Origin of the sequence: Marisediminicola sp. LYQ134, from assembly GCF_046599635.1 — a bacterium.
GTDB lineage: Bacteria > Actinomycetota > Actinomycetes > Actinomycetales > Microbacteriaceae > Marisediminicola.
The window spans coordinates 509397-567067 of record NZ_JBKIWP010000001.1 but is presented as its reverse complement, the minus strand read 5'-3'; the positions used below and the strand labels follow the sequence as shown (position 1 = coordinate 567067).

General features: G+C 68.7%; 52 protein-coding genes and 2 tRNA genes (1 of these 54 only partly in view). 17 read left to right on the top strand and 37 right to left on the bottom strand.

What is annotated here, in order from left to right:
- From ACLHIH_RS02710 to rplU, 12 genes are all read right to left on the bottom strand, one after another.
- Positions 1–265 carry the beginning of a methionine ABC transporter permease gene (locus tag ACLHIH_RS02710; protein WP_411315171.1) on the bottom strand. Its footprint begins 542 nt before the window's first position, so the window shows 265 of its 807 coding nt (coding positions 1–265); the start codon lies at positions 263–265; its stop codon lies beyond the left edge, outside the window.
- The gene (locus tag ACLHIH_RS02705; RefSeq protein WP_411315170.1) at positions 262–1254 is read right to left on the bottom strand and encodes a methionine ABC transporter ATP-binding protein; all 993 of its coding nucleotides are present in this window, start codon (positions 1252–1254) and stop codon (positions 262–264) included. The genes ACLHIH_RS02710 and ACLHIH_RS02705 overlap by 4 nt, the downstream gene beginning before the upstream one ends.
- A gap of 109 nt (positions 1255–1363) precedes the next feature.
- Positions 1364–2380 (bottom strand): hypothetical protein, encoded by a 1017-nt coding sequence (locus ACLHIH_RS02700; RefSeq protein ID WP_411315169.1) that lies wholly within the window; start codon positions 2378–2380, stop codon positions 1364–1366.
- A gap of 30 nt (positions 2381–2410) precedes the next feature.
- Positions 2411–2788 carry a ribosome silencing factor gene (rsfS, locus tag ACLHIH_RS02695; protein ID WP_411315168.1) on the bottom strand — a complete coding sequence of 126 codons (378 nt, stop codon included), beginning with the start codon at positions 2786–2788 and terminating at the stop codon, positions 2411–2413.
- A 39-nt stretch (positions 2789–2827) separates the two neighbouring features.
- Entirely contained in the window at positions 2828–4429 is a 1602-nt protein-coding gene (locus tag ACLHIH_RS02690) for a hypothetical protein (protein WP_411315167.1), read from the bottom strand.
- Positions 4426–5028: a nicotinate-nucleotide adenylyltransferase gene (gene nadD / locus ACLHIH_RS02685; RefSeq protein WP_411315166.1), complete on the bottom strand. Its 603-nt coding sequence runs from the start codon at positions 5026–5028 to the stop codon at positions 4426–4428. The genes ACLHIH_RS02690 and nadD overlap by 4 nt, the downstream gene beginning before the upstream one ends.
- 8 nt (positions 5029–5036) lie before the next feature.
- Positions 5037–5264, bottom strand: coding sequence for a hypothetical protein (locus ACLHIH_RS02680; RefSeq protein ID WP_411315165.1), 228 nt, complete (start codon positions 5262–5264; stop codon positions 5037–5039).
- An 88-nt stretch (positions 5265–5352) separates the two neighbouring features.
- On the bottom strand, positions 5353–6621 hold the full coding sequence (locus ACLHIH_RS02675) for a glutamate-5-semialdehyde dehydrogenase (protein ID WP_411315164.1): 1269 nt from the start codon (positions 6619–6621) through the stop codon (positions 5353–5355).
- 28 nt (positions 6622–6649) lie between these two features.
- Positions 6650–7420, bottom strand: a complete 771-nt coding sequence (gene proB, locus ACLHIH_RS02670) for a glutamate 5-kinase (protein WP_411316295.1) — start codon at positions 7418–7420, stop codon at positions 6650–6652.
- A 45-nt stretch (positions 7421–7465) separates the two neighbouring features.
- Positions 7466–9103 carry a GTPase ObgE gene (obgE, locus tag ACLHIH_RS02665; protein WP_411315163.1) on the bottom strand — a complete coding sequence of 546 codons (1638 nt, stop codon included), beginning with the start codon at positions 9101–9103 and terminating at the stop codon, positions 7466–7468.
- A 149-nt stretch (positions 9104–9252) separates the two neighbouring features.
- On the bottom strand, positions 9253–9510 hold the full coding sequence (rpmA, locus tag ACLHIH_RS02660; protein WP_411315162.1) for a 50S ribosomal protein L27: 258 nt from the start codon (positions 9508–9510) through the stop codon (positions 9253–9255).
- A gap of 35 nt (positions 9511–9545) precedes the next feature.
- On the bottom strand, positions 9546–9854 hold the full coding sequence (gene rplU, locus ACLHIH_RS02655; RefSeq protein WP_411315161.1) for a 50S ribosomal protein L21: 309 nt from the start codon (positions 9852–9854) through the stop codon (positions 9546–9548).
- A gap of 185 nt (positions 9855–10039) precedes the next feature.
- On the opposite strand from rplU, the gene ACLHIH_RS02650 reads away from it, so the two are divergent.
- Complete coding sequence (locus tag ACLHIH_RS02650) at positions 10040–10312, top strand: DUF4031 domain-containing protein (protein WP_411315160.1); 273 nt, start codon at positions 10040–10042, stop codon at positions 10310–10312.
- 13 nt (positions 10313–10325) lie between these two features.
- On the opposite strand, the gene ACLHIH_RS02645 is transcribed toward ACLHIH_RS02650, so the two are convergent.
- The 4 genes from ACLHIH_RS02645 to ACLHIH_RS02630 form a co-directional block, all read right to left on the bottom strand.
- Positions 10326–11717, bottom strand: a complete 1392-nt coding sequence (locus tag ACLHIH_RS02645) for a hypothetical protein (protein WP_411315159.1) — start codon at positions 11715–11717, stop codon at positions 10326–10328.
- Positions 11717–12577 (bottom strand): TIGR03943 family putative permease subunit, encoded by an 861-nt coding sequence (locus ACLHIH_RS02640; protein WP_411315158.1) that lies wholly within the window; start codon positions 12575–12577, stop codon positions 11717–11719. The genes ACLHIH_RS02645 and ACLHIH_RS02640 overlap by 1 nt, the downstream gene beginning before the upstream one ends.
- Positions 12567–13598 (bottom strand): permease, encoded by a 1032-nt coding sequence (locus ACLHIH_RS02635; RefSeq protein ID WP_411315157.1) that lies wholly within the window; start codon positions 13596–13598, stop codon positions 12567–12569. The genes ACLHIH_RS02640 and ACLHIH_RS02635 overlap by 11 nt, the downstream gene beginning before the upstream one ends.
- A gap of 90 nt (positions 13599–13688) precedes the next feature.
- Positions 13689–16415: an Rne/Rng family ribonuclease gene (locus tag ACLHIH_RS02630; RefSeq protein WP_411315156.1), complete on the bottom strand. Its 2727-nt coding sequence runs from the start codon at positions 16413–16415 to the stop codon at positions 13689–13691.
- Between the two features lie 411 nt (positions 16416–16826).
- Between ACLHIH_RS02630 and ACLHIH_RS02625 the strand changes: the two genes are divergently transcribed.
- Entirely contained in the window at positions 16827–17426 is a 600-nt protein-coding gene (locus ACLHIH_RS02625) for a vitamin K epoxide reductase family protein (RefSeq protein ID WP_411315155.1), read from the top strand.
- Between the two features lie 37 nt (positions 17427–17463).
- Here the strand turns inward: ACLHIH_RS02625 and ndk are convergent, their stop codons facing one another.
- The 4 genes from ndk to ileS are packed head-to-tail and all read right to left on the bottom strand — an operon-like array spanning position 17464 to position 23048.
- On the bottom strand, positions 17464–17880 hold the full coding sequence (gene ndk, locus ACLHIH_RS02620) for a nucleoside-diphosphate kinase (protein ID WP_411315154.1): 417 nt from the start codon (positions 17878–17880) through the stop codon (positions 17464–17466).
- Complete coding sequence (locus tag ACLHIH_RS02615; protein ID WP_411315153.1) at positions 17877–18341, bottom strand: DUF4233 domain-containing protein; 465 nt, start codon at positions 18339–18341, stop codon at positions 17877–17879. Before ACLHIH_RS02615 ends, ndk begins: the two co-directional genes overlap by 4 nt.
- On the bottom strand, positions 18341–19732 hold the full coding sequence (locus tag ACLHIH_RS02610; protein WP_411315152.1) for a bifunctional folylpolyglutamate synthase/dihydrofolate synthase: 1392 nt from the start codon (positions 19730–19732) through the stop codon (positions 18341–18343). Before ACLHIH_RS02610 ends, ACLHIH_RS02615 begins: the two co-directional genes overlap by 1 nt.
- Positions 19725–23048 carry an isoleucine--tRNA ligase gene (gene ileS, locus ACLHIH_RS02605; RefSeq protein ID WP_411316294.1) on the bottom strand — a complete coding sequence of 1108 codons (3324 nt, stop codon included), beginning with the start codon at positions 23046–23048 and terminating at the stop codon, positions 19725–19727. Before ileS ends, ACLHIH_RS02610 begins: the two co-directional genes overlap by 8 nt.
- A 321-nt stretch (positions 23049–23369) precedes the next feature.
- Here ileS and ACLHIH_RS02600 point away from each other — a divergent pair, with 321 nt between their 5' ends.
- From ACLHIH_RS02600 to ACLHIH_RS02590, 3 genes are all read left to right on the top strand, one after another.
- A complete protein-coding gene (locus tag ACLHIH_RS02600) occupies positions 23370–23711 on the top strand; it encodes a hypothetical protein (RefSeq protein ID WP_411315151.1) in 342 nt (113 codons plus the stop codon).
- 18 nt (positions 23712–23729) lie between these two features.
- Positions 23730–24944: a phosphotransferase family protein gene (locus tag ACLHIH_RS02595; protein ID WP_411315150.1), complete on the top strand. Its 1215-nt coding sequence runs from the start codon at positions 23730–23732 to the stop codon at positions 24942–24944.
- A gap of 133 nt (positions 24945–25077) precedes the next feature.
- Positions 25078–25590 carry a hypothetical protein gene (locus ACLHIH_RS02590; protein ID WP_411315149.1) on the top strand — a complete coding sequence of 171 codons (513 nt, stop codon included), beginning with the start codon at positions 25078–25080 and terminating at the stop codon, positions 25588–25590.
- 123 nt (positions 25591–25713) lie between these two features.
- Here the strand turns inward: ACLHIH_RS02590 and ACLHIH_RS02585 are convergent, their stop codons facing one another.
- From ACLHIH_RS02585 to ACLHIH_RS02570, 4 genes are read right to left on the bottom strand one after another with little or no spacing between them, the layout of a single operon-like run.
- Positions 25714–26370, bottom strand: coding sequence for a response regulator transcription factor (locus ACLHIH_RS02585; protein WP_411315148.1), 657 nt, complete (start codon positions 26368–26370; stop codon positions 25714–25716).
- Positions 26367–27881: an ATP-binding protein gene (locus ACLHIH_RS02580; RefSeq protein WP_411315147.1), complete on the bottom strand. Its 1515-nt coding sequence runs from the start codon at positions 27879–27881 to the stop codon at positions 26367–26369. Before ACLHIH_RS02580 ends, ACLHIH_RS02585 begins: the two co-directional genes overlap by 4 nt.
- A 52-nt stretch (positions 27882–27933) precedes the next feature.
- Entirely contained in the window at positions 27934–29184 is a 1251-nt protein-coding gene (locus ACLHIH_RS02575) for an APC family permease (protein WP_411315146.1), read from the bottom strand.
- 49 nt (positions 29185–29233) lie between these two features.
- Positions 29234–29896, bottom strand: coding sequence for a TetR/AcrR family transcriptional regulator (locus ACLHIH_RS02570; RefSeq protein ID WP_411315145.1), 663 nt, complete (start codon positions 29894–29896; stop codon positions 29234–29236).
- Positions 29897–29976: 80 nt separating this feature from the next.
- Here ACLHIH_RS02570 and ACLHIH_RS02565 point away from each other — a divergent pair, with 80 nt between their 5' ends.
- The 5 genes from ACLHIH_RS02565 (at position 29977) to ACLHIH_RS02545 (ending at position 37317) form a co-directional block, all read left to right on the top strand.
- Positions 29977–31341: an MFS transporter gene (locus ACLHIH_RS02565; protein WP_411315144.1), complete on the top strand. Its 1365-nt coding sequence runs from the start codon at positions 29977–29979 to the stop codon at positions 31339–31341.
- 45 nt (positions 31342–31386) lie between these two features.
- Complete coding sequence (locus ACLHIH_RS02560; RefSeq protein WP_411315143.1) at positions 31387–32274, top strand: hypothetical protein; 888 nt, start codon at positions 31387–31389, stop codon at positions 32272–32274.
- Positions 32275–32375: 101 nt separating this feature from the next.
- Positions 32376–34937: a valine--tRNA ligase gene (gene valS / locus ACLHIH_RS02555; protein WP_411315142.1), complete on the top strand. Its 2562-nt coding sequence runs from the start codon at positions 32376–32378 to the stop codon at positions 34935–34937.
- A gap of 29 nt (positions 34938–34966) precedes the next feature.
- Positions 34967–35230, top strand: a complete 264-nt coding sequence (locus ACLHIH_RS02550; RefSeq protein ID WP_411315141.1) for a hypothetical protein — start codon at positions 34967–34969, stop codon at positions 35228–35230.
- Positions 35231–35268: 38 nt separating this feature from the next.
- Complete coding sequence (locus ACLHIH_RS02545) at positions 35269–37317, top strand: M3 family metallopeptidase (protein ID WP_411315140.1); 2049 nt, start codon at positions 35269–35271, stop codon at positions 37315–37317.
- A gap of 9 nt (positions 37318–37326) precedes the next feature.
- Here the strand turns inward: ACLHIH_RS02545 and ACLHIH_RS02540 are convergent, their stop codons facing one another.
- From ACLHIH_RS02540 to clpX, 3 genes are read right to left on the bottom strand one after another with little or no spacing between them, the layout of a single operon-like run.
- The gene (locus ACLHIH_RS02540) at positions 37327–38340 is read right to left on the bottom strand and encodes an LLM class flavin-dependent oxidoreductase (protein ID WP_411315139.1); all 1014 of its coding nucleotides are present in this window, start codon (positions 38338–38340) and stop codon (positions 37327–37329) included.
- Positions 38337–39521 (bottom strand): benzoate/H(+) symporter BenE family transporter, encoded by a 1185-nt coding sequence (locus ACLHIH_RS02535; RefSeq protein WP_411316293.1) that lies wholly within the window; start codon positions 39519–39521, stop codon positions 38337–38339. Before ACLHIH_RS02535 ends, ACLHIH_RS02540 begins: the two co-directional genes overlap by 4 nt.
- Positions 39522–39534: 13 nt before the next feature.
- Complete coding sequence (gene clpX / locus ACLHIH_RS02530; protein WP_411315138.1) at positions 39535–40812, bottom strand: ATP-dependent Clp protease ATP-binding subunit ClpX; 1278 nt, start codon at positions 40810–40812, stop codon at positions 39535–39537.
- Between the two features lie 245 nt (positions 40813–41057).
- On the opposite strand from clpX, the gene ACLHIH_RS02525 reads away from it, so the two are divergent.
- Entirely contained in the window at positions 41058–41771 is a 714-nt protein-coding gene (locus ACLHIH_RS02525; protein WP_411315137.1) for a copper resistance protein CopC, read from the top strand.
- A 76-nt stretch (positions 41772–41847) separates the two neighbouring features.
- Here ACLHIH_RS02525 and ACLHIH_RS02520 read toward each other — a convergent pair whose 3' ends face one another.
- The 4 genes from ACLHIH_RS02520 to ACLHIH_RS02505 form a co-directional block, all read right to left on the bottom strand.
- The gene (locus tag ACLHIH_RS02520) at positions 41848–42516 is read right to left on the bottom strand and encodes an ATP-dependent Clp protease proteolytic subunit (RefSeq protein ID WP_411315136.1); all 669 of its coding nucleotides are present in this window, start codon (positions 42514–42516) and stop codon (positions 41848–41850) included.
- A gap of 14 nt (positions 42517–42530) precedes the next feature.
- Positions 42531–43211: an ATP-dependent Clp protease proteolytic subunit gene (locus ACLHIH_RS02515; RefSeq protein ID WP_411315135.1), complete on the bottom strand. Its 681-nt coding sequence runs from the start codon at positions 43209–43211 to the stop codon at positions 42531–42533.
- Between the two features lie 170 nt (positions 43212–43381).
- Positions 43382–44761, bottom strand: coding sequence for a trigger factor (gene tig / locus ACLHIH_RS02510; RefSeq protein WP_411315134.1), 1380 nt, complete (start codon positions 44759–44761; stop codon positions 43382–43384).
- Between the two features lie 94 nt (positions 44762–44855).
- Positions 44856–44929: transfer RNA gene (locus ACLHIH_RS02505), tRNA-Pro, on the bottom strand.
- 158 nt (positions 44930–45087) lie between these two features.
- On the opposite strand from ACLHIH_RS02505, the gene ACLHIH_RS02500 reads away from it, so the two are divergent.
- A tRNA-Gly gene (locus ACLHIH_RS02500) sits at positions 45088–45158 on the top strand.
- Positions 45159–45347: 189 nt separating this feature from the next.
- Complete coding sequence (locus tag ACLHIH_RS02495) at positions 45348–45527, top strand: DUF2510 domain-containing protein (RefSeq protein WP_411315133.1); 180 nt, start codon at positions 45348–45350, stop codon at positions 45525–45527.
- A 23-nt stretch (positions 45528–45550) separates the two neighbouring features.
- Here ACLHIH_RS02495 and ACLHIH_RS02490 read toward each other — a convergent pair whose 3' ends face one another.
- Together ACLHIH_RS02490 and ACLHIH_RS02485 are read right to left on the bottom strand one after the other, a co-directional pair.
- A complete protein-coding gene (locus tag ACLHIH_RS02490; protein ID WP_411315132.1) occupies positions 45551–46282 on the bottom strand; it encodes a hypothetical protein in 732 nt (243 codons plus the stop codon).
- Positions 46279–46977, bottom strand: a complete 699-nt coding sequence (locus ACLHIH_RS02485) for an RNA polymerase sigma factor (RefSeq protein ID WP_411315131.1) — start codon at positions 46975–46977, stop codon at positions 46279–46281. Before ACLHIH_RS02485 ends, ACLHIH_RS02490 begins: the two co-directional genes overlap by 4 nt.
- A gap of 216 nt (positions 46978–47193) precedes the next feature.
- Between ACLHIH_RS02485 and ACLHIH_RS02480 the strand changes: the two genes are divergently transcribed.
- The 4 genes from ACLHIH_RS02480 to ACLHIH_RS02465 all read left to right on the top strand — a co-directional run bounded on the left by ACLHIH_RS02480 (position 47194) and on the right by ACLHIH_RS02465 (position 53965).
- On the top strand, positions 47194–47907 hold the full coding sequence (locus ACLHIH_RS02480; protein WP_411315130.1) for a CHRD domain-containing protein: 714 nt from the start codon (positions 47194–47196) through the stop codon (positions 47905–47907).
- A 2-nt stretch (positions 47908–47909) separates the two neighbouring features.
- On the top strand, positions 47910–48626 hold the full coding sequence (locus ACLHIH_RS02475; RefSeq protein WP_411315129.1) for a class F sortase: 717 nt from the start codon (positions 47910–47912) through the stop codon (positions 48624–48626).
- 160 nt (positions 48627–48786) lie between these two features.
- Positions 48787–53388, top strand: a complete 4602-nt coding sequence (locus ACLHIH_RS02470; protein ID WP_411315128.1) for an SCO7613 C-terminal domain-containing membrane protein — start codon at positions 48787–48789, stop codon at positions 53386–53388.
- Positions 53389–53476: 88 nt separating this feature from the next.
- On the top strand, positions 53477–53965 hold the full coding sequence (locus ACLHIH_RS02465) for a Dps family protein (RefSeq protein ID WP_411315127.1): 489 nt from the start codon (positions 53477–53479) through the stop codon (positions 53963–53965).
- A gap of 16 nt (positions 53966–53981) precedes the next feature.
- On the opposite strand, the gene ACLHIH_RS02460 is transcribed toward ACLHIH_RS02465, so the two are convergent.
- From ACLHIH_RS02460 to ACLHIH_RS02445, 4 genes are all read right to left on the bottom strand, one after another.
- Positions 53982–55436, bottom strand: coding sequence for an amidohydrolase family protein (locus ACLHIH_RS02460; RefSeq protein WP_411315126.1), 1455 nt, complete (start codon positions 55434–55436; stop codon positions 53982–53984).
- Positions 55433–56044: an FMN-binding negative transcriptional regulator gene (locus ACLHIH_RS02455; RefSeq protein WP_411315125.1), complete on the bottom strand. Its 612-nt coding sequence runs from the start codon at positions 56042–56044 to the stop codon at positions 55433–55435. The genes ACLHIH_RS02460 and ACLHIH_RS02455 overlap by 4 nt, the downstream gene beginning before the upstream one ends.
- A 61-nt stretch (positions 56045–56105) precedes the next feature.
- A complete protein-coding gene (locus ACLHIH_RS02450) occupies positions 56106–57080 on the bottom strand; it encodes an Fpg/Nei family DNA glycosylase (protein WP_411315124.1) in 975 nt (324 codons plus the stop codon).
- Positions 57081–57084: 4 nt separating this feature from the next.
- Positions 57085–57570 (bottom strand): ribose-5-phosphate isomerase, encoded by a 486-nt coding sequence (locus tag ACLHIH_RS02445; protein WP_411315123.1) that lies wholly within the window; start codon positions 57568–57570, stop codon positions 57085–57087.
- Positions 57571–57671: the final 101 nt, after the last annotated feature.

The following is a 57671-nucleotide window of genomic DNA, read 5'->3' as shown; positions in this document are numbered from 1 at the left end:
TCATGATGATGATGAAGGGCACCGACCGCCCGAGATTGACGACGAAGTCGAGCACACGGTTCACGATGCGACCAACCAGTCGCGAGCCGCCGATGCGCTCGAACAGCCCGCCCTCCTCGGTACCCACGAGCACGATGCCGAGGGGAAGACCGACGATGACGGTCACGAGGAGCGCGACGGCGACCATGTAGAGGGTCTGGCCGGTGCCGAGCAGGAGCACCTCGATGAGATCGCTCCAGAAGCCCGGAGCCGAAGGATCGATCATGCTGCGCCTCCCACGACCTCGACGAGCAGACCCTGGCGTCGGAGGTCGGCGATCGCCGCCCCCGCTCGATCGTCACCGTCGGGGATGGCGAGCCGCGTGCGCCCCGCCTGCGCCCCGGACACCGTCTCGATGACGGCTCCGAGGATGCTCACGTCGAGACCGTAATCGCGAGCGAGCTGGGCGATGACGGGCCGGTCGGCCGAGCCCCCGCTGAAGGTGATGTCGACGACGATCTCGCCGGCGCGGTGCTCGACGGCGCCGAGCGGGAAGAGGTCGCGCGCGAGCCGGGATCCGGGGGCGGAGATGAGATCGACGAGAGGCCCCTGCTCGATGACACGACCACCCTCGAGAAGGGCAGCCGAGTCGCACACCGATTTGACGACGTTCATCTCGTGCGTGATGAGGAGCACGGTGAGCGAGAGCTCGCGGTTGATCGTGCGCAGCAGCTCGAGGATCGAGGTGGTCGTCTCGGGGTCGAGGGCCGATGTCGCCTCGTCAGACAGAAGCACGTGCGGTTCGGTCGCGAGCGCGCGGGCGATTCCGACGCGCTGCTTCTGCCCTCCCGACAGTTGACTCGGGTAGGAGTCCGCCTTCGAGGCGAGACCGACGAGGTCGAGGATCTCTCCCGCACGAGCCCGTCTCGACGCGCTGCGGGCTCCGCCGATCTCGAGCGCGAGTTCGACGTTGCCTCGCACGGTTCGACTCGCGAGGAGATTGAAGTGCTGGAAGACCATGCCGATGTTGCGGCGAGCGGCGCGCAGATCGGCCACTCCCACCGAGGTCAACTCGACACCGTCGACGGTGACCGTTCCGCTGTCGGGGCGCTCGAGGAGATTGACGGTGCGGATGAGGGTGCTCTTGCCCGCACCGCTCTGCCCGACGACGCCGAAGATCTCGCCTCGCGCGACCTCGAGGTCGACGGAGCGGAGCGCCGCGACGGAGGAATCGCCCTCACCGAAGGTCTTGCTGACGGAACGGAGGGAGATCACGGGCACCTCGAGGGATGGGACGGGTTTGCCACGCTGCGCCGGGTGACGGACCTACGGGAAGACGACTCCGTCGAGTGTGCACGGTGCGGAGCCTCGCGCCAAATGCGTGTTACCGATTGTTGCGTCGGGGCTCTTCTCCGTGTGCGACGGTCGACGACCCGGGTCGCCGAGCTTCTGCTACTGCTGCTGCTCGGAGCGAGCGCATCGCGCGCACGGCCGACCGCAGCTCTTGAACGTGGTGCGTGGCGAGGAACTCCTGAGTGTGCACCCCGAGGTCGTTCGCCGCGGCATCCGTGCCGACGGTCTCGACAGGCGATCCGCCACCGAGACCGAGCGTCTCGGTCGCGACCGTGGCCTGGTAGGGCACGTACACGGGTGTCGTGACCACCAGCACGCGGCGACCCGGCGCGCACGTCGAACCCCACAGCCGGAAGGTCGCCGCAGTGTCCGCGCGCCGCGACGGGTCGGCCGACGGCGCCGCCACCACCCGGTAGCGCCGCTCCGGCGACGTCCAGTCGATCGTCGACCAGGCACCCGTGCCCTCGCCACCCGTGGAGACGCGGCACTCGTCGATACCCAGGCCGAACGCGCGCACCATGCCCACCGACATCGCGTCGACCTCGTCGTCACCGTCGACGTCGAGCAGGCGCGCGAGCTCGGACTCGGGTGCACTGAAGCGGCGGTGGGCACCGAGGAAGACGATCTCGTCCGCCGTGACCCCTCGCGCGAGCAGGGACGCCACGAATCGCGGTTTGACGAGTCCCGCGCGCACCATCCCACCGGTGAGCACTATCGAGTCGTAGTGTCCGCGCTGCGGGACGGTGCGACCGGACTGTCCGAGCGCGAGAGCCGCCCGCATGACGACGGCCGTGACCTCCGGATCGATTCCGGTCGCCGCGAGCGAGTCACGCTCGCGCCCGCGGCGGAAGTCCCAGTGCGCACTCGAGAAGCCGTCGAGATAGCCGAGTGCGTCGTCGCCGCCCGACCGGGGCACATCACCCCCGAAAGCGGCGACGACGGAGTGCAAGGCATCACTCGCCACCCACGCGTCGATGCGAGCCACGACCTCGGCCGCGTCATCCGGCTCGCCTCGCCACTCGGGAATGGCCAGCGGTGCGAACGTCACGACCGATCCGGACTCACTCGGCGATCGTGGTCAGTCGTCGCTCGCCCGCTCGGGCAGCTGTATGGGGATGGCGGGGCAGTCTTTCCACAGTCGCTCGAGCGAGTAGTACATCCGGTCCTCCTCGTGGAAGACGTGCACCACGAGGTCACCGAAGTCGAGCAGGATCCAACGCCCCTCGGCGCGGCCCTCCCGGCGCAGCGGCTTGGAGCCCGCCTCGATCAGCTGGTCTTCGATCTCGCCCGCGATCGCGACGACGTTGCGCTCGTTGCGCCCCGTCGCGAGCAGGAACACGTCGGTGAGAGGCAGCGGGCCGGATACGTCGAGGGCGACGAGATCTTCGGCACCCTTCCCGTCGGCGGCGAGGGCGGCGACGCCGAGCATTTCGAGAGCGTGGGGAGTAGCAGTCACGGGGTCCTTTGACGAGAGAGGGAGAGAAGAGGCACGGCGTCAGAGGCCGTTGAGGATGACGACGGTCACGATGACCACGGCGGCGACGAGACCGAGAGCGGCGACGACGACACCCGCGATGACGGGGAGGCGGGACTTGCTCGGCACGGGCGACTCGATCACACCGCGCGTCGACGACGCACTGCTGACCGCACGGATTGCCCGAACCGGTGCCGACTCGGCGACCGCGTCGTCGCGATCGCTGTCGTCGATGAGTGCGTCGACCTCGGGGTGGTCGAAGAGCACGGGGTGCGCGCCGGTGGACCCGAACGACCTCGGCAGATCGACCGAGCCGGTGACGATGATCTCGCCCGTGCTCGAGAGACCGCTCAGAAGGTGTTCTCCCGACTCCGGGACTGTCGGCAGCACGAGAGCGTGGGTCGTGATCGCTCCGGTCGTGACTCCCGTCGCGCGGATCGCCGACGACTCGTCGTCGACCGGTTGCGGCTCGGTGGCGGCACCCCACTGCTGATAGGGGGTCGCCCCGAGGTTCTGCGACGGCTCGACACCGCGCGGTGTCGCCGACGGTTCGGCGGCGACCACTCCGGCGGGAGGGAAGAACATGGCACCGAACGGGGTCAGGCGCTCGGGCTCGACCGACGACGAGTCACTCGAGCTGTCGGCCGCACTCTCGTCGGGCTTTGGCGCGTCGTCCGCGGGCACCGCGTCGTCTGCCGGCACCGCGTCGTCGGAGGACTCGGCCCGAGTGGACGAACCATCGTCGGCGGTCACCGTCCCACGAGCGTCGGTGTCCGCGTCGGTCGTCCGATCGACGGTGTCCCTCGTCGGGAAGGCGCCGGTCGAGAATGCGCCCGTCGTGGGGGGCTCGATGAGGGCCGGGATCTCGACGAGACCGACCGTCTCCGACTCGCGGCGCCGCTGCTCGCCCGCAGGCGCAGGCTCCTCCACGATGACGGCGTCGACTGTTCCGGTGTCGTGCTGATCGTTCTCGTCGACGACGACGTCAATATGAACCTCGGATGCCTCGACCGACGCGACAGCGTCTGCGTCGTCGTTCTCGACGGGCGACTCACCGGTCGGCTCCTCGATGACAGCGTCGAGAGCCGGCTCCGGATCGGGCGCGTCGGCGACCGCCTCGGGGCGCGACTTCGGCGCGGCGGCACCGCCCGTGATGATCTGAATCGCCCCGGTCGCGTCGATGACGACGACAGGTTCGGGCTGTCCTGCACGCGCAGCCTTCTCCCGCAGAGCGCGGAGCTCACGACGCGTCATGGTGCGTTCGTCGGGCACGGGAGTCGTGGCCTCGACAGGAGCGGGTGGGGTGTCAGGAGTGCCGCCGGCGACGCTTTCGGCCGCGGCGTCACCTGCTGCTGCGGAGTCGCTGGCTGCCGCGGGGTCGGACTTCTCGGCCTCACCCGTCGAGCCGGGTGTCGCGTGGGCGACGAAACCCGCGGGGGCGGTCGCACCCGAGTCAGTGGGGTCCCACTGCACGCGTCGGCCACCGCGCGACGAACGACGCGATGGGAGGCTCTCCTCGCTCGCGTCACGTTCGTCTTCGGTTGTCGCCCCGGCCGCGCCCTCGCGCAGTTCTGCGCGAGCCTTGCGGCGGCTCGACGGCGTTGGATCTTGCGACGCTGTCATGAAGTGCTCCGATACAAGTGGTGTTTGGAGATGTACTGAACGACACCGTCTGGGACCAAATACCACACCGGGAATCCCCGGTTCACCCGGCTTCGACAATCGGTAGACGATATCGACAGCGCAGGAACTTCGAGCAAGCTTACGCCGTGCTCGGGCAATCCCGAAACGCTGAGCTTGTGTCCCGGCCGCGAGACCGCCACGAAGTGAGCGAGCGAGAACAGTTCGGCGGAGTTCTTCCAGTCGATGATCTGAGCGACCGCATCCGCGCCCGAGATGAAGAACAGCTCGGCGTCAGGCCGCTGATCACGCAGATCGCGCAGTGTGTCGATCGTGTAGGTCGGGCCCTCCCGATCGATGTCCACCCTGCTGACGGTGAAGGTGGGGTTCGACGCCGTCGCGATGACGGTCATGAGGTAGCGATGCTCACCCGGGGTCACGACACTCTTGAGGTAGGGCTGCCCGGTCGGCACGAAGACCACTTCGTCGAGCCCGAACGACTGAGCGACCTCGCTCGCAGCCACGAGGTGACCGTGGTGGATGGGGTCGAACGTGCCACCCATCACCCCGATGCGGGGGCGGGATCCGGCGACGTCGACCACGAAACGACCTAGTGGTGCTCGGGCGAGTGGTCGGCGGAGCCGGCAGCCCCGCGGCTGTGGCGATTGGCCGCATCGCGGAAGCTCCACACGACGAATCCGAGGGCGGCGAAAACGACCGCGGCGATGAGGGCGAAGACGACGGGCGGGAACGGGATCGCGAAACCCTCGGGGTGCTCGGCGGAGGCGATGACGGCTGTGGATGCGACGGCGGTGAGCGTCGAGGCAGTGAAGGACATGGAGGTCTCCGATCGGCGGTGCGATTGCGCACTTCCAGCGTACCCGCCCGGGGATGGGACTCCCGCACCGCACGCCACGCGGCTCGGACTAGCCGCGGATGTGTCCTGCCCCGCGCACGATCCATTTGGTGCTCGTGAGCTCGGGGAGGCCCATGGGTCCGCGCGCGTGCAGCTTCTGCGTCGAGATGCCCACTTCCGCCCCGAATCCGAACTCGCCACCGTCGGTGAAGCGTGTCGAGGTGTTGACCATGACGACGGCGGAATCCACCTCGGCGAGGAACCGCTCGGCCGAACCGATGTCGTTGGTGACGATCGATTCGGTGTGGGAGGTCGAGTAGCGGCGGATGTGGTCCATCGCCGCGTCGAGGTCGTCGACGACTCGCACCGCGAGGTCGAGCGACATGTATTCGGTCGCCCAGTCGTCTTCGGTCGCGGGCCGGGCGTCGGGGAACAGCTCCCGTGTGCGGGCGTCACCGTGGATGACGACGCCCGAGGCCGCGAGTCGCTCGAGAACCGACGGGAGAACACGATCGGCGGCGTCCGCGTGAACGAGGAGGGTCTCGAGGGCGTTGCACACGCTCGGGCGCTGCACCTTCGCGTTGTGGGCGATCTCCGTCGCCATCTCGACGTCGGCCGAGGCATCCACGAAGACGTGCACGACACCCGCGCCGGTCTCGATGACGGGAACGATCGACTCGTCGACGACCGTCTGGATGAGCTCGGCACTCCCCCGCGGAATCAGCACGTCGACGAGCCCGCGGGCCCGCATGAGGGCGTGCGCGCCCTCCCGCCCGAAGTCGTCGATCGTCTGGACAGCGGTCGACGGGACGCCGACGGACTCGAGTGCGTCACCGATGACGTCGACGAGAATCCGATTGCTCTCGAGGGCGGCACTCCCTCCCCTCAACACCACGGCGTTCCCACTCTTGAGGGCGAGTGCGGCGATATCCACGGTCACGTTCGGTCGCGCCTCGTAGATCGCACCGACGACACCGAACGGCACCCGCACCTGGCTCAGCAACACGCCGTTCACGAGGGAACCGCCGCGCACGACGTCACCGACGGGATCGGGCAGCGCGACGATCTCGCGAACCGCGCTCGCGAGACCACGCAATCGCGTCTCGTCGAGACGCAAACGATCCTGCAGGGCGACACTGAGCCCCGAGGCCCGCCCTCGCTCGAGGTCGTTCTCGTTGGCGGGCAGGATGCGCGCCGACGCCCCCTCGACCGCCGAGGCGATGGCCTCGAGGGCGGCGTTCTTCTCGAGCGTCGTGAGCTTCGCGAGCCGACGCGCTGCGACGCGAGCAGCGACGAGACGGTCGTCGAGAGTGGTGGGGGCGAGAGCGGTCTGCGACATGCTCGCCAGTGTATTGCGCGAGGCGGGGCTACTCCGCGGCGTCGAACCAGGTGCCCACGTCGTCACCCGAGAGCGCCGCGGCGACTTCGGCCGTGGCCGCGACGAGCACCGGGGTTCCGTGCGAGGCAGCGAGTCGCGCCGCGTGCACCTTGGTGCCGGCGCCCCCCGTGCCGACCGATGCCGCGTCGACGACACCGAACTCGAGGTCGGAGAGGTCGTCGTCGACTCCGACGTGACGGATGATCGTGGCGCCGGGGTCGTTCGGCGGCTTCGAGTAGATGGCGTCGACATCCGACAGCAACACGAGCAGATCGGCTCCGATGAGATCGCTCACGAGTGCGGCGAGCCTGTCGTTGTCTCCGAACCGGATCTCATGGGTCGCGACGGTGTCGTTCTCGTTGACGATCGGCAGGATGCGGAGGCCCAGCAAGCGCTCCATCGCGCGCTCGGCGTTGCTGCGATGGGTCGGATTCTCGAGGTCCCCCGCCGTCAGGAGCACTTGACCCGCGACGATGTCGTAGCGGTCGAGGCTGTCTTGATACCGGTAGATCAACACGTTCTGGCCGACCGCCGCGGCGGCCTGCTGGGTGGCCAGATCGGTGGGGCGCGAGTCGAGGTCGAGAAAGGGGATACCGGTCGCAATGGCCCCCGACGACACGAGAACGACCTCGGCACCGCGAGCGTGCGCCGCAGCGAGGGCGTCGACGAGGGGGGCGATCTGCCCCGCGTTCACGCCGCTGATCGACGACGACCCGACCTTCACGACGATGCGACGCGCGCTCGTCACGCGCCTCGACACGTCGTCGGGCCGGGCCGCGCGGCCCGTCGGTCGGTCGAGCACAGGTCAGTCCTTCTCTGCCGACTCGCCAGACACCGAGTCGCCGGACACGGTCTCGCCAGACACGGTCGCATCGGCGCGCCGCTGATCTTCGCGGGACTCCGCCGCCGATCGCCCGGCACCGTCACGCTCGACCGCGAAGCCGTCGTCGTCGGTCCACAGTCCCGCACCACGCTCCTCGACGAGCTCGTCGCGAGCAGCCGCCTTCGCGTCCATCCGCTCGAGGTAGGTCTGACGCCGCTTGTTATGGGTGGGGCGCTGGTTGTCGACGAGCCGCGGATCGGTGCCTCGCGGCGCCGTGGCGAGTTCCGCCGTCGAGGTGAGGGTCGGCTCCCAATCGAAGATGATGCCGTTGCCCGCCCCGATGACGACCGTCGATCCAGCCAGCGCGCCCGACTTGAAGAGCTCGTCTTCGACGCCGAGCTTCGCGAGACGATCGGCGAGGAAACCCACGGCCTCTTCGTTCGTGAAGTCCGTCTGCTGCACCCAGCGCTCGGGCTTCTCGCCGATGATCCGGTAGACGTTGCCCCCCGAACCCCCCTCGACCCTGACGACAAAATCGCTCTCGTTGACAGCGCGCGGGCGGATGACGATGCGCGGCTTGTCTGGCTTGGCCGCGGCGGCGAGACGCTCGCTCGCGACGGACTCGGCGAGGGCGAACGACAGCTCGCGCAATCCCTCGTGGCTCACGCTCGAGATGTCGAACACGCGGTAACCGCGCTCCTCGAGATCACCGCGCACGAGGGCCGCGAGCTCGCGACCCTCCGGCACGTCGATCTTGTTGAGCGCGATGAACTGCGGCCGGTCCACGAGCGGGATCTGACCCTCGGGAACGGGATAGGCCGCGAGCTCGCCGAGGATGATGTCGAGGTCGGATACGGGGTCGCGACCGGGATCGAGGGTCGCACAGTCGAGGACGTGCACGAGGGCGGTGCACCGCTCGACGTGCCGCAGGAACTCGAGCCCGAGACCCTTGCCTTCGCTCGCGCCCTCGATGAGACCCGGCACGTCGGCGACGGTGTAGCGCGTGTCGCCCGCTTGCACGACGCCGAGGTTGGGGTGCAACGTCGTGAACGGATAGTCGGCGATTTTGGGCTTCGCGGCCGACATCGCAGCCACGAGGCTCGACTTGCCGGCCGAGGGATACCCGACGAGCGCGACGTCGGCGACGACCTTGAGTTCGAGCACGACGTCGCCGTCCCACCCCGGAGTGCCGAGCAGTGCGAAGCCCGGCGCTTTGCGCTTCGTGGAGGCGAGCGCATTGTTGCCGAGGCCACCCTGGCCCGCGGGGGCGACGACGAACCGCATGCCCGGCTCGGACATGTCGACGAGTTCGCTTCCGTCGGCGTCTTTCACGACCGTGCCGACCGGCACGGGGAGCACGAGCTCTTCGCCCTGGAAGCCGTTCCGGTGGTCTCCCATGCCCGGCCCGCCGTTCTGAGACGAACGATGCGGAGCACGGTGGTAGCCGAGGAGCGTCGTGGTCTGGCTGTCGCTCACGAGAACGATGTCGCCACCGTGTCCGCCGTTACCGCCGTCAGGGCCCGCGAGGGGCTTGAACTTCTCGCGCTTGACCGAGACACAGCCGTTTCCGCCGTGCCCCGCCTTGAGGTGCAGCGTGACCCGATCGACGAAGGTAGCCATGACCGTGCTCCCTTCGCGCCGCATCGCGGCCATAATCGTGAATCCCGACGGCGATGCGCCGCGGGTCCTGCGTTAAACAGTGAAAGCGAGCCGAAGCTCGCCTACACGTGTCTGCCGGAACGAGCCCGACGAGAACCGACTTGCGCGGGTCAGACCTGCGCGGAGACGATGTTGACGACCTTGCGGCCGCCCTTGGCGCCGAACTCGACCGACCCGGCCGCGAGGGCGAAGAGGGTGTCGTCTTTGCCGCGCCCGACGTTCACGCCGGGGTGGAAGTGCGTTCCGCGCTGGCGGACGATGATCTCGCCCGACTTGACGACCTGGCCGCCGAAACGCTTGACGCCGAGGTACTGCGCGTTGGAATCGCGACCGTTACGGGTGGAGCTTGCGCCCTTTTTGTGTGCCATGAGATGTCAGCCCCTGTGTGCTTGTCGTGTACGGGTTACTTGATGCTGGTGACTTTGACGCGGGTGAGCTCGGAGCGGTGCCCCTGGCGCTTCTTGTACCCGGTCTTGTTCTTGAACTTCTGGATGACGATCTTCGGTCCGCGGAGGTCGGTGACGACCTCGGCGGTCACGGTGATCTTCGCGAGAGCGTCGGCGTCGTGCGTGATCGTCTCACCGTCGACGAGCAGCACGGGGGCAAGCTGGATGTTGCCGTTCTCGTCTGCCTTGATGCGGTCGAGAACGACGACCGTGCCGACCTCGACCTTTTCCTGCCGACCACCGGCGCGCACAACTGCGTAAACCACTTGGAACCCTAACTATTCGGATCTGACAATTCAGACGAGAAGATATCGGTGAGATTCGCGACCAGGGATGAAATCATCGCACTCGGCGCACACCAAGGGTCCACGATACTCGATCGGCGCGCACGCGGTCAAACCAGTCCCGGCGTGGCGCGAGGCGATCGTGACGGCCTGCCTAGACTCTCGCCATGACTGTGCTCATCGACGCTCCCCTGTGGCCGGCGCACGACACCCACTGGGCGCATCTCGTGAGCGACGAATCCCTCGACGAACTGCACTCGTTCGCCCGCCGAGCCTCGCTCCCGCGCCGGTCGTTCGACCTCGACCACTACGACGTCCCCGAGCACCGGGTGCGCGACCTCATCGAGCTCGGCGCCGTCGCTGTGAGCAATCGGGAGCTCGTGACGAGGCTCGCGGCGAGCGGGCTCCGTGTGTCTCAGAAGCAACGACGCGCACTCTGAGCGGGTGCGGAAGTCACCACCGCACATCGAAGCCGTCGACGCTCCCGAGCGCGGCCCCCGTCGCGACGTCGACGAAGACCGTCGACACGGTCGTCGGTCTCGGGGCGATCTCGTAGCCGTCGGTCGTACTCGAGGCGACGTCGGCGACCGTCGTGACGGCGACATACTGGCCGTTCGGCGACACCGTGAACTCCTCGACGCTCCCCGCGCCGTCGGGGCTCTCGTAGAGCGTCCGCGACTCCGAGCCGGTGTCGACCACGAGCGAGGTCGCGAAGCTCGTCGACTCCGCATCGGGCACGGCAATCTGCTGCACGCGCGTGAGGTCGGAGTCGAGCAACTGCACGTCACCGACGAACGGGATGGCCCCGTCGACGGGAGTGCTCTCGAGGCGCTGTTCGGACCGGTCTTCGAGCGTGAGGGCGATGGGCCCGAAGACGTCGCCGACGACGAGGACGTCGCCGTTGAGCGACGCGCTCGTGAGGTCGACGAAGCTGCCGATGGGAGTCGCCGGGACATCGCCCGAGAAATCAATGAGGAAGACCGACTCGTCGATCGCCTGAACGACCGCCTCGCCGGCGGTCGGAAGAGCGAACCACGAGAGCACTTCGATCGGATCGCCGTCGAGGCCGGGAACAGCGGCCGGCAGATGCGAGCCCTCGAGGTCGATCGTGAAGAGGGTCTGCTGGAACTCCTGGTCGGCGTCATCGATCGCACTCGTGAAGGTGAACCCGAGGTATCCCACACCCGCCGAGACGAGCTCGCCGACGATGCCCGTTCCCGGAAGCACGATTCTTTCGGTGGAGCCGTCGACGAGGCTCACGAGCGTGAGTGCGCTCGACCCTCCCTCGGCGATCGTCGCCACGGCGAGGATGTCGTCGAACATCGCGAAATCGTGGATCTGGCGCCCCTCCCACACGACCTCGCGATCCGAGCCCGTGGGAGAGGCACGGATGATCCGGTCGAGACCCTCGGGATCGACGGACGGATCGGCGCGGTCCAGAAAGTGGATCTCGGCGGGTGCCGTGGCGAACGAGTGCCGGAACACCGACGGACGATCCTGATACAGGCTCGTGACCCCCGCGACGGTGACCGTGTAGTCGGTGCCGAAACGCAAGCGGTCGGTGAACTGCACGACGACGATGTCGTTGCTCGTCACGACCGTGAACTCCGCGGCGGGCGTGATGGTCACCTGCTGCTCGTCGACCTCCGAGACGGCCTGGTTCGCGAACATCCGCAACTGGGTGTCCGAGGTCGAGACCGCGGCGTCGGCGTCGAACTGGACCTCGGAGAGTTTGGGCCCCTGCAGGAGCGTGAGCCCGACGAGGATCGCGCACACGACGAGGAGCCCGGCCACGGTGAAGGCGAGCGCCCGCCCGAACGGCGTCGCGGTGAGAGAACGGATCATCAGAACAGGTAGGGCTCGCTCGGTTGGTCGGTCGGCACGACCTCGACGGGGACGAGAGCCACGGACTCGCTGCTCGAGGGGCTCGGGTTGATCTCGAACTCCCCCGTCACCGTGACCCACTGGTCGATCGCGAGCTCGCTCTTCCAATTCTCGAGGTACACGGGCACACCGATGGGCTGAGCGTCGACGGCACAGCACGTGATGATGAATCTCGACACGTAGAACACGTTGTCGGGGTCGTCGGCGTCTTCCGTCACGAATCCGACGACCTCGGCGGTCTTGCCCGCGTAGAACGCCGGGTCGCTCGTCTGCCTGAGGATCGACGCCCAATCGAGCACCGTGAACGAGGCGACGCTCGCGCTCGAGTCCTCGGCGTCGTCGAGAAGCTCGGTCGAGGTGTCGACTCCGGAGCTGTTGATCTCGCGCTGGCTCGCTGTGGCCGACGAGAGGGTCGCGGGCGGCAGCACGATCAGGGTCGCCGCGAGGGCGAGCGTGACGAACGTGCCGACGCCCGTGATTGCCGCGACGGAGCGACGCCGACGCGAGGACCGAGGCCGCATCGATCCGGCCTCGGGGTCCCCGTGAGAGCTGCTCTCGACGTTCTCGAGCCCCGCGATACCGAGTTCCGGGAGGCCGTGCTCGTGCGAATGAGCGTGAGTGTGGCCGTCCCCGTCACGCCCGATCCGCGTGAAGCTCGCGATCACGAACGCCAAACCGATGAGGGCCATCGTGACGGTGAAGACGACGTAGCGCGGGTGGATGTAGAAGATCAGCTGACCCGTCGTCGCGAGCCACAGCGAGACGACGATCGTCACCGCGATGAGCGCCAGACCGTGCCAGCGCGCGAGGTCACGCCACATAGTTCACCACCAGTCCTATCGCCGCACTCACGAGAGCGACGACGGTCGTCAATTGCACGAGGGTCTTCGTCGAGAAGGTCGTCCGCATCATCGTGAGCATCTTGATGTCGACGATGGGACCGAAGATGAGGAATGTCGCGATGGAGCCCGGCATGAAGGTCGTCGCGAACGGGAGGATGAAGAAGGCGTCGACGTTGGAACACACCGAGATGACGAAGGCGAGAACCATCATCGCGAGGATCGACCACAGCGGGTTGCTGCCGAGCGCCACGAGCACCGATCGGGGCACGATGACCTGCACGAGCCCCGCGAGCACGGCGCCGATGAAGAGCGCGGGCATGATCACCCCGGCCTCGCGCACGAAGAGCTCGACGCTCTTGCCCACGCGCGACCCTCGCGCCTCCTCGGCGTCGGCGATCGCGCACTCCGCGGCGAACGAATCGGTCAGGAGGCTGTCGGGATCGGGGTGCTTGCTGTAGAGCCAGCCGATCAGCTGTGCGATCGCGAAACCACCGAGAAGGCGCGCGACGAGGATGCCGTCGTCGAACCCGAAGGCCTGGTGGGTCGTGATGATCGTGATCGGGTTCAGAATGGGTGCCGCGATGAGGAACGTCATCGAGTCGGACACCGTGAAGCCCTTGAGCACGAGTCCCCGCGCGAGGGGCAGGTTTCCACACTCGCACACCGGGAGGAACATGCCGAGGAACGAGATGGCGATGCGTCTGAGCACGGGATTCTGCGGGATCACCCGCACGATCCACCGGTCCGGCACCCAGATCTGCACGACGATCGAGAGCACGATGCCGAGAATGACGAAGGGCAGCGACTCGATGATGACGCTGTACGTGAGCGTCAGGAGATCTTGGAAGACGTTCGGCAGATTCGGGTCGACGACCGCCGTCGACACGGACCGGAGGACGAAGAGTCCGATGATCCCCACGACGCCGATCGTGAGACCGACGATCGTCGGCACACCGATCCGTCGTTGCGGACGCGTGCGCTCGAGATCCCGAATAGCCATCGCGCACCATCCTAAAGGCGGTCTCGGGCCTGACCCCGACGGCTCGGCCCCGCGCATGTCGCGGCGCGGGGCCGGGCCTTCCGGCGTGTTCTAGAGGGCGTCGGGCTCGACGGGTGCGGAGACCGTGCCGGCGGACGAGGCGCGGCGCGAGGTGCGCGCGCGGCCCTGACCCGGGTTCTTCGGCTCGGGGAGTGCGTCGAGCACCGAGTCGAGGATCTGCTCCGCGTCGTGCGGCGACATCGCGCGAGGGGCGCGCTGCTGCTTCTTCGCGACGGGGATGTCGAGGATCGCCGCGGCGGTCTCCGCAGCCGCGATCGTCACCGTCTCGGCGGCGGCCGCGGTGGCCTCCGCAGAGGTCGCGTCGGGAGCAGGAGCCGTGGCGCTTCCCGCCGAGGGCTGTGCTCCGACCTCATCCGTGGCCTGATTCGAAGACTTCCCCGAGCGACCCCGACCTCGTCGGCTGCCGCTCTTCGAGGGCGCACCGCTTGCCGGGGTGTCGGTCGTCTCGGCGGGCGTGCCGGAACTCCCGTCGTTCGACGACGCGTCGCTCGACACGACCTCGCTCGAGACCGGATCGGATGTCGCACCCGCATCGACCGTCGGGTTCGACGCCGCCGACTCCGCGCCATCCGACATCGGGGCTGCCGACTCGGTGGCGGGCGCGATCGTGGAGGTCGCGATCTTCGCGAGGGCGTTGCGCACGTCGTCGGTGATGGCGTGGGTTCCCCCGTTGGCTTTGCCGCCCGAGGCAGACCCCGACGTCGATGACCCCGACGACCCGTTTTTGCGCCCGCGGCGTCCGGTCTCGGGTTGCGGGGTCTGACGGTGCTTGGTGACGGGGTCGTGGTGCACGATGATCCCGCGTCCCGCGCAGACCTCGCAATTCTCACTGAACGATTCGAGCAGCCCGAGACCGAGCTTCTTGCGCGTCATCTGCACGAGACCGAGCGAGGTGACCTCGGCGACCTGGTGCTTGGTCCGGTCACGGCTCAAGCACTCGACGAGGCGGCGCAGCACGAGGTCGCGGTTGGTCTCCAGGACCATGTCGATGAAGTCGACGACGATGATTCCGCCGATGTCACGCAGTCTGAGCTGACGCACGATCTCTTCGGCGGCCTCGAGGTTGTTCTTGGTCACGGTCTCCTCGAGGTTTCCGCCCGAACCGACGAACTTGCCCGTGTTGACGTCGACGACCGTCATCGCCTCGGTGCGGTCGATGACGAGCGATCCTCCCGACGGCAACCAGACCTTGCGATCGAGCGCTTTCTCGATCTGCTCGGAGATGCGGTACTCGTCGAACGAGTCCGCCGTGCCCTCGTACTTCTCGATGCGATCGATGAGGTCGGGGGCGACGCCCGCGAGATAGGTGCGGATCGTCGCTTCGGCGTCGTCGCCCTCGATGACGAGCTTCTGGAAGTCTTCGTTGAACACGTCGCGCACGATCTTCACGAGCAGATCGGGCTCGCTGTGCAGGAGCGCGGGCGACACGGCCTTCTCGGTGAGCGCGCTGATCGCCGACCACTGCGAGGTGAGCCTGTTGACGTCGAGGGTGAGCTGCTCGTCGGTCGCCCCCTCTGCCGCCGTGCGCACGATGACGCCGACGTTCTCGGGAAGCACCTCCTTGAGGATCTTCTTGAGTCTCGCCCGCTCGGTGTCGGGGAGCTTGCGGCTGATGCCGTTCATCGACCCGTTGGGAACGTAGACGAGGTATCGGCCCGGAAGCGACACCTGGCTCGTGAGCCTCGCGCCCTTGTGCCCGACCGGGTCTTTCGTCACCTGCACGAGAACGGTGTCCCCCGGCTTGAGGGCGAGCTCGATACGGCGGGCGACACTTCCGCCCGAAGAGTTCTCGGCCGCGGCATCCCAATCCACCTCGCCCGAGTACAGCACGGCGTTGCGGCCACGACCGATGTCGACGAATGCCGCCTCCATGCTCGGGAGCACGTTCTGCACTTTGCCGAGGTAGACGTTGCCGATGAGGCTCGCGTCCTGTGCCTTGGCGACGTAGTGCTCGGCGAGAACGCCGTCTTCGAGTACCCCGATCTGGATGCGACCGAATTTGGAGCGCACGACCATGACGCGATCGACGCTCTCGCGTCGCGCGAGGAACTCGGCCTCGGTGATGACCGGACGACGCCGACCGGCGTCACGCCCGTCGCGGCGACGCTGCTTCTTGGCCTCGAGCCTCGTCGAGCCCTTGACCCGCTGCGGCTCGTTGCTCGGCTCGGGCTGCGCGCGAGGCGCACGGACCTTGACGACGGTGTTGGGCGGGTTGCCGCCTCCGGAGTCGCGGTCCTCCTCGCCGGTGCGACGGCGCGAGCGGCGGCGCACGGTCGGCGCGTCGTCGTCGTTGCGCGGATCGTCGCTGTCGTCGTCGTCACGGCGGGAGTCATCCCGACCCTTCGATCGCGGCACGTAGACCGGAAGATCGGGGGCCTGGAAGAGCAGCGACGTCGTCGGCCGAGTCAGCGTCTTGCGCTCGGGTACTTCGGGTGCCTCGGCGGCGTTTGCTTCGCCGCGCGCCTCCGCGTTCGTCGGCGTTTCGGCTGGCGTGCCGGATTCGGTGGGATCGGTGTCTGTCACGGTGTCACTCTCCTGAGCCGCCGAGGTCGACGCGCGCTCGGTCGGCGCGGTCTCGCTCTCGGCGGTCGTGGGGTCTGCGGCGTCGACGAGTTCTGCGCTCGGCGCGGGAACGGTCGACTGCTCGATGGTCGGCTCACTCGTCTGAGGTGCCTGCGTGGGGGGTGTCGCTTTCGCCCGCCGGGATCCGAAGAGCCCTCTGCGACGGCGCGGTGTGTCGTTCGTGTCATCCACCATTGCTGGTGCGCTCCTAGCCCGCCCGATCAGCCGCGCTGATCACGGGTACTTTCTCTCGCGCGGTTCGTGACAGGGATGCACGACGTCGCCGCCGTTCCTCGCGTCACTCCCCACTAATTCTCGCGGTCTGCTTCCGGCCTGCCGTCGTCGCGCCTCGTGCGTGGTGCACGGTGTGGTGCGCGGATCCTCTGGCTCGGTTCGCTTCCGCCTTGGTCACTACTGGTCTTGGTCGTGCATTGGTCTTGGTCGTGCGTGTTCGGAACTCGCTATCCGACGCTCTCACTGTCGAGCGGCCCGGTCACTGCCCGGAAAGCCTTCTTCGGCATCGGCGGAGCGCGGCTCCGACGACTGCTGAGAATTATCGCACGGAGCGCTCGGAATGCCGCATCCGACGCGTGCCATAATCCGACGATGCCCCTTGATCGCCATCACCGACGACCGCTCGGCCTCGCCGTGTTTCTCGTGATCGCGGGAGCCGGAGGCTTCGTCGCCGCGTTCGCTCTCACGGTCGAGCGGATCGCGTCGCTCGCGGATCCCCGTGCCGTTCTCGCCTGTGATTTCAGTCTTCTCGTGCAGTGCGGCGCGAATCTCGAGTCCCCCCAGGGCGCGGTGTTCGGGTTTCCGAATCCGCTCCTCGGGATCGCGGGGTTCACCGCTGTCATCGCGGTCGGCGTCGGTGTTCTCGCGGGCGGCCGGTTCGCCCGATGGTTCTGGGCACTCTTCACCGTGGGCGTGACACTCGCCTTCGCTTTCGTGCTGTGGCTCATCGGCCAGAGCATCTTCGTGCTCGGCACGCTGTGCCCGTGGTGCATGGTCGTCTGGGCGGTGACGATCCCGCTCTTCTACGCCGTGCTCGCGCACAGTGTTCGCGCGGGGATCGTCCCCGCCCCGACCCGAGTGCGCTCGGGAGCGGCGACACTCATGACCTGGTTGCCCCTCGTGACGATTCTGAGCTACCTCGCGGTCGCCGTCGTGGCCCAGCTCAGGCTCGACGTTCTCGACTATCTGTGACGCCGGTCCCGGAGATGGCGGCCGCCGCTCCCGGGTGTCAGAACCAGAGAGCGAGCTCGCGACTGGCCGACTCGACCGAGTCCGACCCGTGGACGAGATTCTGCTGCACGGCGAGGCCCCAATCGCGTCCGAGATCTCCGCGGATGGTGCCGGGAGCCGCGGTCGTAGGATCGGTGGTTCCCGCGAGGGAGCGGAACCCCTCGATGACGCGGTTGCCCGTGAGTCGGATGGCGACGACCGGCCCGGACTCCATGAACTCGACGAGAGGCTCGTAGAACGGCTTGCCCACGTGCTCCTCGTAGTGCTTCGCGAGCAACTCGCGATCGGCGTGCACGAGCTTGATGTCGACGAGCTGGTAGCCCTTCGCTTCGATCCTCTGGAGGATCTCGCCCGTGAGATTGCGAACGACCCCGTCGGGCTTGATGAGGACGAGTGTCTCTTCGATGCTGCTCATTGTTTCTCCTTCGAGTCGGTTTGATCTGGCTGGTCTGTGTCGGTCGGGCGGTCTGGAGTGGTCGAGTGGTCTGATCGGTGCTCGTCGTACTCCGCCGCGATCGCGGCGTTCCGCCTGTCGAGCCTGCGCCCGGTCACGAAGCAGTAGACCCACAGCGCGGCGAAGAGAGCGCCGATGAGATACATGAGGGGCTCGAGGAGGCCCGCGGCGATGAGGAGCACTTGCACCGCGTGCCCGACGACGATCGCCCACGAGAATCTCTGCAACCTCGCGAGCGCGAGAACCACGACGAAGAACACACCCCCCGCGGTGAAGGCGACGGGTGCCGACACGCGATCGAGAGCGAACACGACGAGCGTGACGAAGAACACGAGGAGGGCCTCGAGCACGAGCACGATCGACAGGAGCGACTCCGTCGCGGATCGAGCCCGCCGTGGCGCGCGCGCGGGGCGCTCCGCCATCAGCGCGCCCATCCGCCCGCGTCGGCGAGAGCGATCGTGTCGCCCACGAGGGTGATCGAGCCGGTCACGACGACGGCGCGCCGCGCGTCGTCGCCCGCCCACTCCCGAGCGGACTCCACCGCGTCGGCGACGGAATCGAACGTGAGGGTCGCCTCGTCCCCGACGACACCGGAGACGGTGTCGCCGAGCACATCCACCTCGAGGGCGCGCTGCGAACTCGACGTCGTCACGTGGAACCGCGATGCGACGGGAGCGAGCTCGGTGATGATGCCCGTCGCGTCCTTCTCGTCGAGCACCGCGACGACGAAACAGATGTCGTCGAACGTGAAATAGGTGCGCAGCGCGGCGGCGAGGGATGCCGCACCCGCGGGGTTGTGCGCGGCGTCGACGATGACACTCGGTTCGACGCCGAGCACCTGGAGCCTCCCCGGCGAGGTCACGGTCGCGAGACCCTCCGCGAGCACATCCCCGACGATCGCGCGCGAGCCGTCACCGAGGAACGACTCCACGGCCGCGATGGCGACGGCCGCGTTGTGCGCCTGGTGATCGCCGAAGAGCGGCAGGAAGACATCCGTGTAGGTGCCCGCCCGCCCCCGAACACTCACGACCTGCCCGCCGACGGCGACCGCGTTGCTCGTGAGCTCGAACTGCTCCCCCTCGACGGCGATGGTCGATTCGGTGAGTTCGGCGGCGCGCACGAGCTCGGCGTTCGCCTCGGGCGTCTGCGCCGCGGTCACGACACTCGCGAGGGGCTTGATGATGCCCGACTTCGTACGCGCGATCTCCTCGATCGTCGAACCGAGCCGCTCGGTGTGGTCGAGGGAGATCGAGGTGAAGACGGCGACCTGGCCGTCGGCGACGTTCGTCGAGTCCCACTCGCCGCCCATGCCCACCTCGACGATGGCGACGTCGACGGGGGCGTCGGCGAAACTCGCGAAGGCGAGAACCGTGAGCGCTTCGAAGAACGTCAGCGGCGCGTCGTCTGCCGCCTCGAGTTCGGTGTCGACCATCGCGAGATACGGGGCGATGTCGTCCCAATTGGCGGCGAATGCCTCATTGGAGATCGGGGTGCCGTCGATGACGATGCGCTCGTTGACCCTCACGAGGTGCGGGCTCGTCATGAGCCCCGTGCGGAGGTCGTGGGCGCGGAGGATGCTCTCGATCATGCGGCTCGTGCTCGTCTTGCCGTTCGTGCCGGTGACGTGGATCATCGGAAACGCACGATGGGGGTCCCCGAGGAGTTCGAGCGCCCGTCTCGTCGGCGCGAGTCGCGGCTGCGGGTTGCCCTCGCCGATGCGTCCGAGCAGGTCCTGATAGGCGCGATCGGCCGCGGGCTGGAAGAGCGCCTCGTCGCCGAGCTCCGGGTCGTCGGACAGTTCGTGATCAGACATCGATTCCCTTTCCGCGAACGGACAGTTCGACGACGATCGATCCGCGGTTCGCGTATCGATTCGCCGGGATGGTCGAGCGGTAGGCGCCCGCGCGCCCCGACACGGCGACGGCGGCGTCGATCTCGCCGGGCTCGACGGCCGCGGTCGTGACGGCCGCGAGGGTCTCGTCACCGAGCATCCCCTCGTGCGCCGCGACGCCGTCGCGGTCGTCGCTCGAAGCGAACGTGAGACTCAAGTCGATGCGGTCGCTCACGGCGAGGCCCGCGGCCTTGCGTGCATCCTGAACGGCACGCACGAGGTCGCGCGCGAGCCCCTCGGCCTCGAGTTCGGGCGTCGCCTGGATGTCGAGGATGACGAAGCCGCCGTCGCCGAGGAACGTGATGGCGTGGTCGCTCTCGGCCGAGTGCAGTTCGAGGTCGAACTCCCCGGCTTCGAGCGTGATCCCCCCGACCGTCACGACGTCGCCGTCGGCAGACCAGTCCCCCGCCTTGGCGGCGCGGATCACGGTCTGCACGTCGCGGCCGATGCGCGGTCCCGCCGCCTTGGCGTTCACGGTGAGCTTCCGGGTGATCCCGAACTCGGTGATGCTCGACTCCTCGAGTTGCTTCACGACGACGGCCTTGACATTGAGTTCGTCGCGCAGGATGTCGCCGAAACGGCCGAGGGCCTCGGGTGCGCTCGACACGACCGTGAGGCTCGGGAGGGGCAGTCGAACGCGCTTGGCCGTGGCCTTGCGCAGACCGAGCCCCGCCGACGCGATCTCCCTGACCCTGTCCATGGTCGACTCGAGTTCGTCGTCGGCCGGAAAGAGTGAGGCATCCGGCCAGTCCGTGAGGTGAACGCTCCTTGCGCCGGTCAAGCCTCGCCAGATCTCTTCGCCGACGAGCGGCATGAGGGGAGCCGCCACGCGGCACAGCGTCTCGAGCACGGTGTAGAGCGTGTCGAAGGCATCCTTGTCGTCTCCGGACCAGAAGCGATCACGGCTTCGCCGCACGTACCAGTTGGTGAGGATGTCGGCGAATTCGCGCAACCGTGCCGTCGCCGTCGGGGTGTCGAGTGCATCCAGTTCGGCGGCGACGTCGACGATCAGTCGACGCGTCTTCGCGAGCAGGTAGCGGTCGAGGACGTCGGGGGAATCGGTGCGCCACCGGGCGTCGTAACCCTCGGCCGACGCGGCGTTGGCGTAGAGCGTGAAGAAGTACCACGTGTTCCACACGGGCAGGAGGAACTGCCGCACCGACTCGCGGATGCCCTCCTCCGTCACCACGAGGTTGCCACCGCGGATGACCGACGACGACATCAGGAACCAGCGCATCGCGTCGGCACCGTCGCGGTCGAAGACCTCGCTCACGTCGGGATAGTTGCGGAGGCTCTTCGACATCTTCTGGCCGTCGGAGCCCAGGACGATGCCGTGGCTCACGACGTTGGAGAACGCCGGGCGGTCGAAGAGAGCCGTCGAGAGCGTGTGCAGGGTGTAGAACCACCCTCGCGTCTGCCCGATGTACTCGACGATGAAGTCTGCGGGGTTGTGGGCCTCGAACCACTCCTCGTTCTCGAAGGGGTAGTGCACCTGGGCGAACGGCATCGAGCCGGAGTCGAACCACACGTCGAGTACGTCTTCGATGCGCCGCATCGTCGACCGGCCCGAGGGGTCGTCGGGATTGGGGCGCGTGAGCTCGTCGATGAAGGGGCGATGGAGGTCGGGCTCGCCCTCGGCGTTGCGGGGAACGACACCGAAGTCGGCCTCGAGTTCGCTGAGAGAGCCGTAGACGTCGATGCGCGGGAAGGCGGGGTCGTCGCTCTTCCACACCGGGATCGGCGACCCCCAGTAGCGATTGCGCGAGATGGACCAGTCGCGCGCGCCCCCCACCCACTTGCCGAACTGGCCGTCTTTGACGTTGTCGGGAACCCAGTTGATGCCCTGGTTGAGCTCGCCCATGCGGTCACGGAACTCGGTCACCCGCACGAACCAGCTCGAAACCGCTTTGTAGATCAGCGGGTTGCGGCATCGCCAGCAGTGCGGGTAGCTGTGCTCGTAGCTCGCGAGCCGCACGAGGCGACCCGCCGCCCGGAGCGACTGCACGAGCGTTTTGTTGGCGTCGAAGACCTGGAGGCCCGCGACCTCCTCGATGAGTGGAAGGAATCGCCCGCCCTCGTCGACCGAGATGATGACGGGGATACCCGCCGCGGCGCACACGAGCTGATCGTCTTCTCCATAGGCGGGAGCCTGGTGAACGATGCCCGTGCCCTCCCCCGTGGCGACGTAGTCGGCCACGAGGATCTGCCAGGCGTTCTCGGTGCCCCACTTCTCGGTGTCGGCGTAGTGGTCCCAGATGCGGTCGTACCGCACGCCCTCGAGCTCGCGCCCGACGATCGTGCGAGTGACAGCGGATGTCGCAGCATCCGCGCTCGCGTAGCCGAGGTCCTTCGCGTACGCGGCGACCGTCGCGGACGCGAGCAGATACGACGCGACGCCCTCCGCCGAGCCGTCTCCCGCACCGAGCGGACCACTCGGGATGACCGAGTACTCGATGTCGGGGCCGACCGCGAGCGCCATGTTCGTCGGGAGGGTCCAGGGAGTCGTCGTCCACGCGAGGGCGCGCACCGCCGTGAGACCGAGAGCCTCGGCCTTGGGCCCGTCGAGCGGGAAGGTCACGGTGACGGTCTGGTCTTGACGCATCCGGTAGACGTCGTCGTCCATGCGCAGCTCGTGGTTGGAGAGCGGCGTCTCGTCGTGCCAGCAGTAGGGCAGCACGCGGAATCCCTCGTAGGCGAGACCGGAGTCGTAGAGGCGCTTGAACGCCCACACGACCGACTCCATGAAGGTCACGTCGAGGGTCTTGTAGTCGTTCTCGAAGTCGACCCAGCGAGCCTGGCGGGTGACGTAGTCCTGCCACTCCCCGGTGTATTCGAGCACCGAGCGTCGCGCCACGTCGTTGAACGCGGCGATCCCCATGTCGTCGATCTCGTGCTTCTCGGTGATTCCGAGCTGGCGCATCGCCTCGAGCTCGGCGGGCAGACCGTGGGTGTCCCAGCCGAAGCGCCGGTGCACCTGCTTGCCTCGCATCGTCTGGAATCGCGGAAACACGTCTTTCGCATACCCGGTGAGGAGGTGCCCGTAGTGCGGGAGCCCGTTGGCGAACGGCGGGCCGTCGTAGAAGACCCACTCGCTGCAGCCCTCGCGGTTCTCGATCGACGCCGCGAAGGTGTCGTCGCGCTTCCAGAACGCGAGGATGCCGCGCTCGACGTCGGGAAAGCTCGGTGACGGCACGACGGGACTCGCCGGCGTCGACGGCTCATGCGATTTCGGATACAAGCGGATCTCCTGGACGGGCCGAGTGTCGTCGCCGACACGATCTGTCACGAGGACGATGCACGACCGTTGCTGTCATTCATCGCGGTACCACCCCGCTTGCCGGCTCTGCTCCGCGAGGGAGTTTCGTCGACCGCTCATTAGTTGGCTGTGACGGGCCAGTCCCGCTCGGTTCTACCCGGCTCCCCGCGAGGGTTCGCCGCTCTTCCGAAAGCTCCCCGGTGATGGCCGGATCGATGCGTGTGATGACATTCTACGGCGATCGCGGATGAGAGGGTTCTCATCTTTCTGGCCCCGAGCGATCGAGACCGGCAGGATGGCGACATGCGTCGCACCGTGGGACTCGTCGCCACGGCGATCGTCGTGTGCGCGCTCCTCGTGGTCGGGGTGCTCGCGATCGGCGCGACGATGCCCGCGGACCGCGCGGGCGAGGATCGCGGTGTCGATCCGATCCTCGTGAGTCCCGCGCCAACCGAGCCCGACCCGAGCCCGACACCCTCCCCCACTGCGTCACCGAGCCCGACTCCGACACCCTCGCCGACGCTCGATCCGGCGCCGCCCCCCGCGGCGGACCCGGTGCCTGTTCCTCCCCCCGCCCCCGTCGCACCACAGCAACCGGACGACGACGATGACGACGACGACGACGACGACGATGACGACGATTGATCCCCGATCGGCCACGCTGTGACGGATGACTCCGCCGCTGTTCTCGACGCGGTGGCCGAGTCTCTCGGTCGCACGATAGAGAGCGCGCACCTCATCCAGGTGGAACCGAGCGGTTCGGGAACGGTGTCGGGCCACGCCGTCCGATGGCGAGACGACGACGGCGTGACCTCGTCGGTCTCTCTCTACGTCGAGACCGCACCACCTCGAGAGGGCGGCCCCGGGGAGTCCCGACCGGGAGTGCTCGTGCTCTCCGACGACGAGGGGGGCACCGCGACGGTGTGGCTCTATCCCGGTGATCCGGCCCTCCCGACTCTTCCCGCCGCCGTCTACCCCGATGCCGCGGCGCTCCTGCTCGAGCGCCTCGGTGTCGACGCGATCGACCTGACGCTGTCCGTCGTGGCGTACCGGCCGGGAAAGCGCGCGGTCATCCGGATGACGACGGCCGAGCGCGTGCTTTTTCTCAAGGTCGTGCGTCCCGGGGTCGTCGACGCCCTCGTCGACCGCCATCGAGCGTGGATCGCAGCCGGACTCCCCGCGCCCGAGATCATCGCGTGGGCTCCCGACGGACTCGTCGCCATCGAGGCCCTGCGGGGAGTCGAGCTCTCGACCGTGCTCGACGAGATCTCCGAGCACGACCTCCTCGACACGATCGATGGCCTCACTCGGCGCATCGCCGAGGTCACGAGCCCGACTCCCGCTCGGCCGTCGCTGCTCTCCCGCCTCGACTGGTACGAGGATCGGGTGAGCCGTGCGGTGGTCGAGCCCGGAACACCGTCGACGCCCGCTGCCGTCTCGGCCGTGTGCGCACGCATCAGAGCGATCGCCTCCGACGCCGGACCTCCGGAGGCCCTCGTGACCATCCACGGAGACCTCCACGTCGGGCAGATCTTCGTCGATCCCCGCCGCCCGACCACCGTCACGGGCGTTCTCGACATCGACACCGCGGGCCTCGGTGACCCCGCCGACGATGCCGCGGCCCTGTGGGCGCACCTCGAGGCGACGGCGTGTCATCGCCGAGCCCGGGGAGACGCGGCATCCGCCGACCGAGTTCACGCCCTCGCGACGACCGTGCGCGAGGGATGGACGACTCGGGGCCCCCGTTTCGCTCGGCGTGTCGCCGCAATCGCCGCCGTGCACCTCCTCGGGCACGCGCTCTCGACGACGATCCCCCTCGAGACCGCCCTCGACCTCGTCGACCAGATTCTGGCCGACGAGATCCTCGCCGCCGGATGACGGGGTTCCGAGACATCCGTCCGAACATGAGAGGCCTCTCACCGTCTGCCCCCTGCTCGTCTCATCCGCGCTTCGCACCATGAATGCACAGAGGTTCCCGATCGGGACCACACGGCGAACGAAGGAGAACGTGATGGATGCGAAGAAGAAGTGGACCGCGATCGGTGCGGCGTCAGTGCTCGGCCTCGGCCTCCTGGGCGGCGGCGCGATCGCGAGCGCGAGCTCGATGACCCTCGTCGACAGCACCGGCCAGTCGACCGGGGTTCCGAGGATCTCGACCGTGGATGATCGCGGCGACGAGGCCGCGACCCTGCGCTCGACGAACTCGGGCCCGACGAACGCCGACTCGGCCGCGAGCGCTCCGACCCCCGCGACGCCGGCATCGGCACCCTCCGCAGCAACGCCCGCGACCCCGCCGTCACCCGCGAGCGCTCCGTCGCCCGCATCGGCGACCGTCGCGCCCGCACCGCAGCCCGTCGCTCCCGACGCTCCCGTCGTGAGCGCCGATTCCCCCGCGAGCCCCCCGTCGCCGGCGACCCCGCCGAGCCCGCCGAGTGCCGCGAGCCCCGCTAGCCCGGCGAGCCCCGCGAGCCCCGCGAGCCCGCCGTCGGCAGCGAGCGCGCCGTCACCCGCGTCGAACGACTGACGCGGTCAGCGTCCCGCAAACGAGAGGGGCGTCCGGACACGGTCCGGGCGCCCCTCTCGCTCGCTTCGCTCGCGGAGAGCAGGGTCGCTGCACACTCCCCCTTCACCCCGACTGCCGCACCCGCTAGCGCAATCGGTAGCCCATTCCGCGGACGGTCTCGATGCGGTCGGCGCCGAACTTGCCCCGCAGATAGCGCACGTAGACGTCGACGACGTTCGATCCCGGGTCGAAGTCGAGACCCCACACCCTGCTGAGCAATTGCTCGCGACTGAGCACCTGGTCCGGGTGCCTCAAGAACTCCTCGGCGAGCGAGAACTCGCGAGCGGCGAGGTCCACCGTGACCCCGGCGACCGTGGCCCGCCGCGTCATCATGTCGAGTGAGAGGTCGCCGTGCCGGAGGGTCGTCGTGACCGGTTGCGCCGTCTCTCGCAACCGGAGCCGCACTCGCGCGAGCAACTCGTCGAATTTGAACGGCTTGGGGATGTAGTCGTTGGCTCCCCCGTCGAGGCCCGCGACCGTGTCGCTCGTCGAGGTGCGCGCCGTGAGCATGATGACGGGCACGACCGATCCGCTCGCGCGCAATCGTGACAACACCTCGAACCCGTCGAGCCCGGGGAGACCGACGTCCAGCAGCACGAGGTCGACCTCCGTCGACATCGCGGCTTCGAGGCCCTCCCGACCATCGGTCAGTACCGTCGTCGAGTGTCCGGCCGCTCGCAAGCCCTTGTCGATGAAACGCGAGATGCGCTCCTCGTCTTCGACGATGAGAATCCGGCTCATGGTGCGACCTTTCCTGTCGTGGAGTGCGAATCGATCGCTCGCGTGGGGGCGCTCGGGCCCCCGGGCACGACGATCCCGAATCGTGATCCGTGCTCGCCGGTCTCGAGCGACACACGGCCGCCGTGGGCTGCGGCTATGGCCGTGACGATCGCGAGGCCGAGTCCCGATCCACGGATGCCGCGACCCGCGTCGACGCGACCGAACCGCTCGAATATCCGCTCGCGGGCATCCGCGGGGATTCCCGGCCCGGCGTCGCGAACCCAGAATTCGACGGCCCCGTCGAGCTCGGAGCTCCCGAGCTCGATCATCGATCCCGCCGGCGAGTACTTGGCGGCGTTGTCGACGAGTTGCAACCACGCCTGGGTGATGCGCGCGGGGTCGATGAGCACGGTCGTCGCTGCCGACTCGGCGAGCGTCCACTCGTGGTCGACGTAGCCCTCCGCTTTCGCGAACACGTCGGCGGTGAATCGCGCGACCTCCACGGCGACGGCCGAGCTCGGCACACCCGTCGTCTCGGCGAGCGACTCGATGTCGTCGACGAGTCCCGTCATGCGGTCGAGTTCGTCGATCGCGAGGGTGCGTGTCGACTCCACCTCGTCGACGTTCGCGGCGTCGAGCAGCTCGAGGTGCCCTCGCACGATCGTGATCGGTGTCTTGAGTTCGTGGCGCACGTCGTCGAGGAGCTGGCGCTGACCCGTCATCGCGGCGTCGAGCCGATCGAGCATGTCGTTGACGGTCTCGGTGAGATCGGAGACGTCGTCGCGACCGAGAACCGGGATGCGCTCGTGACGCTCGCTCGCGGTGATGCGGGAGGCGGCGGCGCGCAACTGGCGGAGCGGGCTCAGAAGACGTCCGGCGACGAACCAGCCGACGAGACCGACCGCGACGAGCGCCCCGAGAGCCACGACGGTGTAGGTCGTGAAGGCCGCGTAGAGCTCGTCGAGCTCCGCCGTGATGTCGACCGCCGTGACGTAGATGCCTGGCACGTCGCCGGCCACGGTCACGGGAGCGGCGATGTACCTGATGTGCCCCTCGGTCGACAGCGCCGTTCCGAGCCGCACAGAGCCGTCGCTCACCTCGTCGACGACGCGCGAGACGAACGCCGGGTCACGTTCGAGGTGGATGGCGAGCTCGACACCCGGGACGAAGGTCGGCTCCCCTCCGACGATGCCGAGCGAGCTCTCGTTGCGCCCCGGCACCACGCGCGCGAGCACCGCCTCGAGAGCGTCGGCCGTCGTCGCGGGAACGGTCCCGTCTGCTCGAGCGACGACCGTGCCCTCGCCGTCGCCGCTGCCCGTCGCCGACTCCCCCGTCACGACGAAGCGCGCGGCCTCGACTCGCGAGAGCAAGCGGTCGTCGAGGTCCTGCAGGGTGCGCTCGCGCTGCACGAAGAAGGCTGTCGCTCCCGCGACCGTCATCCCGATGGCGGTCACGAGCAGGATGGTCGTGAGGATGCGGAACCGCACAGACAAGCGGGGCAGTCCCCACCGTCGAGAGAGTCGGCCGCGCATCGTCTCAGTATGGCGATCGCGACGCCCCTCCGGGCCCTCTATGAGAGCTCTCTCACGAGCGCCGGCGACCAGTCGCGAGCCTCCCGACGACTCCGATGACGACGACGAGAACGCCCGCGATGACCGCCGCGGGGGGCAGGGTGACGACGAGTACGCAGCATCCGACCCCTCCGACGACGGCGAACGCCCGTCGAGCCCCCTTTCCCGTGGCATCGAGTCGGAAGGCCGCGACGTTCGCGACGAAGTAGTACAGCAGCACCCCGAACGACGAGAAGGCGATCGCTCCGCGCACATCGGCGAGGGCGATGATCGCGACGATGACGACGGTCATCGCGACATCGGCCCGGTGCGGCACGGCGAACCGCGGATGAACGGCGCCGAGCCAGCGCGGGAGGTCGCCCCGCCTCGCCATCGCGAGCATCGTGCGACCGATTCCCGCGAGGAGGCTCACGAGAGCTCCGAGCGACGCGAGAGCGGCGCCGACGCGCACGACCGGGTCTACCCAGCTCGCTCCACTCGCGGCCACAGCGCGAGCGAGGGGGTCGGCTGATTCCGCGACCCCCGCCGCCCCCAGGGCGCCGAGCAGCGTTACGGCGATGCCCCCGTAGACGATCACGACTATCCCGAACGCGATGACGATGGCGCGGGGAATCGTGCGGCGCGGGTCGACGACCTCCTCGCCGAGGGTCGCGATGCGGGCGTAGCCCGCGAAGGCGAAGAACAGGAGCCCCGCGGACTGCAGAACGCCGTAGGGACCGCTCGCGAGGAGGTCGGACTGGTCGAGAGACCACGAGGCGGTCGGGCCGAGCAGGATCGCCGACACGGCCACGACGAGGGCGACGACGACGAGGGCGACGAGAACCTTCGTGACCGCCGCCGTCTTCGTGATGCCGCGGTAGTTCACGATCGCGAGCGCGACGACGGCGGCGATCGCGACGACCCTGCTCCACCCCTCGGGCGCCGCGTACGCCGCGAAGGTCAGAGCCATCGCGGCGCAACTCGCGATCTTGCCGATCACGAACGACCAGCCGGCGACGAACCCCCACCAGGCGCCGAGAACCTCTCGCCCGTAGGCGTAGGTCCCTCCCGACGTCGGGAAGCGCGCCGCCAGGACCGCTGACGACATCGCGTTGCCGAGCGCGACGACACCGGCCACGACGAGTCCGATGAGCAAGCCGTTGCCGGCGGCCGCGGCGGCGGGCGTGAACGCGGCGAACACGCCCGCGCCGATCATCGATCCGAGACCGATCACGACCGCGTCGGGGGTTCGCAATCGACGGGAGAGTTCTCCGGGTGCGGTCATGCGGTCACCCTAGGGGCGCGCGGTGAACACCGCGGCCACCGACCGGGCGTCACACGAACGGGCCGTGACCGCGCGCGAACTCGTCGAACGCGAGGCCGTAGCCCGCGCACACCGGATCGATGCTCGACCTCACCGACTCGTCGAGCGGCCCCCGCGTGACCCCCGCCGCGACCCACGACGCGCTCGCCGCCGCAACGGCCCCGATGACGGCGAAGGAGAATGATCGAGCGAGGGGGTGGTCGGGCGCACGGTCGAGGCGAGGTGCGACGAAGGCGCTCACGGTCGCGGCCTGCGCGGTGAACCGCGCGATCCCCGACACCGAGAGCTCGTCGCGCGTGCCCATCACGTCGGCGTGCGTCACGGCCCACGGCACAGCGTCGGGACCGAAACCTCGGGCGGCCGCGAGGAGCGCCGAGCGCACCGCATCCACGACGGGCACGTCAGTCGGTTGCGCCGCGAGTTCTGCGGCGAGGGCCGCGGCGCGCGAGTCGAAGGCGACCCAGAGCACATCGCTCTTGGCCTGGAAGTAGTTGAAGAAGGTGTTGCGACTGACCCCGGCTCGCAACGCGATCTCCTCGACCGTCGTGCGCGCGTATCCCTGCTCGAGGAAGAGCTCTTCGGCGGCGCTCTCGAGTGTCTCGGCCGACGAGGCTCGGGGCCGGCCGGGAGAACTCGCGCGAGAGGGAATTCTGACCCCTCCCGTGAGTTGCAATAATGGACCGCGCCTAAGAATGGGCGAATCCCACCAGCGGCAGCTTAACCGAGCTTTCCCGATCGTGCCCGAAGGACCCCGTGACTACAACTCCGATCGCCCCCGACGTCGTTCCTGTCTCCGATCAGAAGACGGCCCGCCGCGCCGTGCGGGCCTCCTTCGTCGGAACCTCCCTCGAGTCGTACGACTTCTACGTCTTCGCCTACTTCAGCGCGATCTTCTCCGCCCCGCTGTTCTTCCCCGACATCGACCCCGCTGTCGCGACGATCAGCGCGTTCTCGCTGCTCGCCCTCTCGTACGTGGTCCGCCCTCTCGGCGCGATCATCTTCGGCAATCTCGGTGACCGGATCGGACGCCGCAAGACCCTGCTCATCACGATCACGATCATGGGTGTCGCGACGGGCGCGATCGGGCTGCTGCCGAGCTACGCGACGATCGGACTGTGGGCACCCCTCCTGCTGACGCTCCTCCGCGTCGTGCAGGGACTCTCCCTCGGTGGCGAGTGGGGTGGGTCGATCCTCGTCGCCGTCGAGCACGCGTCTCCGCGTCGTCGCGGACTCTACGCCGCCCTGCCCCAGCTCGGGTCGCCCGTCGGCACGATCCTCACGGGGTCGATCTTCCTCTTCCTCACCGCCGTCCTCAGCGCCGAAGACATGCTCGAGTGGGGATGGCGCATCCCGTTCCTGCTCGCGTTCCCGCTTCTCGCCGTCTCGCTCTACCTGCGCATCGCGATCGACGAGACACCCCTCTTCAAATCGCTCCTCGCGGCGGACAAGCGCGAGCGGATCCCCGTGCTCGCCGTCTTCCGTCGTCACCCGCTCGGTGTCGCCGTCGCGATCGCGGCAGCGCTCCTCGGCATCGGTTCGTACTCGCTCATGAACACGTACACGATCAGCTACGGCGTGGCGACTCTCGGCTTCGACTATCAGGAACTGTTCACCGCGACCCTCATCGGCAGCTCGCTGCAACTCGTCACGATCCCCCTCTTCGGGCTGCTCGCGAACCGCATCGGCTCCGCCCGTGTGGTCGCGATCGGCGCGGCAGGCACGCTCCTCATCACCTTCCCGATGTACTTCGTGCTGCAGTTCGCGACGTTCCCGATCCTCGTCGCGACGATGATCATCGGCGGGATCCTGCCGACGCTCAGTTGGGCGGGCCTCGGCGGTCTCATGGCCGACATCTTCGGCGGGCCCATCCGATACTCGGCACTCTCGATCGCGTACAGCATCGCGGCGGTCATCTCCGGGCTCGTCCCCGTGACCACGCAGGCCCTCTCGATCGCGACGGATGCCGCGTGGTGGCACCCGGGCATCGTGCTCGCGACACTCTCGATCTTCACCCTCGCCGCCTCGATCATCGCGGCGCGCTGGGGCCGCCCCGTCGACGCACCCGAGGTCATCGACGCCGACGAGCGCCGGTTGGTGCGCACCCGCGGGGCCGCTTAGGCTCAGTTCGACCGCGGGCACGCCGCACAGACGACGGAGGCCGCAATGAGCGACGACACCCCCACCGAGCGCTTCGACCCGCGGCGGGGTCGCGGTGACGCCGAACCCGGGGACCGCGGAACCGGCGATGCCGCATCCGACACTCCCGCTGATGCCACGTCGTCGGACGACGCCGCGACGGAAGCCTTCGTCGTCGACAGCGGAGACGCTCCGACGAGGCTTTTGCCGCAATCGTCGACACCGTCGGCAGCGCCCGCTGACCAGCCGCCCACCGCCGCGCCGGCCACCGAGCGCCTCGGCGACGACGCGCCGACGGAGTTCATCGCCCGCACGCCCCCGAGCGCACCGAGGCCCGAATCCGTGCGACCGTCGACGAAGAAGACGACGACGCCCCCCGCTCGATCCCACGGACTCCGGATCGCCCTCATCCTCCTCGCGGCTCTCATCGTCATCGGTCTCGCCGTGCTCGCCCTCGTGCTCGCCACGCGCGATGACGACTCCGCCCCCGTGACCGAGCCGTCCGCCACCGCTGAGCCCTCGGCCGAACCGGAGCCCACGGAGGAGACGAGCGAGCCGGCACCCGAGCCCGCGCCGGAGCCCGAGACGACCGAGCCGCCCGCTCCCGACCCCGCCCAGAGCGCGAGGTTCACGAGCTTCACCCCCGCCGACGGATCGACGATCGCGTGCCCCGATGAGACCACTCGCGTGCCCCTCGTCTTCGAGTGGTCGAGCGAAGGTGCCGTGCGCGCGTTCATCGCCGTCGGGGTCGACGACGCCGCCGCGGCCCCGCAGGCCGAGGTCGAGCCGAGCGGGTCGTACACGGATTTCGAGTTCGACTGCTCGCTCGAGAGCGAGATCTACACGGTGACCCTCGACAACGACGCGGGTGTGCTCGTCAACGGCACCGTGACCCTCGTGCGCGAGCTCGGATGACGCCCCGAGCGATACGATGAAGTGACCCCACACTCAGGCACCACCACTGTTCGTTGACTCGGTGCCGCACATACCGAATCGGAGCGACCGTGACCTCGACTATGCCTGACAAGCCCGCCCTCGAAGGTCTCGAGTCGAAGTGGGGCGCAGTCTGGCAGAACGACGGCACCTACGATTTCGACCGGTCCGCCGCGGTCGCGGCAGGGCCGTCCGGCGTCTTCTCGATCGACACTCCCCCGCCCACGGCGTCGGGGAGCCTCCACATCGGTCACGTGTTCAGCTACACCCACATGGACCTCAGCGCGCGCTTCCGGCGCATGCGCGGCGACCAGATCTTCTACCCGATGGGGTGGGACGACAACGGTCTCCCCACGGAGCGACGCGTGCAGAACTATTACGGCGTGCGCTGCGATCCGAGCATCGCGTACGACGCCGACTTCGTTCCGCCGCTCGAGGGCGGCGAGAACGCCTCGAGCAAGGCCGCAGACCAGGTCCCCATCTCCCGCCGCAACTTCATCGAGCTGTGCGAGAGGCTCACGATCGAAGACGAGAAACAGTTCGAGGATGTCTGGCGCACCCTTGGTCTCTCGGTCGACTGGTCGCAGACCTACCGCACGATCGGCGATGACGCACAGACGGTCGCGCAGCGCGCGTTCCTGCGCAACCTCGCTCGCGGCGAGGCGTACCAGGCCGACGCACCGACGCTGTGGGACATCACGTTCCGCACCGCGGTCGCGCAAGCCGAGCTCGAAGACAAAGAGCAACCGGCCGCGTACCACCGTGTCGCCTTCCACCGCCCCGACGGCACCGACGTGCACATCGAGACGACGCGCCCCGAACTGCTCCCCGCGTGTGTGGCGCTCGTGGCGCATCCCGACGACGAGCGATACCAGCACTTGTTCGGCACGACCGTGACGACCCCGCTCTTCGAGGTCGAGGTGCCCGTCGTCGCGCACCACCTCGCCCAGAAAGACAAGGGGTCGGGCATCGCGATGATCTGCACCTTCGGCGACGTCACCGACGTCGTGTGGTGGCGTGAACTCGACCTCCCGAACCGCACCGTCATCGGTTCCGACGGCCGGCTCGTCGCCGACGCCCCCGAGGCCATCACGAGCGCGCCGGGTCGGGCGTTCTACGAGGAACTCGCGGGCAAGACCGTGTTCAGCGCCAAAAAGCGCATCGTCGAGCTGCTGGGCGGGAGCGGCGAGATGATCGGCGAACCGCGGCCGATCACCCACTCGGTCAAGTTCTTCGAGAAGGGTGATCGCCCCCTCGAGATCATCTCGACGAGGCAGTGGTACATCCGCAACGGCGCGCGCGATGCCGAGTTGCGCGACACCCTCGTCGAGAGGGGCAAGCAGATCGGTTTCACCCCCGAACACATGCGCGTCCGCTACGAGAACTGGGTGGGTGGCCTCACGGGTGACTGGCTCATCTCGCGTCAGCGCTTCTTCGGGGTGCCCATCCCGGTCTGGTACTCCCTCGACGACAACGGCGACCGGGGCGAGCCCATCGTTCCCGACGAGTCGGCCCTGCCCGTCGACCCCTCGACCGACACGGCTCCCGGGTACGACGAGTCCCAGCGCGGCGTCGCGGGCGGTTTCGCCGGCGAGGTCGACATCATGGACACGTGGGCCACCTCGTCACTCACCCCCCAGATCGCCGGCGGCTGGGAACGCGACCCCGAACTCTTCGACCTCGTGTTCCCCTACTCGCTCCGCAGTCAGGGGCAGGACATCATCCGCACCTGGCTCTTCTCGACCGTGCTGCGGTCGCAGCTCGAGCACGGAACGGTGCCGTGGACTAATGCGGGCATCTCGGGGTTCATCGTCGACCCCGACCGCAAGAAGATGTCCAAGTCGAAGGGCAATGTCGTGACCCCCGCCGCGATGCTCGACCAGCACGGCTCCGACGCCGTGCGCTACTGGGCGGCCTCGAGCAGGCTCGGAACCGACGCGGCCTTCGACCCCCAGAACCCCAAGCAGATCAAGATCGGCCGCAGGCTCGCGATCAAGGTGCTCAACGCCGCGAAGTTCGTCTACTCGTTCCCCGAGCCCGCAGTCGACGGCGGTGCCATCAACGATCTGGATGCCGACCTGCTCGCCGAGCTCGACCGCGTCGTCGGCATCGCGACCGAGGCGTTCGAGTCCTTCGATCACGCGCGAGCGCTCGAGACCACCGAGCACTTCTTCTGGACCTTCTGCGACGACTACCTCGAACTCGTCAAAGAGCGTGCCTACGGCGCGGGCACCCCGGAGGAGCAAGCGTCGGCCGTCACGACGCTCCGCACCGCCGTGGATGTCCTGCTGCGTCTCTTCGCCCCCTTCATCCCCTTCGCGACCGAAGAGGTGTGGTCGTGGACGCACGAGGGTTCGGTGCACACGGCACCGTGGCCGACCCCCTCGAGCGACGCTGCTCCGCGCGGCATCCTTCCCGCCGTGAGCGCCGCCCTCATCGGAATCCGCCGCGCCAAGACCGACGCGAAAGCCTCGCAGAAGACCCCCGTCGACTCGGCGACGATCGTGGCCCCGGCAGCGAGTCTCGCTCTCGTGAGGCTCGCGGGAGCGGACCTCGCCGCGGTCGGCCGCATCGCGGCGCTCGACTTCGCCGAGGGCGACGACCTCGCCGTCGTCGACGTGGTGTTGAGCGAGACCGACGGCTGACCGGACCCCACGACCAGAACGGACACGCCATGCAACTCGGAACTCGATGGTCGGTCGGCGATGAGCCGCCCGCGCGCCTTGCCGCCGCCGTCATCGACGCGGTGAACACGGTCGAACAGGACCTCCGCGACGTGGACACGGCGCAGTGGCGCTGGACTCTGACGTGGCTCGAGTCTCTGCCCGTCGTCGAACTCGACGACGGCACCGTCATCCGGTTCGACCCGTCGACCGACACGGCCACGACCCTGCCGCCGGCAGACGAGGATGCCGAGGCCACCGCCGACGCCGACTAGCGCCCGGGAGACCGCCGGGAGACACCTAGGCTGACCCCATGGCCGACCCCAACCCCTTCTTCGCACCGAGCACGCTGCCCTACGGCCTGCCGCCGTTCGCCGACATCCGTTTCGAGCACTTCCGGCCGGCGTTCGAGAGGGGGTTCGCCGAGCAGCTCGCCGAGATCGCCGCGATTACGAGCAACCCCGACGATCCCACCGCCGAGAACACCCTCGTGCCCCTCGAGCGCAGCGGCTGCACCCTGCACCGGGTCGCTACCGTGTTCTTCACCAAGACGGCGACCGACAGCGACCCCGCGAGCGATGAGCTCGAGACCGAACTGGCTCCCCTGCTCGCCGCCCACGCCGACGCCATCAGACTCGATGCCGCACTCTTCGCGCGTGTGCTCGCCGTCGACGAGGCTGCGGCGCACGGAGGCGCCGACCGCCTCGACCCCGAGACGGCGCGACTCGCCGAGCGCACGCGTGTCGAGATGACCCTCGCGGGGGCCGCTCTGTCCGACGACGACAAAACGATCCTCCGCGACTACAACTCTCGACTCTCGTCCCTCACGACCCGGTTCGAGAAGAATCTGCTCGCCGACACCAACAGCCTCGCGGTGCACGTCACGGACGTCGCCGACCTCGACGGTCTCGATGACAGCCAGGTCGCGGCGACCGCGCAGGCCGCGCGCGACCGCGGCCTCGACGGCTTCGTGATCACGCTCGTCCTCCCGACCGGGCACCCCTACCTCGCGTCTCTCACCGTGCGCTCGACGCGGGAACGGCTCATGACGGCCTCGCGATCACGCGGCGTTCGCGGGGGCCGATTCGACAACCGCACCCTCGTGCTCGAGATCGCGCGCATCCGGGCCGAACGCGCGACGCTCCTCGGCTTCGAGAATCACGCGGCGCTCGTCACGGCCGACGAGACGGCGAAGACACCGGAGAACGTCGCCGCCATGCTCGAGAGGCTCGCGCCCGCGGCCGCTCGCAACGCGCGGCTCGAGAAGGACGTGCTTCGCGACCACGCGCCCCACGACATCGAGGCGTGGGACTGGGCGTTCGTCACCGAGAGGGTGCGCGCGGCGACCTACGACCTCGATGTCGCCGCTCTGCGCCCCTACTTCGAGGCCGAGCGCGTCTTGCGCGACGGCGTGTTCTTCGCGGCGACACGGCTCTACGGCGTGACCTTCGCCGAGAGGCACGACCTGCAGTCGTACCACCCGGGGTCGCGCATCTTCGAGGTGCACGACGACGACGGATCGCCCGTCGGTCTCTACGCCCTCGACCTCTACACGCGGGACTCGAAGCGCGGCGGGGCGTGGATGAACTCGCTCGTGTCGCAATCGGCGCTCCTCGACCTCCCTGTCGTCGTCACCAACAACCTCAACGTTCCGAAACCGCCCGAGGGTGCACCGACACTGCTCACCCTCGACGAGGTGACGACCGTCTTCCACGAGTTCGGTCACGCGCTGCACGGGCTCTTCGCTCGCGTGACCTATCCCTCGTTCAGCGGCACGAGCGTCGGTCGCGACTTCGTCGAGTACCCGAGCCAGGTCAACGAGATGTGGAAACTGTGGCCCGAGGTGCTCGCCAACTACGCCGTGCACGTCGACACGGGCGAACCTCTCCCGGCAGACGTCGTCGATCGGTTGCGCTCATCCGGGCGGTTCAACGAGGGGTTCGCGACGAGCGAGTACCTCGCTGCCGCGATGCTCGACCAGGCGTGGCACACACTCACGCCCGCCGATTTCACGGGCCCGGATGCCGTCACCGACGTCGAGGCGTTCGAAGCCGCCGCGCTCGCGAGGTTCGGTCTCGATGACCCCGCCGTGCCTCCGCGGTACTCCAGCACGTACTTCGCCCACATCTTCTCCGGCGGGTATTCGGCGGCCTACTACTCCTACATCTGGAGCGAAGTGCTCGATGCCGAGAGCGTGCTGTGGTTCGAGGAGAACGGCGGACTCACGCGCGCCAACGGCGACCGCTTCAGGTCGAGACTCCTCGGAGTCGGCGGCTCGAGGGACCCTCTCGACTCGTTCCGCGACTTCCGTGGTCGCGACGCGACGATCGAGCCTCTGCTCGACCGCCGGGGGCTCGGCTGATCGGGAGCTCTACGCGGCGAGATCGCGCAGGGTGCGGAACTTCGTGTCGAGGTCGGGACCGCCGGGCGCGACGAGCACCTCGTTCGCGCCGGTCTGCTCGGCGAGCTCGGTGATGCGTGCTCGCACCTCGGCATTCGTGCCGATCGCCTGCAGCGCGTCGCGATCCGACGCGAAGGCCAGCTCGGCGTCCGTCCACTCGTGGGCTTCGGCTTCGGCGAGACTCGGCATCCGGCCCGGGCGCCCGCCCGACCGCAGTCGCAGACCCCAGAGGTTGCCCGGCAACGCGAGGCGGTGCGCGAGGGCGGTCTCGTCGGCGACGATGGCCGAGACGCTCACCATCGCGAGAGGAGCGTCGAGCACCGCGGACGGTTCGAAGCGCTCGCGGTAGAGCTCGAAAGCCCGCGCCGTGTCGACCCCGCCGGCGAAGTGGTGGGCGAATGCGAACGGCAGTCCGAGCATGCCCGCGAGCTGCGCGCTGTACCCGCTCGATCCGAGCAGCCACATGAGGGGCGCGTCTCCCTGGCCGGGCACCGCGACGACGGTCGACCCGACCCCGCTCTCGAGCGGAGCGATGATGCCGAAGAACGCGAGGAGTTCGACGACCTGCTGGGGGAAGTCGTCGACCGTCTCGGCGCCGACGTTGCGGCGGAGCAGTCGGGCCGTGAGGCCATCAGTGCCGGGGGCCCTCCCGAGTCCGAGGTCGATGCGGTCCCCGTGGAGTGCGACGAGGGTACCGAACTGCTCGGCGATCACGAGCGACGAGTGGTTGGGCAGCATGACGCCGCCCGAGCCGACGCGGATGCGCGTCGTGGCCGCCGCGATCGCGGCGATGAGGACCGCGGGAGCCGAGCTCGCGACCGCATCCATTCCATGGTGTTCCGCGACCCAGAATCGGCCGTAGCCGAGCTCGTCGGCGAGCTTCGCCGTCTCGATGGTCTGGGCGAGAGCGTCGGTGTGGGTCATCCCCTCACCGATCGAGGCGAGGTCGAGCACGGACAGCGGAGGAAGAGGCGAAGAAGTCATCGCCGTCTCAACCACGAACCCCGGTCGGACATTCCGCCCGGGCGCTTGCGCAGCCACAGCATGACGACGGCACCCGCGAGGAGCCCCCACAGCGCCGAGCCGACACCGCCGATGACAACGCCGCTCGTGACCACGAGAAAGGTCACGAGGGCGGCGAGCCGGTGCTCCGGCACGTCGAGCGCGCTCACGATCGCCGCGGTGAAGGCGCCGAGCAGCGCGAGTCCGGCGACCGCATTGATGAGCGCGGGAGGAGACGCCGAAACGAGTGCCGTCGCATAACCGGCCGTGAGGGCGAGGGCGAGTGACGAGACGCCGCCCGCCACAGCGGAGACCCAGCGGCGCGACGCGTCGGGGTGCGAGTCCGGTCCCGCCATGATCGCGGCGGTGATGGCCGCGAGGTTGACGGCGTGGCCGCCGAAGAATGCTCCCACCGAGGTCACGACCCCCGTCGCCATGAGCACGGATGGGGCGGGTGCGCGGTAGCCGAACGTCGTGAGCACGGCGAACCCGGGCACGTTCTGACCGGCCATCGTCACGATGAAGAGCGGGATGCCGAGGCTCGCGATGACCGCGAGGTCGAAGACCGGAGCCACGATCGCGAGGCTCGGCGAGACGAGCGTCGCCGTGGCACCGTCGGTCTGCGCGGTCAGGGCGACCGTCACGGCGGTGACCACGAGGGCCGCAGGTACCGCCCAGCGGGGGGCGAAGCGGGAGACGACGAGCCACGCCGCGATCGTCGGCAGCGCGAGCGCGGGGAGCGCGACGGCGGCGACGACGGGCGCGAGGCAGAGCGGGAACAGGATGCCCGCGAGCATGCCGCTCGCGAGAGGCTGTGGGATTCGGGTCAGGGCCTTTCCGAGCACGGGGACCGCGCCGACGACGACCACGAGCACGCCGCACACGATGAAGGCCCCCACGGCGGCCCGGAAGTCGCCCGTGATCGATTGAGCGGTGACGAGCAGGGCGGCGCCGGGCGTCGACCACGCGAAGGCGAGAGGGATGCGGTAGCAGAGGGAGAAGACGATCGACAGGAGCCCCTGCGCGACACACAGGATCAGGAGCCCGGACGCCGCTTGTTCGGCGGTCGCCCCGACCGCCGTCAACCCGGCGATGACGATCGCGAACGAACTCGCGAATCCGGTGAGGGAGCCGACGATCCCGGCGAGGACAGGCTGGACTATGGTCGAGCCGGCTCTAGGCGGACTTCTCGGTGCGCGCCGCTTCGCGCGGTACGATGGTCGGAGCCGCGTTCTCGAGCACGGACGCCCTCGTCACGATGACCCGCGAGACGTCGCTCGTCGACGGGACCTCGAACATGATGGGTCCGAGCACCTCTTCCATGATGGCGCGGAGCCCGCGGGCGCCCGTCTGGCGGAGCACCGCGAGGTCGGCGATGGCTTCGAGAGCCTCCCGATCGAACTCGAGCTCGACGCCGTCGATCTCGAACATGCGCTGATACTGACGAACGAGGGCGTTCTTCGGCTCGGTGAGGATGGCCATGAGCGCCACCTGATCGAGTTGGGTCACGGTCGTGACGACGGGCAGTCGCCCGATGAACTCGGGGATGAGGCCGAACTTGTGGAGGTCTTCCGGCAGGACCTCGCCGAAGAGATTCACGTCGTCGCCCTTGCTGTGCAGAGGGGCACCGAAACCGATGCCCTTCTTTCCGGCCCGGTTGGAGATGATGTCTTCGAGCCCTGCGAACGCTCCCGCGACGATGAAGAGCACGTTGGTCGTGTCGACCTGGATGAACTCCTGGTGCGGATGCTTGCGCCCTCCCTGCGGGGGCACAGACGCGACGGTGCCCTCGAGGATCTTGAGGAGCGCTTGCTGCACACCCTCGCCCGAGACATCCCTCGTGATCGACGGGTTCTCGGCCTTGCGCGCGATCTTGTCGATCTCGTCGATGTAGATGATGCCCGTCTCGGCGCGCTTGACGTCGTAGTCGGCGGCCTGGATGAGCTTGAGCAGGATGTTCTCGACGTCTTCGCCCACGTAGCCCGCCTCGGTGAGCGCCGTAGCGTCGGCCACCGCGAACGGCACGTTGAGGCGCTTCGCGAGAGTCTGCGCGAGGTAGGTCTTTCCGCACCCGGTCGGACCGATGAGGAGGATGTTCGACTTCGCGATCTCGACGTCGTCGACGAGGGTGTCGGCCGACGTGATGGTGTTGCGGGCGCGGATGCGCTTGTAGTGGTTGTAGACGGCGACCGAAAGAGCGCGTTTCGCGGGCTCCTGCCCGATGACGTATTCCTCGAGGAAGTCGAAGATCTCGCGGGGCTTGGGGAGATCGAACTCGCTCGCGACCTCATCGCCGGCTTCGGCGAGACGCTCCTCGATGATCTCGTTGCACAGTTCGACGCACTCGTCGCAGATGTAGACCCCGGGGCCAGCGATGAGCTGCTGCACCTGCTTCTGGCTCTTGCCGCAGAACGAACACTTGAGCAGATCTGCGCTCTCACCGATTCGAGCCATGCGCCCGGCCTCCCCTTGGTTCAGTCACCCCGGCGTGGACCGAACATTCTTACGTCGTGTATCGAAACGTGCTACTGATTCGAGCCTAACCCGTGCGACCGACAGTCATGGGCAACCACCCCGATTGTTAACCCGCGTCACGACGGCGCCGGTCCAGGCGCGCGATCGGGGCGGGGTCGGCACGCGTGCAGGCGGAGGTCGCGCGCGTCCCCTACCCTGGAGTGGCTCCGAACCGAAGGATCCGTATGCCGTCGCCCACTCGCACTCGCCTCACGACCGCGGCGCTCGTCGCCGGCGCCGCGACCCTCGCCGGTGTCGCGACCCTCGCCGCCCCGGCGTCTGCCCACAACTACCTCGTGTCGTCGACGCCCGAAGCCGACAGCGTGCTCACCGAACTGCCCGAGCGATTCGACATCACGACGAACGACCTGCTGCTCGACCTCGGCGACGGCTCGGACGCCTTCGTCTTGAGGGTCTCCGACGCCGACGGCCTCTTCTACGGCGACGGGTGCGTCGACGTCGATGGACCGACGATGTCGACGCCCGCAGCCCTCGGGCCCGCGGGGGACTACACGGTCGACTGGCAGATCGTGTCGATCGACGGCCACCCCGTCGCGGACTCCTTCGAGTTCGAGTGGGACCCGAGCGACCCCTCGGTCGCGACCGAAGGCAGCGCCGAGCCGCCCGTGTGCGGTGCTGCGGCACCTGAGCCGAGCGCATCCGCCTCTCCGGACGACAGCGACTCCCCCGACGGCGCGACCGACGAGGCAGCCGACCAGCCGGGCGACGACACGGCCGACCCGAGCGCCGAGCCCACCGAGCCCACGACCGCGACGGATTCCCTCTCGACGGTGCTGTGGGTCGGGGGCATCGCCCTCGTGATCGCGGCCCTCGTCACGCTCGGCGTGAAGTTCGCCCGCGCGAAGCGCACGGGCTCGCGCCGCGACGACACCGACTGACCGCGTCAATACGACGAAGCCCGCACACGACGAAGCCCGCCGGTCTCCCGGCGGGCTTCATCGTTATCGGTGGAACCTACTGCACGAGTGCGGCGGGCGCCTGGATGTTCTTGCGCGAGGTCAACACCTGGTCGATGAGACCGTACTCGAGGGCGGCATCCGCTCCGAGGATCTTGTCGCGATCGATGTCTTTGTTGACCTGCTCGACGCTGCGGTTCGAGTGGTGCGCGAGCGTCGACTCGAGCCACGTGCGCATGCGGAGGATCTCCTGCGCCTGGATCTCGATGTCCGACGCCTGGCCGCGGCCCGCGTCGCCCGTCGAGGGCTGGTGGATGAGGATGCGCGCGTTCGGCAGCGCGAGGCGCTTGCCGGGGGTTCCCGCAGCGAGGAGCACTGCGGCAGCCGACGCCGCCTGACCGAGGCACACCGTCTGGATCTGCGGACGGATGTACTGCATCGTGTCGTAGATCGCCGTCATGGCCGTGAACGAGCCGCCGGGTGAGTTGATGTACATGACGATGTCGCGGTCGGGGTCCTGGCTCTCGAGAACGAGGAGCTGCGCCATGACGTCGTCGGCCGACGCGTCGTCGACCTGCACACCGAGGAACACGATGCGGTCTTCGAAGAGCTTCGCGTAGGGGTCTTGACGCTTGTACCCGTAGGCCGTGCGCTCCTCGAAGGTCGGGAGGATGTAGCGGGACTCGGCCACGGGGCCTGCGTTACCGCCGAAGGAAGAGATGTCCATGGTGTCTTTCTGCCTTAGTTGGAGCTGTCGGGAGTCTCGGACGAGTGCTCTGGGAGGTCGCCGGTTCCCTGGCCCGCGTCGGGTTCGGTCGAAACCGTCTTCTCGGTGACGCTCTCGTCGGTTCCGCCGCCGCCGATGACGTCGGACGCGAACTCGCGGAGGTGATCGACGAAGCCGTACTCGAGGGCTTCCTGCGCCGTGAACCAGTTGTCACGGTCGTTGTCGATGAGGATCTGCTCGATCGGCTTGCCGACCTGCTCGGCGGTCAGTTCCGCCATCCTCTGCTTCATGTCGAGGATGACCTTGGCCTGGGTCTGGATGTCGGCCGAGGTGCCACCGAAGCCTCCGGACGGCTGGTGGAGGAGGACACGCGCGTTCGGGGTGATGTATCGCTTGCCCTTGGTGCCCGACGAGAGCAGGAACTGCCCCATCGAGGCGGCGAGGCCGATGCCCACCGTGACGATGTCGTTCGGCACGAACTTCATCGTGTCGTAGATCGCCATTCCCGCGGTGATCGAACCACCGGGGCTGTTGATGTAGAGGAAGATGTCGCGTTCGGGATCCTCCGCTGCCAGCAGCAGGATCTTTGCGCAGATCTCGTTGGCGTTGTCGTCACGCACCTCTGACCCGAGCCAGATGATGCGGTCCTTGAGGAGTTGGTCGAAAATGCTCGAGACCAATGCCGGTTGGGCCATGGTTGCGCTCCGTTTCAGTTATCGCTTGTGTCGAATCTATCGGGAACAACGCGGCCACATCGGGCTGTTCGCCCTGGGCAGATACCCGCGCGGGCTCACCCGCCCGACAGACGCCGAACGGCCCGCCGCTTTCGCGACGGGCCGTGGGCCGAGCAGGAGTTCGGGGTCGATCAGTGCTGGTGTCCGGCGTGGTCGTGACCCTCGTGATCCTCGTCGTCGTCTCCGCCGCCGGAGACGTCGTCGGCCGAGATGATCGCGCTGTCGTCGTCGACCATTACGGGCTCGGTGAACGACGAGATGTCGACGGCGTTGCCGTCGGCATCCACGACCTTGGCCTTGTTGAGCACGGTCGCGAGAGCCTTGCCGCGAGCGACCTCCCCGATCATGCCGGGGATCTGGCCGTTCTGGTCGAGGATCTTGATGAACTCGCCCGGCTCCATGTTGTACTGCGCAGCGCCCTGGATGAGGTACTGCGTGAGCTCGTTCTGGCTCACCTTGATCTCTTCCTTCTCGGCGATCGCGTCGAGGAGGATCTGGCTGCGGAACGTCTTCTCGCTCGCTTCGGTCACCTCGGCGCGGTGCTCGTCGTCTTCGAGGCGGTTCTCGTTCTCGAGGTGACGGTGCACCTCGTCTTCGACGAGCTTCGCGGGAACGGGGATGTCGACCTTCTCGAGGAGGCGGTCGACGATCTGGTCGCGCGCCTGGGTGCCCTGGCCGAAGACCTTCGACTTCGAGACCTGCTCCTGCAGGTCTGCCTTGAGCTCGTCGATCGTGTCGAACTGGCTCGCGATCTGCGCGAAGTCGTCGTCGGCCGCGGGGAGCTCGCGCTCCTTGACGGCGAGGAGCGTCACGGTGATCTGTGCGGTCTGGCCCTCGTTGTCGCCCCCGAGGAGCTTCGACTCGAAGGTCGTGGTCTCGCCGGCGCTGAGCGCGTCGAGTGCCTCGTCGATGCCGTCGATGAGGTCGCCGGAGCCGACCTCGTAGGAGATGCCGCTCGCCGTGTCGACCTCGGTGTCGTCGATCATGGCGACGAGGTCGATCTGCGCGAAGTCGCCGGTCTTGGCCGGGCGGTCGACGGTCACGAGGGTGCCGAAGCGCGTGAGGAGGTTGTTGAGCTCGGTCTCGACCTCGTCGTCGTCGACGGTGATCGCGTCGACCGTGAGCTCGAGGCCGTCGGTCTCGGGGAGCTCGAAGTCGGGGCGCACGTCGACCTCGACGACGATGACGAGGTCACCGCTGAAGTCCTTGATGTCGGGCAGCTCGGTGACGTCGGCTTCGGGGCGACCGAGGGGGCGCACCTTCTCCTCTTTCACGGCCTGGCGGTAGAACTTGTCGAGACCGTCGCTCACGGCATGCTGCAGCACCTCGCCGCGCCCGACGCGCTGGTCGATGATGGGCGGCGGCACCTTGCCCTTGCGGAAACCGGGGATGTTGACCGACTCGGCGATGTGGCCGTAAGCGTGGTCGACGCTCGGCTTCAACTCCTCGGGGGTCACCGCGATGGTGAGCTTGACGCGCGTGGGGTTCAGCTTCTCGACCGTGGTCTTCACGATGGATTCTCCTGTTTTCGACGTACTGGGTACTGGACTTCGCCGTACTGGATGGGTGGGTTTTCGACTTCGTGGGGTTGCCGGAGGCACCGCGTCGGGGCGACAGGATTCGAACCTGCGACCTCTCGGTCCCAAACCGAGCGCTCTACCAAGCTGAGCTACGCCCCGGTTCTGCGTTCCATCGTGCACAACGCAGCACCGACTGGTTCCGATCAGCTGTCACCTGAAATTTGGCCTCGGCAAGTCTAGCCGAGCGAGGCGACGCGCGGTGCCAGCGGAATGTATTAGGCTGATGGTCGCACTCATCGGCTTCGGCTGATTTTTGCGGGGATGTAGCTTAGTGGTAAAGCCTCAGTCTTCCAAACTGATGATGCGAGTTCGATTCTCGTCATCCCCTCTCCTGTTCGATCACGTCAGAGCTGTGCTCCGCCTTGCGATCACCGCCCCCCCGTTCGGGGTACTGCCGTGTCCTCCTTTGTGAGGACTAATCTGGGTACACCCCCAACCGCACCCCGATTCGCTGCACGGTTCAGCACACGCCGCACCCGCTAGGCCCCCGCGGCAGGCCACCCCCCGGAGCACACCCATGTCTTCAGCGCCCGCATCCCTCGCCCCCGCCGGTTGGTACACCGACCCCCTCGGACTCCCCCAGTTGCGCTGGTGGAACGGCTCGAGCTGGACCAACCAGATCGACGAGCCGAGCGTCGAACTCCAGGTGTCACGGCAGTTCCGGGTGTCGTTCGTCGACTCCCCCGACGCCGCCTGACGGCTCGGCGCACACGCCGTTCGTCAGCTCGGCTGCACTCCCGGGAGCTCGGCGGTCGCCACGGTCTCGCCGCTCGCATCCCGGATCTCGACGAGCTCGACGGATTCGCGGAGGACCGCGGCGTTCATCGAGCACTCGATGAGAGCGGTGCTGCCGAGGAAGGTGCCCGATTCCGACTCGGTTCCGTCGGTGGCGACGAGCACGACCGCGTACCTGTCGGTCTCGAGTCCGTCGATCTCGAGCACCGTCTCCGTGCCCCACGTGTGTGCGACGACGCTCCCCTCGACCTGAACGCCCGAGGGTTCGCCGACGAAATCGACCGTCTCGATCGCCCCGAGGGTTCCCGGACCGCCGGTGGGTGGCGCGTCGATCACCGCTTGGGTTGCGAGAGCCGAGCCTGCGCCGAGGGCGATGCACGCGGCGGCAGCGGCGACGAGAACCACGCGGCGACGCAGCGATCCCGGAACCCGGCGTCTCAGGGTCTCGGCGGTGAGCGGCGGGACGGCCGAGAGCGGTGTCACCCCGTCCGCCCGCACTGCGGCGGTGATGCGGTCGCCGAGGGCGACCGACGGCTCGTGCTCGATCCATCCACCGAGGGCCCGAACACGTGTGGCCGCCTCGGCCAGCCGGACGATCTCCGCGTCGACACCGGGATCGGCTGCACGCAGCGTCTCGAGTGCGCGCTCATCGTCGGCGGTGAGCTCCCCCGCGATCGCGGCGGAGACGAGCCGGGCGCGTTCGTCGTCGTGAGTCACGAGGGGCTCCTGTCGTTGTGGGGATCGTCGGCGGTGTCGAGGTGTTCGCGGAGCGCCCGCAAACCGTAGAACGCCCGCGTTCGCAGCGTCGTCGCTCCGACGCCCGTGCGCGCCGCGAGCTCGGCGTAGGACTCCCCGTGAAGGTGCACCGCGACGACGGCGAGACGGTGCTCGGCGCTGAGCTTCGCGAGCGCCTCGAGCACGCGCAGGCGCTCGAGCTCGTCGGTGCCGACATCCGCCAGGTCTGCGAGGTCGGCACTGTCGGAGATCTTCGGCATCCGCTGCAGCGACCGCCGCGAATCGATGATCACGTTGCGGGCGATCGCGAAGAGCCAGGTACGTGTCGATGCCTTCGCGGGGTCGAAGCTCTCGCGAGCCCGCCACGCCTTGAGAAACGTCTCCTGCACGCAGTCTTCGGCGAGCTCCCGGTCGCCGAGCGCGTTGATCGCGAAACCGAAGAGGCTCGCACCGTGCTCGTCGTAGGCCGACGACACGTCGAAGTCGACACCGGCAGGCGTGGTGGGAACGGCGCTGCGCGACTCGACAGCACCCGGCGACTCGACAGCACCCGGCGACTCGACAGCGGGGGGCACCGCGGCGAGCCCTCGGCCGGTCGCACGGGAGGAGCGATGCTTCCAGAACGGGGTACCCGAAGCACTCAGGGTGATCACACTCCTGCTCTGCACGTCGGTCACAAGACCCTCTCACCCTAAGTCAGCCGGTCCGGGTCGATCGGTACGAGGGGATACGTCGGAGCGGGCGGATTCGTTCATCCGCTCTCCCATGACGCAGGCAATGACGCCGATGAAAAAGATTCTCCGAATCGGATGAACGGATGCCCGGGCCTCGACGTACCCCCTCGTAATCGGGCGCACGACGGCGCCCACCCACTCGAAAGGCACACCATGTCGATGAAGAGAAACACCCGAACCGTCACCATCGGCGGGGCAGCGGCCGCTGCCGCGTTCGCCGTCCTCTCGGTCGCCGCCCCCGCGAGCGCCGAGACCGAGGTCGCCGAGCCGGCGACGTTCACGAGCGCGTTCACCGTCATGGCGACCCCGGGCGAGGTCATCGACACCGACGGCAACGCCGCCCCCGGTGAAGAGGGCGCGACCGGCACCTTCGACTTCCGCATCAACTCCGACCTCGAGATCATCTGCTACGACATCACCCTCGAGGGCGTCACCGGTGACTACGAGAGCCCCGCGAAGACCGCGACGCACATCCACGAGGCTGCGGCCGGCGAGTCCGGCCCGCCCCGCATCGCGTTCCCCAACCCCGAGCCTGTCGGGGATGGCCCTCGCACGAGCTCCGGCTGCCTGCAGGGCCCGTTCACGACCGGTGTCGCACCCGACGGAGCCGACACGGGAGAGGGCTTCACCCTCGCGCAGATCGAGGCGAACCCCGCCGGATTCACCGGTGACTCGCACACCGTCGACTTCCCCGCCGGAGTCGTGCGCGGACAGCTGAGCCAGGTTCCGGTCGGCGGAGTGCAGACCGGTGGCGGAGGACTCGCCACCGCAGATGACTCCGCTCCCGCCGGCCTCATCGCCCTCGGCGCGCTCGCTGCGCTCGGAACCGCGGCGACGGTCGTCATGCGTCGTCGCGCTTCGGCCTCGAACTGACGATGACACGCGCACGCACCGCGGCCTCGACGACCTCGCGTCGTCGGGGTCGCGGGCGTGCGCCCCTCTCCACACGCTCGTCCGTCGTCGGCATCCTGGGCGTCGCCATCGTGGTGGCACTCGCGGGGTGCTCGCCCTCGACCTCCGATCCGTCCTCCCCCGCCCCGACGCAGTCGGCACCGACGGAGTCGGTCGCGCCGGAGCCGTCAGCACCCGCGCCCGACGCCGCCGCCGACACGTCGCCCACGGTCGAGCCTGCTCTCGGCGACGGTGTCGTCCCCGCTCGAGTGTCCCTCCCGACCATCGGCGTCGACTCCGCTCTCATCGACCTCGGCATTCAGGCCGACGGAACCCTCGAGGTGCCCGTCGACTTCGACGACATCGGCTGGTTCACGGGAGGAGGGAAGCCCGGTGGCCGCGGACCGACGGTCGTCGCCGCGCACGTCGACTCCCCCTCGGGCCCCGCGGCGTTCGTGCGGCTCGGTGAACTCGAGAACGGCGACCGGTTCACCCTCACGGGAGTGGACGGAACGGACTTCGAATACGAGGTCTACGACTCCGCGAACTATGCGAAGGCGGAGTTCCCGACCACCGACGTGTTCGGAGCCGTCGCCGACGACGAAGTGCGCCTCATCACATGCACGGGATTCTTCGACACGACGATCGGCCACTACGACGACAACCTCGTGGTGTCGGCGGTTCGAGTCCTCCCGGAGTAGTCGGTCTGCCCCGCACGCGAGTTTCTGTCACGTGACCGCCGGACCGGCGCGAACCTGAGACTAACCTGAGGGCGTGACCCCGCCAGACGACGCCGCATCGCCTTCATCCCGCGCATCCGGAACCCCCGGCGGGGCCTCATGGCCTCGCGGATCCGCAGACTTGAGCGACACGACGAAGTGCCCGGCCTGTTTCACGAGCCTGACATCGACACGCTGCGGGCGCTGCGGGCTCGACGTGGCCCACCCCTCGGCGGCGACACTGCTCGAGGCATCTCTCGCGGCCGCCCGCGCCCTCGACGACCGCGTCGTGCTCATCTCGCACATCCGCGCCGACACCGCGAAGCAAGCCGACACCGCGAGGCAGAGAGTCGCGGCGGCGACCGACGCGGCCGCAGGGGTGGCTTCGGCGGCTTCCGCTGCCGCAGCGCCGCCGCGACAGACCGTGGCCGCCCCGTCGCCGTCGACCGTGCCCGGTGCGGTGACGGCATCCTCCGCTCCGCCCGCCGTTCCGGTGTCAGCAGGAGAGGTGTCGAGACCGGCTCCCGCGCGCACCTCGAGCGTGCAGGTGATCTTCCTCGGCATCGGGATAACGCTGCTCTCCATCGGAGCGATCACCTTCCTCGTCTATGCCTTCGTCACCTACGGGCTCCTCGCGAGGTCGATCATCATCGGCACGGTCACGATCGCGACGATCGTCGCGGCCACCATCCTGAAGAAGAGACTCGGCGCCACGGCGGAGGGGCTCGCGACGTTCGCCGTCGTGCTCATCTATCTCGACGCTTTCGCGGTTCGAGCCAACGACCTCGCGGGCACCGCCTCCGTCGAAGGAGCCCTGTTCTGGGGGATCACGATCGTCGTCGCCTCCGGTCTCTTCGCCGTGTGGCACCACACCTCGGGTTTGCGCGTGCCCGGCCTCGCCGCGCACATCGGCGTGGGGCCCGGGGCCGGCCTGCTCGCGGTCGCGGTGACCGATGGACTCGCGACAGCGATGCACGTGACCGTGGTCGCCCTCGCGATTGCGGTCGCGGGGCTCCTGCACGCGACGATCGGGCGTGTTCCCCGCGCGAGAACCGCCGACGTCGACGGCACACCCGAGCGGGCCATCCTCCTCGTCACGACGGCCGTCGCGCTCGTCATCGCCTCCATCGCGGCCTTCTCGAGCGAGCGCTCCGCCGGCGACGCCGTCACGGCGCCCGTCTCGCTCGCTCTCGTCGCGATCGTCGCCGTCGTCCACATCCTCGTGCTCGCACGCCTCCGTCTCCCGCGCGACGAACACTCGCCATCTGGGGCTCGGCCCGGAGCGCCGTGGCATCCCCTCGTCACCGTCTTCGCCGTCGTCGCCGGCCTCGACCTCGCGACGCTCGGATTCGCGTCGGTCGCACACAGCACCCACGACGACCTGCTCGTGTCGGTCGCCCCCGTCGCCGCGCTCGCGGTCGCCCTCGCTGCCGAAGTGCTGTGGCGGCGCACGCGCACGGGTGCGCACGCCCGTGCGACGACTGCGGCCCTCGTGTCGACCGTCGTGTCGACTGCGGCGCTCTTCGCTGCGCCCGTGGGCTTCGCCGTGTTCGCCTCGATCCGCCTTCTCGCCGGGGCGATCGCCGCACCGTGGAGTGTCGACGTGACGGCGACCGTCACCGAGCCGACGCACTGGGACATCCCCTCGCTAGGAGCGCTCGGTGCCGCCGTCGTGCTCGTGGCCGGCGCGTGGATCGGCCTCGCTCGCGCGGGCGACCGTCGCCGCGGTGCCGCGCTCGTCTGGGGCGCTCTCGCCGTCGCCGCTCTCGCCGTGCCCCTGCTCGAGTCCCTTCCCGCCATCCTCGCGGCCTACTTCGCGCTCGCCGCGGGCTCGCTCGCTGTCGCGATCGCCGGCCGGAGACGAGTGCGCGCCCGCGACCGCGTCATTCTCGCCGCGATCGCCGTGGTGTCGACCGTTTGTCTGTGGATAACCGGGTGGCTCGCCCTCGGAACCTGGCCTGTCGTCGCCGCGGCCGCGGTCGCTCTCGCGGTCGCCGCGCGCGGAGTCGCCCCGACGCGGCCGACGATCGCGGCCCTGTCCACGGGCACGATGGTCCTCCTGCTCCTCACCTCCGCGGGAGCGACGGCGCTCCACCTCACCTCGGCGCTCGACGTGCCGACGCTCACTCGCGCGACAGACGCCACGCGGTTCAGCTCCGTCGCCGCCATCGTTCTCGTCACGCTCGCCGCGCTGCTCCCATCTCGGCGGGTGCAGACTCTCGAGAGGCGCACGGCATTCTGGCTCGGACTGCCGGTCGCCGTGGGTGCCGGGGTCGTGCTGAGCCCCGCGTGGCTCGGCGGGACGACGCGGCTCGTCCCTCCCGCGGTCGACGCGGTCGTCGCGGCGGCCCTCGTCGCGGCCGTCGTCGCGTGGGCTCTCGCGCGCACCCTCGAGTCGGCCTTCGTCGAGCGCGTTCTCTCCGGGGCGATCATCGCTCCAGCCCTGCTCCTCGCCACGGTGACGATCACGACCGCCGCCGACGCATCCGACGTCATCGTCGGTGCGAGCGCTGCGGGGGCCGCGACTCTCGTCGCGGCCGCCGCTCTCGTCGCCTCCCTCCGCATCGCCCCCGACGACCCTCGCATTCGCACGATCGCACGCTCGTGCCACATCGGCGTCGGAGCGGTCGCTCTCGGAGTTCTCGCGCACACGGTCGGGGCCGACGCGCGCACCGCGTGGATCGTGCTCGCCCTCAGTGCCGCGACCGCCCTCATGCTCGCCCTCGTCCGCACCGTTCCCAGCATGTCTGCCGCTCTCGTCGCGGCGGCCACGGCGCTCCTGCTCTCCGCCGTCGGCGCTCTCGCGACAGACGTGGTCCGCGCGATCGAGCCGACGGGTTCGGCGCGAGCCGACGCCGCACTCGCAGCGCTCGCCGCATCCGCCGCCGCTATCGCGCTCACGCTTCTTCCACCCCGCGCACCGACCGCACGATTCGCGCTCTCGACGCTCGATCGCCGGGCGATCTTCTGGGTCGCCTTCGCGTGCGCTCTCCTGACAGCGACGTTGCCCGCGCTCTCGATCGTCGGCGTCAGTGGAGATCGGATGGCGGCACCGCTCGTCGTCGCCGCAGTGTACGTGGGGGTGCTCGCCGCGCTCACCGCCTTCCTCGCGCGGCGCACAACGAGGGCGGCCCGCGTCGAACGCGTCGCGGCGTCCGTCGCTCTCGCCCCGGTCGTGTTCCTCGTGCTCGCGAGCAGCATCGACGTCGTCGACCCCGGGAGCGCGACGAGCGCGATCATTCCCGCCCTCGCCGCGCTCATCACCGCCGTCGCCGCCCTCGCCTGGTCGGCTCGATCGACGTCGACCTCGCGCCCACCGGTCTCCCGAGGGGCGATCGACACCGGTGCTGCGCTCGTCGCCGCCCCCGCCGCACTCGTGGCGATCATCGACTACGACGGAGCATCGTGGTTCGTGCTCGTGCTCCTCGCGATCGCGCTTCTCGTGGTCGCGGTCAGCGCCGACGGACTGCTCGCATCGCGGTCGCGACGACACCAGCTCGGCTGGGCGGCACTCGCCGTGGCGGTCGCGGGGCTGTGGCTCAAGCTCGGCGACGAGTCCGTCGTCGCGGTCGAGGCCTACACGCTCCCGGTCGCGGGCGCAGTGCTCCTCATCGCTGCTCTGCTCGAACGCGAGCGGCCGGCTCGAGCGCACCTCGAGCACCCGGCCGACCCGCGAGGAGCGGATGCGACGGCCTTCGATGCGGCACCGACCCTGACTCTCGTGGGCCTCGTCGTCGCGATCCTGCCCCTCGCGATCGTCGCGAGCGACGGGTCCCTCGTGCGTGCCGTCGTCGTCTTCGTCGCGAGTGCTGCGCTTCTCCTCGCCGCGAGCCTCGCCACGGCGACCGGGCGGCCGCGGCCCTTCCTCGACGCTGCCGCGATCGCCGCGGCCCTCGGTGTCGTCGTGGTGTCCCTCGGCCGGGCCATCGTCGAATCCGACGCACTCATCGGGGCCGAGCTCGACCGCTCGTTCACCCCCGAGGCCTGGCTCGTCCCCGCCGTCGCTGTCGCGATCGTCTCCGCCTACGGTCTCTCTCGAGAGCGCACCGACCCCGCACAGCCGCGACGACGCGTTTTCGCTCTCATCCTCGCCCTCGTCACGCTCGTCGCATCCGTCGCGGTCGAATGGCCGCTCGTCGCACACACCGACACCGTCGTGCGGGCGCTCCTCGTCGTGCTGCTCCTGAGCGCGGTGCACCTCGTGACGGCCCTCGCCGCCGGGCCTCGGTTGTCGACGGTCCTCTCGCTCGTCTCGATCCTCGCGGGCGTCGCCATCGCGGGTCTCGCCATCGCAGCCGGATCCGCCGATCCCCTCGAAGTCGTGACCGTCCCCCTCGCGGTCGCCCTCATGGCGTCGGGTGCGACCCGTCTCGCGCGCGACCCCGACGCTCGCAGTTGGCCGTGGCTCGGCCCCGGCGTCGCGCTCCTCCTCGTGCCCTCCCTCCTCGCAACCCTCGGCGATCGGCCCGTCTGGCGTCTCGTCGCCCTGGGGGTCGTGAGCGTCATCGTGCTCATCGCGGGGGTCTCACGACGGCTCCAGGCACCGTTCGTGATCGCGAGTGCCGTCGTTCTCATCCACGCCATCGCGACCTTCACCCCGCAGATCAGGGCGGCATACGCGGCGCTCCCCTGGCCCCTCTGGCTCACGATCGGCGGTGCCATCGTCGTGGCCCTCGCCGCGCGATACGAGAAACGCGTCGCGAACCTCAAATCGGCTGCGGTCTCGGTGGCGAAACTGCGCTGAGAACAGCGGATAAGCGTTGCCTCAGCTTGCTTGCGCAGAACAACCATCGGCGTACATTGACATCAACGTCACCGAAACGGAGCAGCCCATGACCGACATCAGTTCTGTGTCCCACAGCCCCATCGATCCCGACATCACCGCGGGCGTGGCGCAGTTCCTCGCCCCCGTCGTCGTCGACCTCACCGCCCTCGCGGTCGACGGCAAACAGGCCCACTGGCACGTGCGCGGCGCCAACTTCCAGGCTGTTCACGAGTTGCTCGACACCGTCGTCGATCACGCTCGGGATTACGCCGACCTCGCCGCGGAGCGGGTCGTCGCCCTCGGACTCCCCCTCGACGCGCGCGTGTCGACCGTCGCCACCAAGAAGACGACCCCGACCCTGTCGGCGGGGTTCCAGTCGACCGATCGGGTGATCGCCGAGATGGTCGGTCACATCGACGCGGCCCTCACGACGGTGCGCACCGCGGTCGACGAACTCGCCATCCTCGACCCCGTGAGCCAAGATGTGGCCATCGAGATCGCACGAGCCCTCGAGAAGGACCGCTGGTTCCTCTTCGCGCACATCGCGACCGCGTGACGTCGTTACCCGCGCATCACAACCGGGAGTGCGTGAAGTAACCGTCGACCATCGTCGCGGCGACAGGCATCGATCGGAGCTCGTCGGTCTTCGCTGTGCTCGGGTCGATGTCGACGAGCACGAGGTCACCGACGTCGCCGACCTCGACGCGTGAGCGTCCCCGCGTCGAAGCCGTGAGCGCCTCGTCGAACGAGAGGCGCTGCTCCGGATGCCACGGCTCGAGGCCGTCGCGCGAGCGGGAGGTCGCGGCGGCGATCGTCACCCACGGATCGAGGGGCGCGACAGGAGCATCGGAGCCCAGAACGAGCGTGACGCCGGCATCCACGAGCCTGCGGAGGGCGAACGCGCGATCGGTGCGACCATGCCACAAGACGTCGGCGACCTCGCGGTCGTCCATGGCGTGTTCGGGTTGCACGCTCGCACCGACTCCGAGCCGAGCGAACCTGTCGAAGTCCGCGTCGCGCACGAGTTGGGCGTGCTCGATCCTCCCGCCGCATCCCGCGGCCTCGAAGGCGTCGAGGGCGAGTCTGTTCGCCTCGTCGCCGATCGCGTGCACAGCAGAGGTGAATCCGCCCGCGGTCGCCCGCCTGAGCAGGTCGATGAGTCGGTCGGTCTCGACCGTCAGCTGACCGTGGGCGTGGGCTCCGCTCGATCCGGGGTACGCATCGACGCACAGGGCGGTGCGGGTGTTGAGCGAACCGTCGGTGATGACTTTGAACGGGCCGACCCGCAATCGCCCGGCGGAACCGTCGACCACGAGGCCCGAGCGCAGTCCGGCGGCGAGGGCGGCATCCAATTCCGCAGGGTAGACACCCGCGTCGACCCTCACCGTGCGGAAGCCCGCCGCGAACCTCCGAGACCAGTCGGCGACGGCCCCGCGCATCTCGAGGTCGACGATCCCCACGATCCCGCGCCCCGCGGCCTCGGTCATCGCGGCCTCGACCCACCCGTCGAGCACGGTCGCGGGCACATTCTGAACGGCGCTCGTGACCGGAAAGGCATCCTCTTCGCGCAAGACCCCGTCGGAGGCGCGATCGAGCCCGAAGTGCGCGAGGGCCGCCGAGTTGAGCCAGCAGCAGTGCAGGTCGGCGCTCACGATCACCACGGGGTAACCCGCGACAACGTCGTCGAGTACGGCCCTGTGAGCGAGGTCCGGCCAGAGTGAATCGCGGAACCCGTAGCCCACGAGAGGCAGACCGTGCTCGGGTGCGGGTGCCGCCGCCATGATCGCTGCGGCGTCGGCGGCGGATGCCGCGAGCGACACGTCCACCCGACGGCGCGTGAGAGCCGCTTGACTCGCGTGCACGTGCTCATCCCAGAGCCCCGGGATCATCCACCGGCCGCCTGCCGACACCTCCGCCGTTCCCGTGAGACCCGGTCCGATGTCGGTGACGACCCCGTGCTTGAGGAGCACGTCGACGGGGTCGGTCGAACCGCCGACGACGCGCACATCGCGGAGGACGAGACTCACTCGTGCACCCGGCGCATCTCGGCGGCGAGACCGGGGTTGCGATATGCGTCTCCGTGATCGAGCTCGTCGATGATGCGGGCCGCGACCTCGGGTGACTTCCCCTGGCTGAGCTTGAGCCTCGCGTCGAACCTCGTCACGTCGACACGGATGCCGACGGTGCCGGTCGCGATGCGGCGAGCCTGCATCTCGTCGACGTCGAGTGACACGGGCGCGGGCATCTCTTTCTCGAAGTGGTCGACGAGCTCGCTCAGCACCGAGAAGTTCTCGTCGTCGTCGAGGATCTCGGGGGTGCCCCACAAGTGGGCGGTCACGTGGTTCCAGGTCGGCACGAATCCGTCGCCCTCGTACCACCCGGGTGAGATGTAGCCGTGGGGGCCCTGCACGATGACGAGCACCTCGTGCTTGCCGAGCTCGTGAGCACGTTCATCCGGTCGCCCCACATGACTGACGATGCTGATCCCCTCGACGGACTCGTCGAGCATGATCGGATAGTGGGATGCCACGATGCCCGCGGCCGTCGACGACACGATCGTCGCCCACGGGTTCTCACGGATGAGGCGTTTGACCTCCGCGGGATCGTCGAGGAGGTACGCGGGTGTGTATCGCATCGGATCATTCTGCTGGATCGAGCAGACCCCGGCGTGCACGCCGATGCCGTTCGCGCGCGAGTCAGACCTGATCGGTCGGGCACCAGTAGAGCTTGCGCCCCGCAGCCATCTCCATGCGGATGGGTGTGCCGCACACGCGGCACGGGAGACCCTCGCGGTGGTAGACCCAGTGGCGATCCGCGCGGCTGCGCAGAGCCGCGGCGTACTGCTTCTTCGAGAGGCCGTCCATCGTCATCATCTGGCCGACCTCGACTCCTGACTTCAGCAGTTTCGTCCAGTCGCGCCAGAGGGCGCGCACGACCGCCTCGTCGAGGTCCTTGCCTCGCCGATGCGGGTCGAGCCGAGCGCGGAACAGCATCTCGGCGCGATAGACGTTGCCGATCCCGCTCACGACCGACTGGTCCATGAGCAGCAACCCGATCGGGGTGCCCTTCTTGAGAACGGCCTCCGTGAACCTGTTCTCGCCCTTCTTGCCCGGCTCGACGAGAGGGTCGGGACCGAGCTTGGCGATCTGAGCGCGAACCTGATCGGGCTCCTGAACCTCGCACGCCGTGGGCCCGCGCAGGTCGGCGACGATGTCGTCGGCGAGAAGCCGGACGCGAACCGCTCCGACAGGGTCGGGAGGGAAGGCCGCGTCGTCGGGTGTCAGATTCTCCTGCTCCGCCATGCGCAGCCTCGCCGTGCGCGGAGCGCCGATGCTCGCGGCTGAGTCCTCACCCGCGGCGTCGACGATATCGCGACGCGATGCCGCGGCCGCCCCGCGCGCGATCGGGCGAGGCAGCTCGAGTTCGGCCGCAGAATCGGCGGCGAAGTCCCAGGCTCCGTAGATGCCGAGGTGCACCCGCAACCAGAGGTCGTGGTCGAATTCGAGGAAGAGTTGCTTGCCGACGGCGATCGAGTCGACGATCTCGTGACCGTCGAGCCTCGCGGCATCCGACGCGAAGCGACCCTGCGGTGACGAGACGGCCACGCGCTTCCCCACGAAGTGGGTGGAGAACTGCCGTGCGATCCGGTGGACGGAGTGACCCTCGGGCATGGTCTCAGTCGACCGATCGACCGGCGATGAGGCCGGTGGTCTCGTATTCGGCGAGCTGGGCGATCCGGCGCACGTGCCGTTCCTCGCGGGTGAACGGCTGCGCGACGAAGGCGTCGATGAAGCTCGTCGCCTCGTCGATCGTGTGCTGCCTGGCCCCGATGGAGATGACGTTCGCGTCGTTGTGTTCGCGCGCGAGTCGTGCTGTCGAGAGGTTCCACACGAGAGCCGCCCTCGCCCCGACGACCTTGTTCGCCGCGATCTGCTCGCCGTTGCCCGAGCCACCGAACACGACACCGAGTGCCTCGACACCGTGCCCCCTATCCGCGACGACGGCTTTCGCCGCGTTGATGCAGAAACTCGGATAGTCATCGAGGGGGTCGTAGGAGGTCGGTCCGTGGTCGACGACCTCGTGACCGGCGCTCTCGAGGTGCGCGGTGAGGTGCCGGCTGAAGTCGAGCCCGGCGTGGTCGGTGGCGATGTGGATGCGCATGAGCAGGCGCTTTCTCGAAGAGGGTGATCGGTCGGTGATCGGATGGAGCCCGCGGATCCGGCCGCGAGGGGGTCCGGCCCCGTGAGCCTCGGGGTTCGTCG

Excerpts from the sequence above, each read along its gene's own strand:
- ndk (WP_411315154.1), bottom strand. The coding sequence starts at position 17,880 with ATGAGCAGCATCGAAGAGACACTCGTCCTCATCAAGCCCGACGGGGTC.
- ACLHIH_RS02480 (WP_411315130.1), top strand. The coding sequence starts at position 47,194 with ATGAAGAGAAACACCCGAACCGTCACCATCGGCGGGGCAGCGGCCGCT.
- valS (WP_411315142.1), top strand. The coding sequence starts at position 32,376 with ATGCCTGACAAGCCCGCCCTCGAAGGTCTCGAGTCGAAGTGGGGCGCA.
- ACLHIH_RS02550 (WP_411315141.1), top strand. The coding sequence starts at position 34,967 with ATGCAACTCGGAACTCGATGGTCGGTCGGCGATGAGCCGCCCGCGCGC.
- ACLHIH_RS02590 (WP_411315149.1), top strand. The coding sequence starts at position 25,078 with ATGGATGCGAAGAAGAAGTGGACCGCGATCGGTGCGGCGTCAGTGCTC.
- ACLHIH_RS02545 (WP_411315140.1), top strand. The coding sequence starts at position 35,269 with ATGGCCGACCCCAACCCCTTCTTCGCACCGAGCACGCTGCCCTACGGC.
- ACLHIH_RS02450 (WP_411315124.1), bottom strand. The coding sequence starts at position 57,080 with ATGCCCGAGGGTCACTCCGTCCACCGGATCGCACGGCAGTTCTCCACC.
- ACLHIH_RS02580 (WP_411315147.1), bottom strand. The coding sequence starts at position 27,881 with ATGCGCGGCCGACTCTCTCGACGGTGGGGACTGCCCCGCTTGTCTGTG.
- ACLHIH_RS02610 (WP_411315152.1), bottom strand. The coding sequence starts at position 19,732 with ATGTCTGATCACGAACTGTCCGACGACCCGGAGCTCGGCGACGAGGCG.
- ACLHIH_RS02520 (WP_411315136.1), bottom strand. The coding sequence starts at position 42,516 with ATGGACATCTCTTCCTTCGGCGGTAACGCAGGCCCCGTGGCCGAGTCC.
- ACLHIH_RS02640 (WP_411315158.1), bottom strand. The coding sequence starts at position 12,577 with ATGTGGCGTGACCTCGCGCGCTGGCACGGTCTGGCGCTCATCGCGGTG.
- obgE (WP_411315163.1), bottom strand. The coding sequence starts at position 9,103 with ATGGCTACCTTCGTCGATCGGGTCACGCTGCACCTCAAGGCGGGGCAC.
- ACLHIH_RS02600 (WP_411315151.1), top strand. The coding sequence starts at position 23,370 with ATGCGTCGCACCGTGGGACTCGTCGCCACGGCGATCGTCGTGTGCGCG.
- ACLHIH_RS02475 (WP_411315129.1), top strand. The coding sequence starts at position 47,910 with ATGACACGCGCACGCACCGCGGCCTCGACGACCTCGCGTCGTCGGGGT.
- ACLHIH_RS02495 (WP_411315133.1), top strand. The coding sequence starts at position 45,348 with ATGTCTTCAGCGCCCGCATCCCTCGCCCCCGCCGGTTGGTACACCGAC.
- ACLHIH_RS02585 (WP_411315148.1), bottom strand. The coding sequence starts at position 26,370 with ATGAGCCGGATTCTCATCGTCGAAGACGAGGAGCGCATCTCGCGTTTC.
- ACLHIH_RS02525 (WP_411315137.1), top strand. The coding sequence starts at position 41,058 with ATGCCGTCGCCCACTCGCACTCGCCTCACGACCGCGGCGCTCGTCGCC.
- ACLHIH_RS02465 (WP_411315127.1), top strand. The coding sequence starts at position 53,477 with ATGACCGACATCAGTTCTGTGTCCCACAGCCCCATCGATCCCGACATC.
- ACLHIH_RS02630 (WP_411315156.1), bottom strand. The coding sequence starts at position 16,415 with ATGGTGGATGACACGAACGACACACCGCGCCGTCGCAGAGGGCTCTTC.
- ACLHIH_RS02680 (WP_411315165.1), bottom strand. The coding sequence starts at position 5,264 with ATGTCCTTCACTGCCTCGACGCTCACCGCCGTCGCATCCACAGCCGTC.
- ACLHIH_RS02635 (WP_411315157.1), bottom strand. The coding sequence starts at position 13,598 with ATGGCTATTCGGGATCTCGAGCGCACGCGTCCGCAACGACGGATCGGT.
- ACLHIH_RS02645 (WP_411315159.1), bottom strand. The coding sequence starts at position 11,717 with ATGATCCGTTCTCTCACCGCGACGCCGTTCGGGCGGGCGCTCGCCTTC.
- ACLHIH_RS02575 (WP_411315146.1), bottom strand. The coding sequence starts at position 29,184 with ATGACCGCACCCGGAGAACTCTCCCGTCGATTGCGAACCCCCGACGCG.
- ACLHIH_RS02615 (WP_411315153.1), bottom strand. The coding sequence starts at position 18,341 with ATGGCGGAGCGCCCCGCGCGCGCGCCACGGCGGGCTCGATCCGCGACG.
- ACLHIH_RS02445 (WP_411315123.1), bottom strand. The coding sequence starts at position 57,570 with ATGCGCATCCACATCGCCACCGACCACGCCGGGCTCGACTTCAGCCGG.
- clpX (WP_411315138.1), bottom strand. The coding sequence starts at position 40,812 with ATGGCTCGAATCGGTGAGAGCGCAGATCTGCTCAAGTGTTCGTTCTGC.
- ACLHIH_RS02690 (WP_411315167.1), bottom strand. The coding sequence starts at position 4,429 with ATGACAGCGTCGCAAGATCCAACGCCGTCGAGCCGCCGCAAGGCTCGC.
- ACLHIH_RS02560 (WP_411315143.1), top strand. The coding sequence starts at position 31,387 with ATGAGCGACGACACCCCCACCGAGCGCTTCGACCCGCGGCGGGGTCGC.
- ACLHIH_RS02455 (WP_411315125.1), bottom strand. The coding sequence starts at position 56,044 with ATGCGATACACACCCGCGTACCTCCTCGACGATCCCGCGGAGGTCAAA.
- ACLHIH_RS02625 (WP_411315155.1), top strand. The coding sequence starts at position 16,827 with ATGCCCCTTGATCGCCATCACCGACGACCGCTCGGCCTCGCCGTGTTT.
- ACLHIH_RS02675 (WP_411315164.1), bottom strand. The coding sequence starts at position 6,621 with ATGTCGCAGACCGCTCTCGCCCCCACCACTCTCGACGACCGTCTCGTC.
- ACLHIH_RS02515 (WP_411315135.1), bottom strand. The coding sequence starts at position 43,211 with ATGGCCCAACCGGCATTGGTCTCGAGCATTTTCGACCAACTCCTCAAG.
- ACLHIH_RS02650 (WP_411315160.1), top strand. The coding sequence starts at position 10,040 with ATGACTGTGCTCATCGACGCTCCCCTGTGGCCGGCGCACGACACCCAC.
- ACLHIH_RS02540 (WP_411315139.1), bottom strand. The coding sequence starts at position 38,340 with ATGACTTCTTCGCCTCTTCCTCCGCTGTCCGTGCTCGACCTCGCCTCG.
- rpmA (WP_411315162.1), bottom strand. The coding sequence starts at position 9,510 with ATGGCACACAAAAAGGGCGCAAGCTCCACCCGTAACGGTCGCGATTCC.